Consider the following 57,671-nt stretch of genomic DNA (forward strand, 5'->3'; position numbering starts at 1 on the left):
TAGAAACTGTAAACGATGAACTCAAGAACATCTGTCAAGTCGAACATTCCAGACATAGGTCTTTCGAAAACTTCATCACCAACCTTATTTCAGGATTGATTGCCTACTCCTTCTTCCCCAAAAAGCCTGCAATCAAATATCAACCCGTCAAAACAAGCCAATTAGCCGCTTTTTAAAATCGAACTCAGGTTAATGGATTTGGGAAGGCGAAAATGTTGGCTGATCACATAGGCTACCTTGAAATCACCGGCTTCCATAACCCTGTTAGCGCCTTCAGGGCCGACTTGACCAAGCAAATGACGCTGCTGTCAGGAGCCAAAGCCGTGATTCTTGACCTTCGTAACAACGGTGGGGGTTCGCCAGAAGCAGTGCAGCTTATCTCCAGTTATTTTTTCGATAGAAACAAGCCTGTTCATCTTAATACGCTTTATTTCCGGAACAGAGATTCCAGTACCGATTTTTACACTCTACAGAACATTGAAGGGCCCGATCTCCAAAGTAAGCCGCTTTTGATACTTACAAGCGACTACACTTTTTCAGCGGCTGAGGAATTTACCTACAACATGCAGTCGCTTAAGCGAGCCACCATTGTGGGTGAAACAACGGGCGGCGGGGCGCATCCTGTTAACCGGCACACCATTTCAGAAGCAATTGTGGCCATCATTCCCGTCGGTCGGGCCATCAATCCCATAACAAAAACCAATTGGGAAGGTGTCGGCATAAAGCCTGACGTGGAGGTTGATGAAGAAAATGCGCTTGATAAGGCAGTAGAGCTGCTTTCCGGCTCCTAATATTTTTTTAGCAAGGACTAATTCCTAATTTGAAATCGACAAATTTCAACTCTTCTATGTTTACCATCGACGCCCACCTTGACCTGTCCATGAACGCCATGGAATGGAACAGGGATATAAGACTTCCAGTAGCTGACATCAATAAAAGGGAGCAAGGGCTGACCGACAAACCTGACAGGGCCAAGGCTGTAGTTTCGCTGCCTGAGCTACGCCGGGGAAATATCGGCTTGGTGGTGGCCACGCAAATTGCCCGCTATGTATCGCCTGGCAATCCTTTGCCCGGCTGGCATTCACCTGAGCAAGCCTGGGCGCAAACGCAAGGCCAACTAGCCTGGTACAACGCCATGGAGGAAGCCGGTGAAATGACTCAGATTGCCAACCTCTCCTCACTCGATACGCATATCGCCTTGTGGAACAATGGGCAGCCAAATGAGAGTAAGCCTGTAGGCTATATCTTGAGTTTGGAGGGAGCAGACTCCATCGTCACCGTTGCTCATCTTGAGAGAGCCTATGCTTATGGGCTGAGAGCATTGGGCCCGGCGCATTATGGGCCCGGCCGTTATGCTCAGGGTACCGACGCCACGGGAGGGCTCGGCCCAAAAGGCCGGGAATTGTTGAAAGAAATGGAGCGGCTGGGCATTATTCTGGATGCTACTCACCTGTGCGACCACAGCTTTTGGGAAGCTTTAGAACACTACCATGGGCCTGTTTGGGCCAGCCACAACAACTGCCGTGCGTTGGTTAACCACAACCGCCAGTTCAGCGATGAGCAAATCAAAGAGTTGATCGACCGGGGTGCTGTCATTGGCGGGGCGCTGGATGCCTGGATGATGGTGCCCGGCTGGGTGCGGGGCCAATCGACTCCCCGGGCGATGAATTGCAATCTTGAAAAAATGATTGACCACATGGATCACATCTGTCAGCTGGCGGGCAATGCTCTGCACATTGGCATTGGATCCGACTTGGATGGTGCCTTTGGGAAAGAGCAATGTCCGTACGATTTGAACACCATAGCTGACCTGCAAACAGTGCCAGATTTGCTGGTCAGGCGAGGTTACACGGAAAAAGACATTGAGCACGTGATGCACGGTAATTGGCTTCGGTTTCTTCAAAAGGCCTGGGCTGGGAAAGATTGACGAGCTAAAGTTTCATTCAAAGCGCTTAAGTCATATATTTAGCGAACCACAATGAGTGATTTAGAAGAGGGTAGGATAAGTGGCGGGATGCCGCTTATTGTTACAACCTTCAAAAACGCCGTCAACCTTAAGACTCATGTTGCTGAGGAGAGATAATTTTAGACAGTTCATCTTTCTGAGTAAGAGCGCTGTCTGCCTTCTTTTGCTGGCTCTTTTTCTCCCTGAAAGAGGTGCTGGACAGGGTACGGACAAGCCTGATTCATCCATTGTCGATGAGCTTTCGTCAAAAGCAGATGTTGCCATGCTGTCCAATGTGGACTCGGGCTTCTTCTATGCTAAAAAACTGTTGGATCTTGGCGAGCAGCAAGAGTTTGACTATGCCAAAGCGAGAGGGTATGAGAAGCTTGGCTGGACACACTGGGTGGAGGGAAACTACGCTGACGGGCTGAAAAATGCTTTGGATGCCATCAGGATTTTCGAACAGTACGGCCCCTCCGAAGGCCTCGTCAGTGCATTTTTATCTGCCGGGAGAAACCTTTTTGAGCAACGCAGCTACACCATGGCACTGACCTATTATCAACGGTCGGAGGTTTTAGCACAAGAACTGGTGCTGGAGAAGCCGCTGATAGAGGCCTACAGAGACCTTGGTGGTATTTCTATCTCTCTTGGCGACTACGAAAAAGGCCTTGACTATTGCACCCGTGGCCTGGCGATCGCTAACCGGCTGGGATTGAGGTCATCTATTCCGATATTTTATAGCCATATAGCACTCATTCATTTTAATCAGGGCGACGTTGAGCAGTCGGTGGATTATAATTGGCGGGCCATACTGGAAGGGAGGCTGACAGGCAACCGCCGCATAGTGGCACTTGGCTTTGAGCGCCTGGCCAATATCGATCTTCAGCAGGGGTTGTACGATGAAGCCATCCGCAAAGGAAAAGAAACACTTGAGATGGGGCAGGAGCTTGGTTCCTCGCTGATAGCCATGCGGGCTTATATGGTGCTTTCCAGAGGGTATGAAGGCAAGCGAGACTATGAGAAGTCCCTCACTAACTACAAGCTATATATTGAGATCAGCGATAGCACTTACAACGCTGACAAGGAAAGCATCATAGCGTCCATTGAGGCTGTATATGACCTCGAAAGCAAGCAGGGGGAAATAGAACTGCTTGAAACGGAAAGGGCGCTTAATGAACAGGAGTCAAAGGCCAAAAACTACTACATCATTCTGTCCCTTGTAGCCATTGGCCTTCTCATTGCTTTGACCTTTGCTTTGTTCAGAGCTTCCAGGTTCCAGAACGAACACAATAGCGAACTGCAAGCCAAGAACGCTGAAATAGCGGCACAAGCCAAAAAGCTTGGAGAGATGAATGCCACAAAATCGAAGATTTTTTCGATCATTGGCCATGACCTCCGGAATTCGGTGGCCAATTTGAAACAGCTGCTGGATCTACTGAATAGTAGGAAGATCACCTTGAAGGAACTTAAGGAAGTGGCACCCGAGGCAAAACAAAGTGTTGACGCTTCATTTGACGTGCTCGACAACCTCCTTCATTGGGGATTGACACAAATGAACGGTATAAGAACGAGCATAGCACCTGCGTTGCTTCAACCGATTCTGGCGGAGATCACCTCTCATTTCAAGCTTTTTGTTGAAAGGAAAAACATATCCCTCACCTTCCAGTCACCCGGTAACCTTATGGTATTGGGTGATGCTCCTCAGCTAACTGTTGTGCTCCGAAACCTGGTTGGCAACGCCATAAAGTTTACCAAAACTGGTGGGGCTATTGTGGTTCAGGCAAAGGACATGGGAGATAGGGTAAGAATTTGCGTGAAAGACAACGGTGTCGGTATTTCTGAAGACAAACTGAAACTCCTTTTTAAGCACGAAACTCACTACTCAGAATCCGGCACCAACGATGAAAAAGGAACCGGCTTAGGCTTGCTTCTATGCTACGAATTTGTTGAGAATATGGGCAGCCACCTTCAGGTGGAAACCGCCGTTGGCAAGGGCACCACCTTCTTTTTTGATATGAAAAAAGCCTGATACAGCTTTTCTAACTTATGCTATTCTTTCTTGAGAATGGGCTAACTTTGTGCTATGGGTGAGCATGTGAATAAAATACTCAGCATTTTGGAGAACGACCCAGTGTTTGCCATTGTTGGTAAAGCTGCAGACGAGCTGGGTGTGGAGGCGTACGTTGTTGGTGGGTTTGTGAGAGATATTTTTCTGAATCGTCCATCCAAGGATCTTGATTTTGTATGTGTTGGCAGTGGTATTGCGCTCGCAGAGCAAGTGGCCAACAGCATCAAGGGCAAATCAAACCTCAGTATTTTCAAAAACTTCGGCACTGCTCAGGTCAAGTGGGGTGAGTATGAGCTTGAGTTTGTTGGAGCCCGCAAGGAAAGCTATCGATCCGACAGCCGTAAGCCCCTTGTAGAAGATGGCACCCTGCAGGATGATCAAAACCGCAGGGACTTCACCATCAACGCCATGGCCATTTGCCTGAACAAGAAGAGGTTTGGCGAGCTTGTCGACCCTTTCAATGGCATTGAAGACCTGCGCAAAAAAACAATCAGAACACCGCTGGATCCCGATATCACTTTTTCGGACGACCCCTTGAGAATCATGCGGGGCATCAGGTTTGCTGCGCAGCTTGGCTTCGATATTGCGCCCGATACCATGGAAGGCATCACCAGAAATGCCCATAGGCTAGAAATTGTTTCAATGGAGCGGGTAACAGATGAGTTAAATAAAATCATTCTTTCAAACCCGCCTTCTTATGGCTTCCAGCTCATGTTTCATGCCGGTGTCCTCAAGTTTGTCTTTCCTGAAATGGTTGATCTTTATGGCGTAGAGGTGATCAATGGCAAGGCACACAAGGACAACTTCTTTCATACCCTGAAAGTGCTCGATAATGTTAGTCGGGTTACCGGCGACCTGTGGTTGCGCTGGGCAGCCATTATGCACGACATCGCCAAGCCAGCCACAAAGCGCTTCAACGACAAAGTGGGTTGGACCTTCCACGGCCACGAAGACAGAGGTGCCCGCATGGTACCCAAAATTTTCAGAAGGATGCGCCTGCCCATGGACTTAAAAATGAAGTATGTGCAAAAGCTGGTCAGGCTGCACTTAAGACCAATAGCGCTTGTAAAAAGGGAAGTGACTGATTCTGCCATCCGTCGCCTGTTGTTCGAAGCGGGGGATGATGTGGAGGACTTGATGAAGCTATGCAAGGCCGACATTACCAGCAAGGATCACAACCGGGTGCAGCGCTACCTGAGTAATTTTGAACTGGTAGAACAGAAAATGGCGGAGGTAGAAGGTAAAGACCATGTTCGGAACTTCCAGCCACCAGTTTCCGGCGAAATGATCATGGAGGCCTTTGGCATTCCTCCTTCCAAGCCCATTGGGGAGATCAAAGAAGTGATCAAGGAAGCGATCATGGAAGGAGAAATCCGCAATGAATTTGAGCCTGCCTATGAGCTGATGCTGAAAACAGGGCTGAAGATGGGCCTGAAGCCCGTAAAGGAGTTGAAAAACTAGCAGACTGGCTAAATCGTGTAGCCGGGCTGACTGCCTATCGATTTAGGTAGCAGGATCGGTTAAATGTTGTTAAATCGTGCGGAAATATTTCGTGATTCAACTGAGGAAGTTAATTTCGGGATTGTTAAAGAAGCTTATTAATTAAGAAAAATATGAAAAGAGTAGTTGGTACGTTGATGTTGGTGTTTTTTGGAGCGGTTGCAGCCTTTGCTCAGGATTCGCCTCAGTCCACGCCTGAGTTCAAAAGGAACAAGCAAGTGTTTGAAATGGCCTCTTTGTTCAACGATGCTGCCGTAGCCAGAACAGCGCTGTATAACATGATTGCCATTGATAGCAAAAATCCAGCGCTACTAGACTCACTGGCTCTTTTATACTACGAATTTCAAAATTATTCATCTGCCGCCATCGTGACTCAGGCAGCACTGCGGGCCAACCCCAGCAACCCATTGATGCTGGAACTTTCTGCTATTTGCTACGAAAGCCTTGGCTTGCCCGACAGAGCACTCGCACAGTACGAAACGCTTTACATGAAAGAAAATAACCCTTTGACACTCTACAAAATGGCGTTTCTTCAGCTACAGGTGAAGCACTACGTGGAAGTAAACACGTCAGCGGATATTCTGCTGGCAAAGCCGGAATTGAAGGAGACCAAGATTGTGTTTCCTAAAGCAGATGAAACCACGCAGGAAGTAAGCATGCATGCTGCTTTATATAACCTCAAAGGGCTGGCCGCGAAGGCTCAGGGAGACAATGTTGGAGCCAAAGCCATGTTTGATAAAGCGCTGGAGGTGTCCCCCGATTTTGAAATAGCTTTGAAAAACGCTCAGGAAGCAGTCTCTAAGTAAATCTCACCTTTCAAATTCTCCAGCCTGCGGAATCTATAAAGGAATTCTGCCAGGTAAAAAGCGCCTACACCGGTGGAGATATGCCATAGAAAATGCGTGCCCATGGGCAGTGCATTTTCCTTCCAGGCATCCAGCTCCCTGAAAACAAGCGCTAGCACGAACAGCGCTATCGAAGCCCCTATTATTCCCGCATAACGGTACTTAATCTTGTTTAGCAGCAGCAAAATTGGCAGAAAAAGGAGGGTGCCTGTGATGGCGTATGAGATATTGAGTGCGGTATGAGGTGACACAATAAAATACATGCCATACCTGATGCCCGCCGCAGGCACAATGATATAGATGATTTGCCACCACTTGGGCAATACTTTGATCCAAAAGTAAATGCTGAGCGAGATGGTCAAAACGGCTGTGGGGAAGACGTCCAGCCACAGGAAAAACTCACTATTGCGGAATGCATGAAAGAGTGTGCTGCCAAGTCCGCCCAAAAACAGTAACGGCATGCAGTAAGCAAGGAAAAGGTAGTTCTTCAACTCTTTGTTAAGCTTGAACGCCCAATAAACTGCCGGGAGTAGAATGAGCAGCGAGGAAATAGCATTCCATGGCTCTACTATGATCCATTCAGGATGAAATTCATGGTACACGGGCCCCCCGTCAGGCAGGCTGGCAAAGTACCGTGCATGCTCTGTATTGTTGGGTAAATCAATTACCTGCATAGTTAATCACCTCATTTACTTCTACTTGCGTCCCGTTGATCGGGGATATGTGCCGAACACATAAAGTTCTGAACAAAATAGACGTTAAAACACTTACTAAATAGTATACCAGGCGACAGGAAGTGATGTTCATCATTTGTTTCAGGCAAATTTTCGCACTTCTCATTCGCTTAACAACACAAAGTTATCATGAATTTATCACGCCCAACAATATTCTTTATTGCAGGACTCATTTTATTTACTTCAGCGGATATTGCCGCTCAAAGGGAAGGAGGAAAAGCGGATGTTGTAGGGAAGATCGTTGATGCAGGTAGCGGCGACCCTCTGGAATTTGCTACGGTTTCCTTCTATACGCCCGACTCCAGCCTTGTATCCGGCGTTGTTACCGACCTCCAGGGCCAGTTTAAAATTGAGCTGGCACCCGGGTCTTATTACAGCCTGGTGCAGTTTGTTTCATACGAAGACAAGTATTTCTCAGGAATAACCTTAGCGGAGGGGCAGAAACGTATGAATCTGGGCACCATAGCTGTGGAAGCAGACAGTGAAACCTTGCAGGAAGTGGTGGTGGAGGCAGAGAGAGGCCAAATGGAAATGAGCTTCGACAAACGCATATTTAACGTGAGCAAAGACCCAAGCAATGTGGGACGAACTGCCACACAACTGCTCGACAACGTGCCGTCAGTTACCGTTGACACCGATGGAAATGTGGCGCTTCGGGGAAGCCAGAACGTAAGAATTTTGATTGATGGAAAACCATCCGGGCTGGTGGGGATCAGCGGTTCAAACGGGCTCCAGTCGTTGCAGGGAAGCCTGATCGAAAGCATTGAAGTAGTGACAAATCCTTCGGTTCGTTATCAAGCGGAAGGATCGGCGGGTATTATCAACATCGTGCTGAAAAAGGATGATAGAAACGGGGTAAATGGATCTTTTGAATTGAATGCTGGCTACCCGGCCAACTATGGAGCCAGCGCCAATGTCAACTTTCGCAGAGAGAAAATAAACTACTTTGTCAACTACGGGGCTAACTACCGGGAGAGCCCGGGCGGAGGTAGCTCCTTTCAGCGATATACGCTTCCCGACACCTCATTTATTACACGAAGAACCGAAGACAGGACCAGGGGAGGCTGGGCACACAACCTGCGAGCCGGAGCCGATTTCTTTGTGACCCCAAAAGACATCATTACAGTATCGGGAGTGGTGAGGTACGAAGACGGAGAGAATGTGAATAATCTGATTTACGAAGACTTTAATAGCAACGACGTGTTGCAGAACAGAACGGGTCGGGTCAATACCGAGCAGGAAAATGAACTGAACTCAGAGGTGACGCTGAACTACGAGCGGTCGTTTGACGATAAAGACCGCAAACTAACGGCATATGCCCAATTCAGGGATAATAACGAAACAGAAGACTCTGATATCGAACAACGTTTACTCGAAGGCGAAGACATAGATATGATTATGTTGCGCCAGCGGTCGCTCAATGATGAAACGGAAAGGAACATTCTGATTCAATCCGACTATGTGCATCCTTTTTCAAAGGATGGCAAGTTCGAGGCAGGGTTCAGGAGCACATTGAGAAGAATCAATACCAGTTATCTGGTAGAAGAGCAGGACTCGGTTGGCACCTGGAATAATCTCGTGAACTTCACCAATGATTTCAGATATACGGAGAATGTGCATGCTGTGTACGGCCTGATCGCTAATCGCCATGGCAAGGTGTCGTACCAGGCTGGTTTGAGAGCCGAGCTATCCGATATCCAGACGTTGTTGCTGCAAACCGACGAAACAAACAATCGGCTTTATGCCAACCTTTTCCCAAGTATCCATGCCAACTATCATCTCAACGAAACCCACTCCTGGCAGGTAAGCTACAGCCGCAGGATCAGTCGGCCAAGGTTCCGGGAGCTGAACCCTTTCTCTTCTTTTAGCGATGCAAGGAACATACGCACGGGTAATCCGAACCTGAATCCCGAATTCACCAACAGCTATGAAATTGGCTATTTGGTCAATGGAAAAACGTCTACCATATACGCTGGCGTGTACAACCGCCGAACCAGTGACGTGAGCCAGAGAGTGAATTACGTGGATTCCGATGGTGTAACGTTCTCACAGCCGCTCAACCTCGCTTTCGAAAATGCTTTTGGCGTAGAGTCAAATATTTCCAAAGACTGGTTTGACTGGTGGACATCAAGCGTCAACTTTAACTTCTACCGGAGTATCATAGAAGGGGACTTTAATGGAGAGTCGCTCAACGCCGACACCTACACGTGGAGTGGGAGGGTAAACTCCAGGGTGACACTTTGGAAGAAAATCAACTACCAGGTGAATGCTTTCTACAGAGCGCCTCAAAATACGCCTCAAGGTGAAAGGCTGGCCTACTATGCCATCGACATGGGGCTGAACAGAGACATCCTCAACGGCAATGGCACTATCAACTTGAGTGTGAGGGATATACTCAACTCCAGAAAGTGGAGGGGCATCACTCAGGGAGAAACATTTTATCAGGAAAGCGAATTTCAGTGGCGTGCCCGCCAGTTTATGGTCAGCTTTGTTTACCGCCTCAACCAAAAGAAAAGAGGAGGAGGCCGGGAGGAAAGAGAGGACTTCGAAGGTGGCGAAGGCGACTTCTAGACTCCAGCCGTTTTAATCACTCCTTCATAAATACCGGCTTTCCACCCACAAACGTAGCTATCACTTTGGTGTTTCGGATTTCATCGCCTGGGATGGAAAGAATATTTTTATCCAACACCACAAAGTCGGCTAGCTTTCCCGGCTCAAGGCTGCCTTTTATATTTTCCTCAAAAGAGGCGTAGGCAGCATCAACGGTATAAGCCCGGAGCGCCTGCTCCGCTGTTATCTTTTGCTCAGGCACCCAGCCGTCCGGGTCGGCACCGTCCAGGGTTTGACGGGTGACGGCGGCATAAATACCTTCCAGTGGAATGGGGGGTGCTACAAACCAGTCGCTGCCAAAAACTACCCTGGCCCCGGCATCGAGCAATGATTTGAAGGCGTAAGTTCGTTTAATGCGCTCAGCGCCAATTACTTTTTCAGCCCATCGCCCGTCGTCTATGGCGTGATAGGGTTGCACTGATGCAATGATGTTTAGCTCAGCAAACCGCACGAAATCATCAGGAAGAATATGCTGTGCATGCTCAATGCGGAAACGACGGTCTTTTGATCCGTTTTCTTTTTCTACTTCTTCAAAAATACCGAGCAGCGTGTGTATGGCTCTGTCGCCAATGGCGTGTACCATCACTTGCAGATCGGCTGAGTCGGCACTCTTGATCCACCGATGGAGGTCATCTGGCGTATTGACAAAAAAACCGGAGTCGGTGGGTGTGTCGGAAAATGGCTCGTAGAAAGCGGCTGTGTGCGAACCCAGGGAGCCGTCCACAAAGCCCTTCACGCCACCAAACCTCAGCCACTTGTCACCGCCTTTGTACGCTTCTGCATCTTTCAGGGCATTGCGCCAGCTAGCCAGCGAACCTGTCACATAAACCCTGGTGGTCATTTCTTCTTCTTTATGAAGCTGAGCATAGGCCTCGTTCATATCGTTGAGCGCATGTACCGAGGTTACACCGTGAGAGGCCACATATTCCATAGCAGTTTTGGCCGCTCTTAGCTGTTGTTTGAGAGAAGGGTCAGGCAACACTTTGTAAAAAGGTCTCCTGGCGTTGTCCTTAAAAATGCCTGTAATATTACCGGCTTCATCTCTTACAATAGTTCCTCCGGCAATATCTGCCTGCTGGTTGCTGACATTTGCCAGTTCCATGGCTTTGCTGTTGACCAGCACCATATGACCGTCCAGCCGGTTGATGAACAATGGATTTTTGGCTGTTACGCTGTCGATCCAACTTTTTTGTGGCAGTTCGCCACCCCAATTTTCGTGGTTCCAGTCACCGCCCAGTATCCACTCGCCCGGCTCAATGGTGGCTGCATAGGCTTTGATACGTTCAATAAATTCTTCGGGCGTGCCGGCGTCTCTGAGCTGCACCGACAGCAGGTTATAGCCACCGTCCATAAAGTGGGTGTGGGTATCAATGAAACCAGGGATGATCATCTGGTTATCGTAAGCTTCCATGGTAGTGTTGGAGCCTTTGTAGGCCAGCATTTCTTGCAGACTGCCTACGGCAAGTACCGTGTCGGCCTTAACCGCCATGGCTTCTGCCTGTAGATTGCTCTCATCGCCTGTCCAGATAAGCTTGGCACTCACGATCAGATCGGCTTCAATGCCCCTGGAGCACCCAACGCTAATTATTAAAATGGCAATAAGTGCAAATAATTTATTCATGGTTATAAGGGATAAGTAGTAGACTTTGAGTAAATATGCAATAAAACTGTGATTGAATAAATAGAAAAGGCTTCCTGATTTTTTGCAGAGAAATGGAAGCTTTCAACTGGAAGGATTGTCTTTTAGTAAGTGCTGTTTGCTTTATTTTTTTGGTGAGCTGTTGCAAATGCCCTGGGTTTTACATGAACTGAACCATTAGTATATCCCTAATCATGATCCAATGAAGGCTATTTACTCTTTTGTTTGCCTCGCTTGTTTGCTGGCTTCCTGCGCAAGCCAACCCGATAACTACGAACTCATCGAAGGCGAATGGAGGAATGTGTCGCTGCAACTGATCCAGCATACTATCGCCAACGGCTCAGCTGACTCCACACTGACCATCAAGAATGGCGACTGGGACAGCGTTCTCCAAATGCGCCCGATCCGAACTACCTTCAATAGCGATGGTACCTACATGTCCCGCTACTATAACCTTAGCGACTCTCTGATTTTTGAGTCGGGAGGGCATTGGCATTTCATTGGCGACAGCCTCTACCTGTCGTCCGACGAGGGCGACAATAGCTACCTTTTTCAAGTACTGGAAAACAACCAGGCCAGGTTCGTTTCCCGCCTCGACTGGGACAATGACGGCCATCCGGACGATGAGTACGACGGTATTCAGCAAAAACAATAGAACAATTTTTCACATTTAACCTCCTCATGCAACCCTCTATTTCTCCCAAGGTCTTTGGTATAGAATTTCGAAAGTTTTGGAGAAAGCAATTGCATACAGGTTGGAGGATTCACAAGCATATACAGTGACGGAGGAAGGGAAAAGCGCCGTTGTCAATATCCATCAGTCCCTTATCGACAGTTGTCGGGAGGGGAGCAGAGAGGCGCAATACCAGCTTTACAAACTGTATAACAAAGCCATGCTGAATGTGGCATGGCGGATAGTGAACAACCAATCTGATGCAGAAGACATCCTGCAGGAGTCTTTCTTAAGTGCCTTTCGCAATATTCAGTCGTACAAGGGCGACGCCACCTTTGGTGCCTGGCTAAAGCGAATAGTGGTGAACAAAGGTATCAACCACCTTCGCAAGCGAAAGCTGGAAATGAGTGACCAGGAAATTGGTGAAGTGGACGTGGCCGAAGAGCAAACTTCGGTTGAAAATGATCCTGAAGTTTTGTTAAGTGTGGAAAGGATCAAGAGAGCCATTCCACAACTTCCAGACGGTTTCAGAGCGGTGTTGTCGCTTTACCTGTTGGAAGGCTACGATCATCGTGAAATTGCGGACATATTGGGCATAACAGAATCAACATCGAAGTCGCAGTTTAATAGGGCAAAAAGCAGATTGAGAGAAATTTTGAAGTCGGAGGTGAATTATGAGTAGTCGTTTAGAAGAATTTATTCGCAACCACAAGGGGGACTTTGATGACAAGGAAGCCTCCGATAAGGTATGGGCCAACATTAGCAAAGGGCTTGATAAAGACAAAAAGGAACCTGTTCCCATGTGGAACTGGACATGGAGAGTAGCGGCAGTGTTTTTCTTTCTTACCAGTTCCTGGTTTGCGGTGGAAAAAGTGATGCAGTACAGGGAAAACGGAGGAAATGAAGTGGCTGTAAGTGAAGAGTACAAGGAGTTTGTGGAGGCTGATCACTATTACACAACATTGATCAGCCAGAAGAAACAGGAGATAGAAGACTTTCGCCTGGCCAATAGCGATCTCGAAGAAGAGTTTTTGCAGGATGTGGAGAAACTTGACTCCATGTACATGGACTTAAAAAATGAATTGAAAAGCTTTCAATATAATGAGAAACTGATGGATGCAGTAATTCGCAATCTCCAATTGCGTGTCGAAATTCTAAATCAACAAATCAGTCTTCTGCAGCGGATTCAGCAGAAAAAAGCGCAGGAGGAAGCAGTTTCTATTTAAGAGAAAGATCATGAAAAAAGGAATGTATAAACATTTGAAATATTCGGCACTGGTTCTTTGTCTGCTGTTCGTGGCAGACCTGGCGAGTGCTCAGGGCTCTGAAAAAGAGAAGAGGGTGTCGAAATCGTACAAGGTAAATGACAACCGCCTCGAGTTTTCGGTAAGGAATAAGTTCGGGAAAGTGGAGATTTCTACCTGGGACAAACCACAAATAGACGTGGAGGTGGTGATCAAAGTAGATAACCGAAATGAATCCAGGGCCATGAAGATGCTTGACCAGATCAATGTCACTATCATGGAGTCGTCGCAGGCGATTTCGTTTGAGACGAGAATCGACGGCAGTTTGAACAACCGCAACAACGAAGAGTTCGAGATCAACTACACGATTAAAATGCCTTCGAACCTGCCGCTCATAGTGAAGAACAGCTTTGGCGACACCTACATTGGTTCCTACGATGGCCCGGCCACCCTTGACATTGCTTATGGCAATATCAAAGCCGAAACATTTTCGAACGATCTCAGGCTGGAGCTATCGTTTGGTAGCGGCGACATTGCCAGCACCAAAAAGACCGATATGACGGTGAAATACAGTAAGCTCGATGTGGGCAAAGTGGGCAACGCTACTATCAATAGTCAGTTTTCGGACCTCGATATTGAAGAGCTGCTGGACGTGAACCTCGACGCCAAATATGGCAGTGTGGAATTCGGCTCGCTCAACAACATCACAGGTAGGGTGAGCTTCTCGGGCTTTGAACTCGACCTGCTTCGGAAGTCAATGGATCTGACCACCAGCTACTCTGGCGACTTCACAGTGCGCAAGGTGAGCAAGGGCTTTCAGCGCATCAGCCTCGACGGTAAGTTTGGGTCGTTTGATATTGGATTGGAAAGTGGAGCCAACGCTTCAGTAGAAGCCAACCTGAAGTACTGCGACATGTCGTACTCAGGTGTGCCCTTCGAATTCAATTATGTGGTGAAAGACCACAACAGCAAGGAGTACCGTGGCAAGCTGGGCACGGGCCAGGGTGGCACCATCAACCTCAGCAGCGACTACGGTGATGTAAGAGTAAGAACAGTGCAGTAATAAGCATATAATTCAAGTCCTTAAAGGCCGTGCCAGTGGAAACTGGGCGGCCTTTTGTGCCTTTTCCCGTCACCACTGACGCCAGATATATTTAACCCTTTGTCAGGCTTTATGTAGTTGTGCCTGGAACTATACCTTTCCATTATGTTTGCTCGTTCAGCTAATTTCTCTAAAATTGCGAGCGGGCTTTTGCTAGCAATTGCTTTCCCCTGGAACCATCAAGTTTTTTCTTTAAAAGTTCTATCAAGAATTTTCGTGCAACCACTATGTATATACCCGAGGAGAACGACCGTCACGCTCCTGATTTACTAAAACCTGGTCAGTTGAATAAGCTTTTACAGCGCCAGCTTGAACAGTTTCTTTCTGCTGGTGAAACGATACCCCCGCATCTTGAAGGGTTCCTGCAGACCGTTAGCGAAACCTACGAAAATTTTGAAAAGCAGCTGCCTGGCGAAGAAATCCGTTCTCTCGTGTCTCAGCAAATCGGCAGTATGGGTACCTGGGAATTGACTTTGGACAGCCAGAACCCTCTGAGAGGACAGTTGGATTGGTCAGAAGAGATGTACGGGATTTTCGGGTATGCCAGAAATGAGGTGCCGGTAACCCTGGAGCTCTATTTTGCTCACTTGCTACCTGCCGACAAACGGCTGGTGGAGACCACTCTTGGGCAAATGATTGCATCGGGAGAAGATTGCCGCATGGAACACTGGCTGATCAGAAAGGACGGTAGCGAATGCTTCGTGTGTCAGAGGGGAACGCTCGTGCGTGACCCGGAAAGTGGTGAGCCCCTTCGGCTGATTGCCATAGTGCACGATATTACGGACCAAAAAAGAGCGCAGGAGGAGATACAGAATAAGGAGACTCATCTTAGTATGACTCAGCGTATTGCCAGGGTGGGTAGCTGGGAGATGGGCCTGCAACAGTCGCTGAATTCGCTTGCCGGCTCTCTTCGGTTGTCTGACGAGTGTTATCGGATTCTTGGCTATGAACCAGGAGAGATTGTTCCTGACGTTCATGTAATCACTTCGCACATTCACCCGGATGATAGAAAAAGGGTGCACGCAGTAGTTGGGGAAGCAATGGCGGTATCGTCGCCTTTTGAGGTAGAATGCAGAGTGATTACCCGGCAGGGCCAGTTGCTTCATGTAGTTGGCCGTGGTGAGATAATCATTAACGGCTTGCGCAACAAGCCAGTGAAAGTGATTGGTATATTGCAAGACGTAACCGAGCAGAAGCGAGCATCTCTGTCACTGGAAGAGGCCAAGGCCAATTTTAAAAACATTCTCGAAAATACCGATACAGCATTTGTACTGCTTGACGCTGAAAGAAGAATTCTATTGTTCAACCGGCAAGCCGATGAATTGGCCAGAAGAGAGGCTGGATATGCAATGATTATTGGTGAAAAATACGAGGACATCGTGCTGCCAGGCAGGAAGGAAATAGTAAGGCAAGCACTGGAAAGTGTAGCGCTTTCGAAGCAAAAGTTGGTCTACGAGTCCCACTACGCAAATGCTGACCGCCCGGAATGCTGGTTTTCTGTAAGCATACATCCCATTGTAAGTGAAAATGATGAGCTCATCGGTATGAGCGTAGCCACCCATGAGATCACGAAAGAGAAAAATCATCTTGAGCAAATCAAGGTGAGCAATGAGAGGTACGAGTTGGTCACCAGGGCTACCAAAGATGTGATTTGGGACTGGAATCTGATGGATGACATGGTGTATCGTTCAAATACTTTCATTGAAGTGTTTGGAGGAATAAGCGTAGCCGATGAAATGCTCAAAGATGGATGGATAGAACAGGTGCATGAGGAGGATCAGGCTCGTGTGCACCAGCACATGATGAGCTGCATAGAGGACCCCCGAGCCAATGTGTGGGAAGATGAGTATCGGTTTTATCGGAAAAATGGTGAATTGGCCTACGTCAGCGACAGGGGCCTGATTATTCGCAACAGCCAGGGCCAGGCGGAGCGAATGGTAGGGGCCATGAGAGACATAACTACTCAAACGCTGCTTGAAAAGGAAAGAGACAAAATCACCAACGACCTGCTGCAACGAAACGTGGCACTTGAGCAGTTTACTTATATAGTTTCACATAACCTGAGAGGGCCTGTTGCCAACATACTTGGGCTTTCGGGGTTGCTAAAGTCCTCTGCGCTGGACGAGCAATCCTTTCAGATGTGTTTAACCTCCATGGAGTCCACCACAAAAAAACTCGATCAGGTCATTAAAGACCTGGACCAGGTATTACAGGTGCGTCAGCAGCTCACACAAACAAAGGAAAAAATAGGCCTGCGTGGACTGGTGGAAGAAATTCAAGTGATGATAGGGCATGAGCAGGGGCACAATGATATTTGGATAAATATTGATTTTTCAAAAACAGATGAGGTGTACAGTTTAAAGAGCTATTTGCACAGCATTTTTCACAACCTCATTACTAATAGTGTTAAGTACAGAAAACGTGATCAACCGCTGACTATCGACATAAAAAGTGATCAATCAAACGGGTACACCGTGCTTACCTTCAAAGACAACGGCACAGGCATAGACCTGAAAACCAATGGGGAAAAGGTTTTTGGACTGTATAAGCGATTTCATGAAAGCGTCGAAGGAAAAGGTGTGGGATTGTTTATGACCAAGACGCAGGTAGAATCGCTGGGAGGAAGAATTCACCTCCAAAGTGAACTGGGTGGTGGCACAGAGTTTACCGTCGAGCTGCCGCTTGGTTGACACTAGGGGGGCATGTCGTGCCAATGTGAGCTGAGTCGTTTTTTTTTGCATCAATCTGTATTTCTGGGGATCGAGTGTTTGGTTTGTGTGGTTAGATAAAAAAGCAAAACTGGTTCAATGCGTCTCGCCCGGCCAGGATAGGCTTGGACCTTTTGCTTTTTCATGACCACTTGGGACATTGGGTTTAAAGGTTAATTTCCCCAGATTTTCCGCTTGATCCGTTTTTTTTGTGGATTTTGCCCACAGCTTATGCATATAGCTAAATGCAGGTAAGTAAATAAAAACCCCGCATCAAAATGACACGGGGTTTACCTGTGCTGCCAACTTGTTTTATCGTGATTACCTTTTTATCGGATTTTTCATTTATCCAGTAGATTTTATTCGGATAAAACCTTCTTATCCGCCATACCAGTTGCTTTCCCAGCCTTTGCTGATGCCCAACTTTAATCCAATAGGATGTTTGTTGAGGTACACCACTACTGGGTATTCGGTGCCTGTGGCGTCGCCCTTGAATTCAAATCCGTTCAATACGTAAACCTTGCGATTGTCTGTATTTACCTGTTTCACAAAGGAAACGGTGTTTTGAACGGGCTCGGGGCCTGGGTATGGTTGCTCAAAACCCACTTTCAAAACATCTTCATTGTGGCTAAAACCAGCGATTTCCATTTGAAAGTCCCATGTTTTTCCTCCGTCTGTTGTGGTGGTGATAATGGAAATCTCCTGCTCCTTTTCCTCCACTATCACATCACTTGTATAAGGCTCCCCGATGGCGCTACCGTCGGCACGGAGCATGGTAGCGGTAATGCTATAGATTGTCTCAATTGGCCTGGCTTTGCCCTCAAAGGTGAGCGGCTTGTACACGTAGGTATGGCGTCCTTTTTCAGGGTTGGAGTTGGTTAAGGTCAGGACAGCAGTTCCAGGTATTGGCGCCGGATTGCCGTACGTGTCGTTGAACTTCACCTGCACATAGGAGGCGGGCTCATTCGTTGGGTCAGTGTTTTCTTCTACGATGATGCGGAAATTGGTTCCACTGTTGTTTTCTCTGATCCTGATCCTGTGAATCCGGCCGCAGCACGGCCGTTCCACCAACACGTTCTCAGTAAAGGCGCTCACGGGTTTTCCATCAAAGCCCATCAGGATGGCCGTTACGCTGTAGGCTTTGTCTGTTTCCAATAAGTCGCCAGGGCCCTGGGCCACGTAGGTGGTGCCACCGTTTTCATCGTTCTCAATACTTCGGGCTGTGGGGTAGGCAACTTGCTCTATTATGCCGTTTTCAGTTTTGATCATCAGTTCGATGCGTTCTACTATGCTCGAAGCACTGTTGCCATCCAGTACTATCGACGTTCTGAAGTAGTTGTCTTCACGGCGCCTTCTGATCTTTACCCTTTTGACACGGCCTGTGAAATCGGCTTTTTGAATGACGGTTTGTCCGCCACCTGGTTCCCCGATAATTATTCCTTCCAAGTCGGCCATGGTCACAGTAGTGGTGAAGATGCCGCCTGTAGGATCAGTGGGTGTCCAGACAAGACTGTTTACTGTGCCAAGCTTTTTCTGTAGCTCGCTTAGTGTAATCTTCTCCGGCGGCTTCATGCCGCTCATGGATTCCGTGAAGGCTATGTCTATCTTGCTCACCACACTTGCCGGGTCGTTGTAAATGGGAATGGATACAGCTAGCTGGAAGCCCTCTTTGCCGCTGGCACCTGTGCTGAGAATAGTTAGGTCACCAAGGCTTGGCGCCTGCAAGATAGCTTTGCCCCTTTCGTCCACATAGGCATCATAGTGGTGCGATTGCACCAGGCTGCCTTTGCTGTCAAAATACTGTAGGTCGATAGTGACCACCGAGCCTTCATACCCATTGTCGCCGGGGCTGTAGGGAATGGAATACTGTGTGTCAATTTTATCGAAGTTTAAAGAGAGGTGCTCGCTCCCTCCGTGGTTGCCTTTGGAACTGATTGTAAGCACGGTCTTTCCCTTTTCGTCGGGCACCACCGAATTGTCTCTCACTACCACTTTGCGTTTGCCTTTATGGGTTGTTCGGAAGACCACGGTGGGGATGCCCTGGTCGTTCATTTCGAGGTCGTCGTCGGTCAAAGCCTCGGTCAGCAGGTTGATGTCCTGCGGCTCGATGAGCTCGATCTGTTGCTGGCAACCTGCCAGCAGAAGAAGCATAACAAAAAATCTCAATACTTTAGTTTTCATAAGACTGATGATGTTTGTGAAAACTAAAGTAAGGTTTGCATACGCCTGATTTTCGCCAAATGAGGAAGTGCCGGGGGTGAGTGAGTATTCGTTAGGGGAAGGTGATTTTCAGGCGCCGCCTGTAGTGTGTTTTGTAGCGCTTATAGCTACCTCAGAAGAGGCTTAGCCGAGGCTGATTCTAAAGCACTTTCCTTCCCTCGTCAACAGCCCATTATCGCTTGGTGAGGCGTAAGACGCTATTTCTTTTCCAAACTTCTCATAGAAACCAAACGACTTTGGGTGGCTGGAGCTAAGGTAGATGTCAGTGAAGCTCAGCTTTCCATAGTAGGGTATGATAACCTCCTTCAGCCATCGCTGCCCAATGCCCTGACCCTGCTCCATGATATGGAAGTATTTGAGGATAAGAGATTTTTCGGGCTTCGGTATCGGATACCTCGATTCAATTGTTACCAGCTCGCCATGCACCATAAAAAGAGCGCCCTTCAGTTCTTCGCCCTTCATCAGTAAGTGCGAATCTACCCCCAGGGTCGCTTTCTTTTGCAGTTGATTAAAAAAGTAGGTAGCATGGGTCAGCTCATTGTAGTCGTCCCAGTCGTTGGCAAGTTTCCATTGTACATAGTACCCTGTCGGGGCCAGGAATTCAGAATGGAATACCTTACTGAGTAGAAACGACCAGTCGCCTGAGGTGTACAGTGTTTGCATAACACCACAAAAGAAGTAAATATATGGTTCGCCCGGTAGAGCGAACCATGCAAAAGCGGGGATTACTGCTGCGCAGCCACACTGTCGGCCGGTTCAGCCATTGGGTCAATACTCATTCCTTCCAGCTCGCCCTCCAGCCTGGGAATAAACGTGGAGCCAGAGAAGTCAGGGTTGTTCACAATATCCGAAATGGCTTGCTTTCTCTTTTCCATGTCCTTTTCGTTCAGTGCGATCCTGCCAAATTTGGCGGCTGCAATGTCAACAGGCTTTGGCGACAAGTTTTCTTTTTTTACCCAGCCTGTTTCTATCCAGGTGCCCTCGTTGCGTTTGCCAACAACTTCCGCCCAGTCGTCCTGCAGGCTTTTTATGGCTACAATATCCATTTGGCTGAAGCTTTTGTCGGACTTGGTGAGCAGATCGGGCCTTTTATAAATCGACACATCATCGGTGAACACAGCAGCCATGCCTCCCTCAATCACCAGCAGGCTTTGTGCCCAGCCTTCTTTGCCATCAGCCAGGCTCACCCTGGCATAGGCCCGGTTGTTGTCGCTGGAGTCAACAGCAGACTCTCCCAGCAGGGTTAGCGTTTCACCGATACTAATAGAGGTGATGTACTTGCTTTTAGCATTGGGCTCAGCCCTTACGGAGAGATTGTCCCACACGCATACCGCAGCAAGTGGTTGGGCACCCGCTTCGCTTTGGTCGGTACTAGCCTCACCTTCCATCGCCTTATCACCGGTGGCGGAAGTTTTTTCTGTTTGTGAGCATGCTGTCAGGAGAAAGGTTGACAGAAAAAAGAATGCTATCTTTTTCATAGTTAGGTTGGTTTGGTTGTAGTAGTTAGATAATTATTTCTTCAAAATAGAAATAATAAAGATGTAATGAATCATCTATTTCAAAAAAATCCACATGGAAACTACAGCCAGATCAATTGGATTGAAATACTTGCACTACCATAATTCCCTGTAAAGGCAGTGAGAAAAGGATGCAAAAACGAAAGCATTGCGATCTGACGCAGCCGAATAGTTTCAAAAACTAAGGAGGTAGATTAACTAAAGCCGGTAGAAACACCGGCTTTTTTGTGCGTTAAATATTCCACCAGTAAGTAAACTTCAGCACAATGGCTCTGTTCTTTACATTGAACAGTCCCGACTCATAGGGCGTTGGCAGGTAATTGTCGGTATACACTATGAACAAGTCGGAGGCCGGCGCATAGCGCCACTGTATCCTGGCATTCAGGTTAACATTGTCCTGTTGATCGTTGTACTGCAAAAAGCCCGTGAGATAGAGCTTGTTAGTCATAGTCACGTCGAGGCGTGGGCCAATCAGCCAGAAGTTGGTAGTGTTCCATGGCTCGTCCATCACTATCTTGTTGTAGCTCGAGCTTAGGGCTATGCTTACATAGGGCTGGAACCGGTAGCCAATATCGGTGGTAAAGTTGAATCTTGTGCCATCGTTATAGTAGCCGCCATAGCGGGTGCTGAACCCATAGGTGAAAACACTTTGTGGCCGACTGCTAAACTCAGTGCCCCATGAGGCCCAATTGTGTTTTGTTCCTGTTTGTAGGCTGTCTTTGCCTGAGTTGGTGGGGTCAAATGGGAATAGCAGCTCCACATAGTCAAAACCCCGCCACACTGTAAATCTCTCCTGCTTTCTGAAAACGAAATTGTAACTACCAAAGGTTGTGTTGTCGGTCAGGTAGAAGTCAGGTTTGAACACGGTGTACGTGCCCAATGTAGGGCCATGGCTGAGCAGCAGCTTGCCTTTTGGGAAGAAGTTGTAGCTCACCTGGGGCGACAAACGAATAAAATTTTTGCGGGGCACATAGCCTGCCTCTGCTGTGAAGTTTTTGCCTACATACTCGTGCTGCCATGCCACTGTCAGTTTTCTGCCAGAGTATTGCAGATTGGCTGCCTGGGTGAAATCCTGCCCTTTCACGTCGGGGCTAAACGACTTAAGAAAGAGCGCTTTGCCGGTAAGTTTGTTGTTAGACGTGGCAAGGTTGTATTCCAAGCCTAGGTTTCGGTTGTATTGCGAGTAAACCGGCTTATCTGAACTGAGGTCGGGTGTGTAGTTGATCGACTCCTTGTTCACAAACAGAAAGCCGATGTTAGAGCGGGCAAACACCCGGCGTTGCAGAGCCATTACAGCAAAGTTTTGTGCAGGAAGCGCTGTTTCTCCTACTTTCCCTGTTTGCATATCCATCAACCCTACCCGCCAGTTTCGGTTAATTCTTCCGCTGAGTCTGGCACCAAACTGAATAGGCACTCCCAGCCCAACTCGCCGGGAAAAGAAGGGGCGAATGGAGGAGTAGCCAAAATTGGCAAAGAGGTCGCCGTTTTCCAGAAAAAACTGTCGTCGTTCGGGAAAAAATAACTCAAACCGATCAAGGTTGGTCACTTGTCTGTCTACATCCACCTGCGAGAAGTCGGGGTTGATAGTGAGGTCGAGGTTCAGCGACGAGGTGAGGGCAATTTTGGCATCGGCTCCCACGTCGCCGGTCACGTCGGCATCGGTACCTTCTTCGTAATTTTTGGCCACTCGACCGAGTGTGTAGGGAATCACCGAGATGTTGGGGCCCGCTGCTGGTGGCGGCTGGTCCCAAACGAGTATGCCGGTGTAAGCCAGCGAAGCACTTGGAAACTGCCGTGGCACAGGCGCCCAGCTCGACTTCTCAGTCGTTTTCAGGTCGAGGCGACTGAAGTTGATGCCCCAATTGGTGATGCCATTTTTGTATCGGATGCTTTTGAAAGGCACGGCCATTTCGAACACGTAGCGGTCGTCGTAATTTTTCACCGCCGAGGTCCATTTGTTGTCCCAGCTGAGGTCCACCGAGCCCCCGTTGTACATAATGCCATCCCATTGTGCACCTGCTGCATTGGCGCCAAAACTGAAGCCATTGGTTTGGTCATCGAACGGATCCATAAACAGCAGGAAGTTGTCGTTTTTGCCGAAGCTGAAATCTCTTCTCAGGGACTCCACATAGTACGGGCCTTCTATTGGGCCATGAAAGCAGGTGGCGACAAGGTAGAGAGTGTGGTCGTCGTAGGTCATGCGGACATCAGTGCGCACTTTGGCAAAGCTGGTATCCATAGGTAGAATACTAAAGAAGTCGGTAGCGACATCTGCATCGAGCCAGGCCTGCTCGTCCATGGCACCGTCGATGACAACGGGAGATGAGGCTTTTTGGATATGCAGCTTGTAATCCTCATTCTTTTTTTGAGCGAGGGAGGTGTTTAATGCAAAACAGCAGGTCGTTAAAAGGAATAAGAAATGCTTCACGTAGTAAGGTGTCGTTTAAGAGGTTCCGGCAAAAGTATCACCTTATTTGAAGTATTTAATCATCGATATGACCAACGGCTGATAATCGAAATGACAGCCGGGTGTTTATCTCTGGTCGCTGGCGACCTATTTACCCTGCAGAAGTGCTTTTAAGGGTTTGTGCAGGGCCGCAATGGCTGCCGCCAGGGCGAGCAGGCTGATTGGCCATAGCCACCCGCTTGCCGCACCGGCAGACGAAAGATAACTTTTGATCAGGCTTGCAAGCCAGAAACCGATGGTCACAAGGCACAGATTGTAGAAAAAGTCAAAAAGGCCAAGCCGTTTACTGCCAAATAGCCTGACTGCAATGAGGACTAAAACCGTGCAGACGGCCGTAATGCCAGTGTAATAGGTTTCATTGGGCCAGCCATTTTCTTCTGTCAATGATGGTGCGGTTGTCAGCTCATTTTCAAGCAGGTACTTCCCTGCAAGGCTGTTGATCAGGATGTTTGTCTTTTTGTTAAGAATTTCCTGGCTGATTTCGTAATAAAATTTCTGATGATTATATGCCACCTGGTAATTACCCTTGCTGACATATATTTCCCTCATTAGTTCGTGTGATTCTTTTTTTCGATTTTCCAAACCCAGTCTTTCCGCTATTTCCAGGCTTTTATTGGCATAAAACAAAGAGGTGTCGGCCATGCCCGTTTTCAGGTAGGCCTTGCCCAGGTTGTAAAATGTTGGGCAAAGCGAAGCATCGCCCATAGAGATTTGCCGCTTGAGGTAAAGTGCCTCTTTCAGGTAGTTGATGGCTTCGTTATGCTTTCCCAGGATATTGTGGGAAAAGCCCAGGTTGTTGAGGGTTCTGGCGATGTCTAAAGAGTCGTTCATGTACTCGCCAAGCACGATGGCTTTGTCGAAGTAGCGCCGGCTGCTGTCGGGGTAGCCGAGTGCAGCATATGTTACACCGATTCGATTGTAGAGCTCTGACTGGTCTTTGGGACTTTCCATGAAGTTGAGAAGACTCAGCGACTGGAAATAATACTTCAGTGCTTCTTCTTTGTTTTCAATATTGAACAAGAGGTATCCCAGTGATTTAAGCACCAAAGCCTCTCCATTTTTATCCCCTACCGACTTGAATATGCTGATCGATTCTGTGTAGCTGTCGGAGGCGAGGTTATACTGCCCCACTTCAAAGTAGCACTTACCCAACTGGTATCTTCCATAAGCTTCGTCATGCTTTGATTGGTTGTTTTTGGCAGTTAGAGTGTGATGTAAAGCGTAGGAAAATGCGGAGTCTGGATTTGCCCTCATCAGGGAGTCGGCGGTTTTCAGAAAGGTTGATTTACTGAAGTTGCCAGGCTCGAAGGCTTCCAGGGAGTCTTCCTCTCCGATGGACTGACTAAAACATGGGCCGACGAAGACCAGATGAAAAAGTAGAGTTATTGCTGGCAGAAAATTAGTTGTAGAAATTTTTTCTAGCGTGCAAAGGGTTTGCTTAATCATAGGATTAGACCGTTGTTTTATGGAGAGTGTATGGTTTTAGTTGATAGATGGTAAAAAGTTTGCTTGCAAATTTTTCTAAATTTATAACAATAAGTTATTTGACCAGGAGGCTGATTGAATAGCGTCTCCGTCATAAATTATTGATAATTTACAATTATTTTATTAGATAGTTACATAATATTACCATCTCTCAACTTAGCTAGTGGACTTTTAGGAAAAAAATTTGGTCATTATAACTAAGGTTGGGCTATCGACCGTCTTGTCGGGCCCGTCTCTTTTTTTGAATTAGGAAATGCTATCGGAGGTTGACAAACGGATTATCGTGGGATTTGCAATGGCACTAGTGCTTTTGGTGATCACTATTTTCTTCTCTTATAGAAATATGTCGCAGCTAAGGAATGTTACGCTTGAGGTGACACACACCCATGATGTATTGTTTCGGATTGAGGAAATCTATTCACAACTCCTTGAAATTGAATCGAACAAACGTGGTTTTTTACTCTATCACGATCAATCTTTTGACGAAGCCAAGCTTGCTGGAATCGAGACAATATACTTGCACCTGGATACACTGAGGGATCTTATTGGTGGCAATGGTGCACAAACACAAAGGTTTGATACCCTTCAGCGCCTGATTTCCCAAAGAATTGCCTTGTCTCAAGACATTGTCAATGACAGCCTGGCACCACGGGTTCCCTCCCGTTCAACCGACTACTCTCTCAGAGGGAAGCGCCTCACCGATGCCATCAAGCGAATAGCTGGGGAGATGAAGAACGATGAAAGAGATCTTCTTAATGGCAAGATGCGCCTTGTCAATGCTTCCCATCGACAGTTCTATCAATTGTATGTGGCGTTTGGCTTAGTTATCCTCCTTATTTTCATTTTTGTGGTTTACATCATTCGTGCCCGGGTGCAGGAGCGAATTGCCACCGAAGACTTTCTTAGGCGGCGCTCTGACGAGATAAAAGACCTTTACGACAACGCACCCTGCGGCTATCATTCAGTGGACGGCGATGGCAATTTTATTGAAATCAACAACACCCTGCTGAGCTGGCTTGGCTACAGCAAAGATGAGGTGCTCCATAAAATGAACTTTTCAGACTTTTTGAGTGAAAATGAAAAGGAGGTCTTCCTGGACAACTTTGACCGGTTTAAAGCTGAAGGTGTTGCCAGTTCCGTCGAATTTGAGATGCTGAGGAAAGATGGAACCACCTTTCCTATTATATTGAATGCTACAGCTGTTTATGACGGGCGGGGGGGCTTTGTAAAGGACAGGGCAACCATCTTTGATATTTCACTCCGAAAAGAGGCTGAGGACAAAGCCAGGTTTTTGAATGCGGAGATGGAAGCTTTCAGCTACTCTGTTTCCCATGACTTGCGGGCCCCATTGAGGTCTATCGACAGCTATACGAAGATCATAGCGGAAGAGTACCGGGACAAGTTCGATGACGAGGGACAAAGGTTAATAAATACAGTGCTGAAGAACTCAGCCAGAATGGCCCGCCTGATCGACGACCTGCTCGACTTTTCACGGGTGGGAAGAAAAGAGCTGATCAAGTCGTCTTTCAGTATGAAACTGTTGGTGCAAAGCGTGCTGGAAGAGATGGAGATAGGCGCCAACGATGCGAGCAAGGCTATCAACAATCAGATAGACCTCGACGCCTGGGGTGACAAAAGCACCCTTCGGCAGGTTTGGCACAATTTGATTTCCAATGCTGTGAAATACTCATCGAAGACACCCCGCACTGAAATAGACTTTGGATCCTATGCTGATCCCTCGGGCCACATCTTTTTTATCCGGGACCATGGTGTGGGGTTCGATATGGCTTATTACGACAAGCTGTTTGGTGTTTTTCAGCGATTGCATAGCTCAAGAGAGTATGATGGAACGGGCGTGGGGCTTGCGCTGACCCAACGCATAGTTACCAAGCATGGAGGAGAAATATGGGCGGAGTCGCAGCCGAACCAGGGAAGTACCTTTTATTTTAGTTTGCCGCTTAAAGATTAACTATATGATTCAAGAAACAGAAGACCAACCGTATTTGTTACTAGCTGATGACAGCGAAGAAGATGCCGACCTGACTGCCCGGGTGCTGAGAGGGGGGAAACTCATCGAGCACGTTGTGCACTTTTATGATGGTGCCCAGCTACTCGATTATGTGTTTTCATCATCGTTCAGGGCTCACCCACTGCTTCTGTTACTTGATCTGGACATGCCAAAAACACATGGACTGGAAGTGTTGCGCAAAATGAAGGGAGATGGGGACAAGAAGCACATTCCCGTGGTAGTAATGTCGGGTTGTAGCGACGAGGGTGTGATTAAACAGACCTACGAGCTGGGGGTCAACGGGTTTGTTAGAAAACATACGCAGTTTGAAAAATTCAAAGAGGAGATTTTACATGTGGGGGAGTTTTGGTTGAAGACCAACTACTATCCCGGCTTTTGGAATAGCAGGCAAGTATGAGCGACCATTTGAAAATATTGATATTAGAGGATTTTGAAGAGGACGCTGATCTTTTGAAGATTAATCTGAAGCGACAGGGACTACTGTTTGAGTCAGTCGTTGTTGATAACCGGGACGATTATGTCCGGCAGTTGGTGGCCTTCTGCCCGGAGGTGGTGTTGTCTGATCACCAGCTTCCCCAGTTTGATTCAACGGAGGCCCTGCAAATTTGCAGGGAGAAAACAGACAATATTCCATTTATTTTGGTTACAGGCACGGTGTCGGAAGAGTTTGCTGTGCTGTGTATCAAGCAGGGTGCTGATGATTATATACTCAAAAACAACCTTACCCGGCTTTCTTCAGCTATATTCAGCGCACTCAACCAGCGGGAGGAAGAGAGAAAGCGAAAAGAGGCTGAAGAGAACCTGAGAGAGCAAAACAAGGAACTCACCAAACTCAATGGGGAGCTGGATAGCTTTGTGTACAGGGTTTCTCATAATCTCCGGGCACCTCTTACTTCCGTGCTGGGCCTTATTCAGCTTTCTAAACTGAATGGTGTTTCGCCTGCTGAAATAGAAAGATACCTGGGTTTGATGGAGCAGAGCATTGTGAAGCTCGATCATACTGTGCGGGGCATTCTTGACTACTCACAGAATACCCGCAAGGCCCTTGAGAGTGAAGAGGTCGTTTTCGACACGGTGGTCGACGAAAGCATCGCCAATTTCCGGTACATGGAGAAGTTTGATACCGTTAGTATCAGGAAAGAAATCGATCAAACCACCGCTTTCCACTCGGATACACTCAGGTTGGCCTTCATTTTTGATAACCTTATTTCCAACGCTATCAAGTTTTCAAAAAAGCTGACAGACGAGGCTCGTTTTGTCAGAATTGCGGTCAAGGTTGCGAAAGAGGAGGCGGTCATTGTTTTGGAGGACAATGGCATAGGCATTGAACCTGAATATATCGGGAAGGTATTTGACATGTTCTTTAAAATGGGTGAGTCAGGTGCGGGCCTCGGTTTGTATATTGTCAGAGAAACGGTGGAAAGGCTGAAGGGTAGCATAGTACTGACCTCCGAGCCCGACAAGGGAACAACCATTACGATAACGCTTCCGAATCAGCTTCAGGAGTCGTTTGAGGCCAATCAATAATGCTGTCGGGCAGGGCGTATTGCCGTGACAGCTCCTTCATCTTCTTCTGCAACGCATCCAGATAGTAATCGGGCATGGCAGTTTTTCCTTCAAAAAAGCGGCGGTACTTCTCCGTTAGGTCAGGGAAGTGCTTGCTAATGGCCCTCATCACCAGCACTTTGCTACCGGAAGGCCCGTTGCCAAACAGGGTTAGGCTGGCCGGCATCACGTATCTGGCTCCTACTCTTTGAAAACTGCCCATCATTTCGTGAAGGTGCTTGCTGGTGTCAGAAATGTAGGGTAGTAGCGGCATGAGGCTTACACCGGTATGAAAGTCACCGCTGAGGCACCGGGCCATTGCATTGAGCCTTGCTGAAGGTGGAGTGGCACCTGGCTCAAAAATATGAGCAATGGCATCGTTGGTTGTGGAAAATGAAAACGTGATGAGCACGCCTGAAGGAGCGAGGCCGGTGAGGTCACTCGGCAAAATGGCCTGGTTCTTAATTTCATCCAACAAATCGAAATCCCTGACAATAAGGTCTGACCTGGTGATGACGTGGAGAGGGAATCTGTGCTTCAGGATCACTTCCAGCAAGACCCTGGTGATCCTGGTGTCTTTTTCGATCTGGAGGTAAGGGTCTGTGGCCGACGACAGCACAATGTAGCCGTACTGACCTTTTCGGGCACGCAGGGTTAGGGCTTTGTCGAGGAGGGCTGCCGCATTTTCCTTCACAGCCAGCTTTTCCTCCATATGGACGCCGTACTTGCTGCCCCGGATATAGCAAAACAGGCAGTTGAACGAGCAGCCGCTATACGGGTTGATGGTGTAATCGTCCAGAAACCAGGAATCCCGCCGTTTGGTTTTATTGAGAATGGATTTGGCCTGGATGAAATGTGGCATAGGGGCTACTTTGACACGATTACCTTTCCTTCAATGTCCTCAGTCATTCTCAGCAGCTCAAGGTTTTCGTTGAAATCGGCCTGGAAAGCGAATGGCTTACTTTGCACCACATACTGGTAAATATGCCAGTCTGTTTCGGGGGTAGGCATGTCCGGCACCTTGTCAAGGGCTATCCATTCAAGTGTGCCCTCGTTACAGAGTGGTGGCGGAAGGCGGTCAATGTCTGCCACGTACACAAAGCTGCACCAGTTGTATTTGGTGGGAGACGTTTCCACAAGGATTCCACAATACTGCATGTGAGACAGCTTGATGCCTGTTTCTTCTAAGGTTTCTCTTATTGCTGCCTCGTAGGGGCTTTCAAAGGGATCGAGCTTGCCTCCCACTGGCGTGTACATGTCTTTGTTGGGCTCTTTTAGCCTGTTCAAAAGCAGAAACTCTTCTTTGTGCCTAAGAATGCAAAGCACGGCGGTCTTCTTCAGACCTTCTGGTACTGAAAACTTCATAGTTGGACGGCAATATTGCTCAAGTGTTTGGAAAATAGTGGGTAACGATATCCTGAACCATTTTGACAGATAATGGCTTTGTTCTGAATCCTGAAATAGCTGACTCACTCTCCGCTCTTGACTTGTCGTCGGGATTGAGTGATGTGGTCAGCATTACAAGGACTATTTTGCTTTTTTGATCTTCCCGAAGCTCTCTATACCTTTCGAGGAAGGTCCACCCATCCATTACTGGCATGTTGATGTCTAGAAAAATAAGGTCTGGAGGTGCTGACTTGTCAGTTTGCACCCCGTTGGAAAGGTAGTCGATGGCTTCCTTTCCATTCAATTTAATCGTTAGGGTATCGGTGACCTCGGCCTTTTGGATAACCATTTTGTTGATAAAATTGGTTGCGTGATCATCATCCACAAGTAAGATGTTGTTAAGTTTACTAGTCATGTTGATTATGCTATTGGTATTGTGAAAAAGAAAGTGCTGCCTTTACCAGGGCTTGATTTTGCCCATATTTCCCCACCGTGTAGCTCCACAATTTTTTTGCAGTGGGCCAAACCAATACCAGTGCCTGGGAATTCGTCCCGATTGTGGAGGCGTTTGAAAATCATGAACATACCTTCGCTGCCATCTTTTTCAAAGCCAATTCCGTTGTCTTTAACAGAAAACTCCCAGGCTTCAGCTCTTTTCTTAGCCGATATCCTTATCGTTGGCTTGGTAGCCTCTTCCCTAAACTTAATGGAATTGGCAATTAAATTTTGGAACAAAAGACTCAATTCCGCGGCATAGCCTTTTAGAGTTGGCAAAGTGCTTGAGTTTATATTTGCCCCTCCCGCTTCGTTGATCGCAACCCTTAAGCCATTTAGCACAGCTTTTAAGATTTCGTTGCAATCAACAACCTCCATCTCCTTGTCTTTACCAATTCTGGAGTAGTCCAGAAGCCCTTTCACTAACTGCCTTAACCTGTTGGACGAGTCAACGATATACTTCAAACAGAGACTGGTTTCCTCACTGAGGCTACCATCCAGGTCATTTTCAAGAAGCTCGACTAAGCTGAGCAACGAGCGCAAGGGTTCCTGGAGGTCGTGAGATGTGATGTAGGCGAACTGGGCGAGCTCTTTGTTTTGTTGAACCAGAATGGTATTCTTCAGGAGAAGTTCTTTTTCGCTTTTTTCAATTTTTTTGGTTCGTTTAACCACTTCTTTTTCAAGTGTCTCATTTAACAGGTGAACTTCTTTGGAACGCTTGATGATCTCCATCTCCATTTTGTGGACGGTGCTGTGCAACGCCTTCGCCAACTCTTGTTTTTCCTTGTTTTCTGTCGTCAACTTGAGATAGTCAGTCACATCTTCCACTTTGTGAACGATACAGATCAGCTCATTTTTCTCATCAAGAACAGGTTTATTCACGGGGCTCCAGTACCTTACCTCAAAGGTGCCGTCTCTTCTGGGGATGTCGTATTTTACCACTCCCATATTATGCACTCGTTTATTTTTCAGGACAAATGAAAGGGATTTTTTTAGGGCGGAGGGGCCGTCATTTTCCGGCTTATCAGGGTTGGCTGGAAAAACTTGAAATAAGTCTTTTCCTATTACCTCCTCTTTTCTGATCATAGTGGTAGAGGCATAGGAGTCAGTAAGATCCAAGATGGTCAGATCCTTGGATAGGATTAAGTTGAGACCTGGTAAAGCCTGAAAGAGGATTTGATAGTTAATATTGTTCATTTTGCCAGTTGTCGACTAACAATTGCTTTGTAATGGGGGAGTGAGAAACGCACACCTTGCATCAAATAGCTGGCAATAATATCGAATGAATTTATTAATCTTTTTGAAAAAAATGAATTGGAACGAAGAAAAATATTAGACTCTGAGAACTATCTAAAATAGATACTGACCGAGTTAATCACCTTTTCTCCCAATTGTTCAGTAAGGAGTGGTCGTCGTTACAGCATTTTTCAAAATACAAATAGCAGCTTTTTTTGACATGGCTAGGTTCAAGGGAAGTTAAGATGAACTGTATTTCCTGGGAAAGGGCAACGCTGGCAGGCTTACAAGTCTTCTGTGGAGAGACTGAAGCTGTCTTTTTTGGAATCGAGTAAACGCCCGGCCTCACATTTGAGCACCCGGCCCGGATATTTTTTCAGAAAGGCGTGGTTGTGAGTTGCCATCAGAATGGCTGTACCGCTGTTGTTGATTTCCAGAAAAAGTTTGAAAATGCCATCAGAAACGTCCGGGTCAAGGTTACCGGTAGGCTCGTCGGCCAGCAGAATGGCCGGCTCGTTGATTAGTGCCCGGGCGATGACTACACGCTGCTGCTCACCGCCTGAAAGCTGGTGGGGCATTTTGCTGCCTACGGAGCCCAGGCCAACTTTCATCAGCACTTCCGACTCACGGGCCTTCATTTTCGATCGGTCTGTCCATCCGGTTGCCTTCATCACGAAGTTCAGGTTTTCGGAGACGGTTCTGTCGCTGAAAAGCTGAAAGTCCTGAAACACGATGCCTATTTTCCTGCGAAGGTAAGGTACTTTTGAGCTTTTGATGTTTCGGATTGAGTGACTTGCCACCGTGGCGTCGCCAAGTCTTAAAGCAAGGTCGGCGTAGAGGGTTTTAAGCAAAGATGACTTTCCGCTTCCTGTTCTTCCAATCAGGTAAACAAACTCGCCTTTTTCAATCTCAAATGTAATGTCATTTAGCACTGTGCTGTTTTCCTGAAACACAGTAGCATTACTTATCGCAACAACGGGTTCAGAACTAAATGACATTTTCAGAGGCTTAGCTTTTGGAGCTTGCCAAAAGGCAGCTCAGTGATCAATTTTTGAAGTGCTTCTTCCTTCCCCTCCAATCCGTACTTTTCAATGTTTTTCAAAGGCCTGTCAGCCCTGAAATAGGCAATAAGCACAAAATTATCATCCCTCAGCTGGATGTAGTCAGGAATCTTGGCCTTGCCTTTTACTTTGATAATATACATATCTTCAATGGTAGATGAAGATACAACTGCTGAGACACTCATTTGTTAGGAGTTGCCTTTTTTGTAGTCAGCCAGGAACTTCTCCAGACCACTGTCTGTCAACGGGTGCTTCAACAAGGCAGTTATTACGTTAAGTGGACAAGTAACAACATCGGCACCTATTTCAGCACATTTGATCAGGTGCATGGTGTGGCGAACTGAGGCTGCCAGGATCTGCGTTTCAAAAGCATAGTTGGTGTAAATCTGCACCATTTGTTCAATCAGATCAAGCCCGTCGTGCGAGATGTCGTCGAGTCTTCCGATGAAAGGAGACACATAGCTGGCTCCAGCCTTCGCTGCCAGAATAGCCTGGCCTGAGCTAAATACCAATGTGCAGTTGGTTCTGATGCCCTCAGCAGAGAAAGCTTTGATGGCTTTCACACCGTCACGGATCATCGGCACCTTTACTACAATTTTGTCATCGATTTTAGCAAGCTCTTTTCCCTCCTTCATCATGCCTTCGAAGTCGGTAGAGATAACTTCAGCACTTACGTTGTCATCCACAATCTTGCAAATGGCTTTGTAGTGAGCCAGAATATTTTCTTTGCCTGTGATGCCTTCCTTGGCCATCAGGCTTGGGTTGGTGGTTACACCATCCAACACGCCCAGGTCATTGGCTTCTTTAATCTCGCTAAGGTTCGCTGTATCGATGAAAAATTGCATAGTATGAGGGGGTTTTAAGAATGCTTACAAAGCTAGTTAATCTCTGCTAAATTGTAAGGAGGGAAATAAAAAATGGCAAACCGAATATCGCACCGCTACAACCGCTTACCCTTGCTTCCTTCCGGACCTGGGGGATTCAGCAGGAGCTGGTCGTACCGATTTGCCGCTGCAAAGTTATGGAATTATTAATGGTAAAATCAAATAGAAAACAAACTTTGATGGGATTGCCTTATTCCACCAGGCCTTTGAGGTACAGATTAAATTCGAGAGGGCTGCCTTCTTTGAATTCATCCGCCGCCAGGTCTTCAAAAATATCTTTGTCAAATACCCTTTTGGTTTTTTCTATTTGCCCATTGGCATGGACAATGAGTTCCGTGCCCCTCAAGCTCTCCGGGTTGACCTGAACCAGTATTTTGAAGCCCTCAAGTTCCTTTTTGTAATATTGATGAATGATGTCTTTCATACCTGGGGTAAAGGTATGAAATGGAAACTACAGATCGTCTATTCTTCTGTAACTGCTCTCCCGGCTAACCGACACATCGTAAAATGTGTCGTCGTCTTCATCGTCCGTGTCTTCGCTGGTTACAACCACCGTCTTTTCGTATGTGTTGTCCCACAGGTCAAAGTATAAATCGTCGAGTTCTCTTTCTGCTTCCATGTGCTATTGTTTGGAAGCAAGGTATGGTTGGTGGTTTACAACTATCGAAATTATTTTTTAATCTTAAGTGAAATATTGGTAACAATGACCGCACCTCAAGTGAAGGAACAGTTTGAGACAGAAAGATTGAAAATAAGAAAGATTGTGCCCACTGACACGCCCTATGTGTTCAATACTTATGCGTCCGTTAAAAAATCCACAAGGTACATATCGTGGCTCACTCACAAGTCCGTAGAAAAGGATACACTGCCATTTGTGGACTATGCGCTGCAGGCATGGAATGCGGGCACCGACTTCACTTACCTGATTTTTGACCTGACTGGCACCCCTGTTGGTTCAATTGGCTTTATCAATGAAAAGGGCAGAGTGTCTTTTGGCTATATTCTCGGCCCGGCCTTTTGGGGCAAAGGGTTTATTGTGGAGGTGCTAAACGAAATGCTGCCCTGGTTTGCTGCTCAGGTTTGGGTGTATCGCCTGTGGGCGTGCTGCGATGTGGACAACGTTGCTTCGAAGCGGGTGCTGGAAAAGGCTGGACTTCAATTTGAAGGGCGAATTGCCGATTGGGCTGTATTTCCCAATCAAAAATTCAAAAGCAAAGACTGTTTCTTTTTTCACTATCCTTTAAAGAAGAGATAGCACCTTTTCAGCGGGCTCAGTAGCATCAGAAATATTCACTTTGTCGAGCAGCTCATCTTCCAAAGCCGATGCCCATGTTGTCAGGTACTTCACCACATCGTCCCGATAGTTGTGGCGAAGGTTCCTTTCGGTCAGGGGGAGCTTGCAAAGCACTTCCTGGTCAGAGAGCCTTTCGAGGTGAACAAGGTCTTCCCTGTCAAGTCCTGCGCTTAACATTTCGCTGATGAGCAAGTCCATTGGCATGCCACTGGTAGGGCAGAAGTCGTTGATTTGATCCGCCCAGTCGCCATGGTCCCTCATTGCATAGGCGTGAATACTGGCCCTTGTTAGCTGAGTAATTTCCTGAGCCAGGTTGCCGCAATTACAACTGCCCATATGACCCCACATGTAGTCGTTGCCCTTTTTTAGTTTTTCAGCCGTGCGTCGAATCGCCTGAATGAGGGCCGCATTTGCTCTAGCCATTCTCTCGTGTTTTGAGTGAAAATTTAATCATCTCCTTGAGATTTTGCTAACTATGCGAGAACCTTATTTGTTTGCTTTCTCATGACTTTCGGCCCATACCAGAGCCAGAAGCCCGTGATGGTGAACACAAGAAGGGCCAGGCCAGTAACTGTGGTATATGCGAGCTTAAAGAGGCCTTTCTGCCATCCGAAGGCGTCGTCGATAATGGAACCGTCGTGGATGTGCTCAATCAAATCCGATAATCTGGTTTCGGTATGCAGCACCTCACCGGTGGTGCAGTCTATCTGAAAACTCTTGTAATGATCAGCGAAGAGAACTTTCACTATCCCCTTGTCCTGTCGAATATCAAGCCTGTCGATCACTGGGGAAAGCGAAGCATCGATAGAGTCGAGAAGATATGCCTGGGCGATCAGCGTTATTTCATTTATTGATTTCCATTCTTGTGGATCGGCTGACTGTCCGGTTCTGGTTTTGGCCAGAATCAAATCACCTGAATGTTTTTTCCACCCGAGTAGTAAGCCTGATATGGACACAATGAAGAAGAATACAAAGAGAAATGCACCAGTTAGGCGATGCACCTTTCGGAAAACCCTCAACACCTTTGCTTGCGCTTTGCGGGATGTGTTGTTTTCGGAATTACTCATTTTAGTTTACTTTCTGTTTCTGCGAAACTATCGGATACTGGAATTTATTCCCTCCCGGCTATGGAAATTGTGAAAGGAAGTTGCGAGTTCATGGCTGGAAACCGGCAATGGTACATTCGTCGTGAAGGAACCACTAAAATTTGCTAATATTGCACTTCAACTTAAATTTGCACCGCAAAACATAACGAAAATGGGAAGAGGAGATAAAAAGACGAGAAAAGGAAAAATTACAATTGCTTCTCACGGCAATTCCAGGCCAGCTAAAGAGAAGAATGAAAAAACCAAAATTCAAAGCCCAAAGGAGTCATAGGCTCTTTAAAGGTTTTTGGTACTTATGAATGTCTCATAGGAAAGACAATAAATCTTGCCTTTGAGACATTTTAATTTAAAAGGAATCCAAATGAGGCTTTTTCGGATTTTCATCTTCATTGCGGCGTGTCTGTCTGGGGTTTCTGTATCTGGACAGGAAACAGATAAAACGGCTACAGCCCCCACTGGCAGCAGCAAAGGAGGCGCATGGGGCTATTTTGGCTTGCGTGGAGGTGCGCATTTCAGTGAAGTGCTTTTCAGCGATACGTTCAGGCCTGTGAATATGCAGACGAGCTTTGTTTACGGTAAACAATATGGTGCTGTTGGAAAGCTCTTTCTGGCGGAACATGCGGGTATTCAAGTGGAAGTAAACTACATCGAGAAAGGCTACAAGCAGCTCCTCGACTCGGGTTTTTATACCACCAAAATGAATTATTTGGAAATCCCTTTGCTGATGAATGCCTATCTCGGAAAGCAAAAGACCCAATTTTTTGTGAACATGGGGCCCTACCTGGAGATATTCCTCAATCAGAAGGACGAACTGCAGGGAGTGGTGAAGGATGGCGAAGAGTTTTATCGGTTTGATCCGAATGTGGATCGAACCATAGGTTATGGGCTGAGAGCATCGGGAGGGCTCAACAGACTATTCAGCTTCGGGCTGCTACAGCTTGAAGGAGGTCTGGAGGTCACCATCAGCGATATGATTTTTTCAAACAGGCTCCTTTCTACTATCCCCGACAGCTCCAAGCACCTGGTAGGCTTTGTGTCTTTGGCCTACATGATTCCCATAGGCAAAAAGCCTGACACTGGCGGACAGTAATCCCCACGTTTTCAAATTTACATCACAACCAGAAAGAAAGCAGCACCCCTGCTATCGGGACGTGATGCTGAGTTCGTTATGGCCCCTTTTTGCCGATCTTAAAAGATCCGCCCAGAGTTTTTGAAGAAAAAGAGTACCTGCAAATGGTTACGAAATCGTTTGCTGAATTAAATTTGTGTTAACATTATTTATTATTCTTTGTATATTATCTAATGAAATGATTAATTTTGTGCGTAATTAATAAAAATATCATCACTCTATTAAGCATTACTATTATGGCTACTTCGGCTAATGAGAAAATTGAGATGGCTTGCGTTGAGGCACGTGAGAAACTCGCACAACTAGGGATTGAAGAGAAAATTCAAGCGGAGCTGGACTGGGTACTTGGAAGTTTCAGGAATGACCAAAACTCGTCTGGATTGTATGAGATAGGAGCAAAGGCCTTGAAGGCACTTGTGAAATATAAAAAAGACAAACCCAAAGCCATCACCAAGAAAATGATTGATGAGCTTGAAAAAGCATTGAAAGCGAAATAAAATATTTTCTACACACAGAGCTGTTTCAATAGACAGTTGCGAATTTGGCGGTAGACCAAATGTCGATATTTTGAAAGCGAACCTCCCTTTTAATCAGGCTCGTCAGTCAACTATCGTTGAAACAGCTTTTTCTTCACTTCCCATCCCAAGACTTCACAAACCTTTAATCACAGTTCTGTTAGGTACTGTATCATAATTGCTATTTTTGCTGTGTCAGTGATTTTAGGCGCACCCATGCTTCAATGAAAGGAAGGAAGATACTTTTTATACTATTGTTCTTGATGAGTGGGTCGGTGCCCCCCTTGTTTGGGAAACACTCTTATCAGGAACCAGCGAAACCATCTCAAGATCACGTCTCGCTTGTCGACAGCATTAATCATCTTGCCAGCGTTTTTCTTAGAACTGAGCCCGATTCAGCACAAGTACTGATCACCGAAGCGCTGGAAGTTTCCCGGCAGTATGACTATACGGGAGGCGTTGCAAGGGCGTTATTTCTACAGGGCAACTACTATCAAAACAGAGGTCAGCTAGAGCTTGCTTACAGGACTTTTTACGAATCGCTTCAACTACATGAGGCTCAGAAAGATAAAAAAAGTGTTGCGGGATGTTATAATAGTATTGGCGATGTTTTCAGGAGACAAAGGAACTACAGGGAGGCAAGCAGAAACTATGATTTATCCTTTGCGTTGGCCAACGAAATAGGAGACTCGGCGCTCGTTTCGGAGAATATCAATAATTTTGGGGACGTTTTCAGAGATCAAAAAGACTACGATGCGGCAATTCTTCGGTATAACGAAGCACTCGAAATTGATCTGAAAATAAACAATGGATATGGCGTAACCGATGGTTATAATAACCTGGGCGATGTGTATCTCTATCTGGCGGACTATGACCAGGCCATATCGTATTATAATCGTGCCCTAAGGCTGGCTGAGTCAATGAATAACCAGCTGGAAGTAGCAGACAACCTCAATAAACTGGGCCGGGCTTATGCTGCAAAAAACGATCTGGAAACTGCTTTGTTTTACTCGAAGCTGGCAGCCACGGTAAGCGGCAGAATCAGGCTTACCGAGGAGCTTATGGAAGCCTACTACAGCCTGGCGGAGGTGTACCAACGGGTGGGCAGGTACGACAAGGCACTTGAAAGCCATATGCTGTATTCCAAGTTTCAGGATTCACTACTCGACGTCAGGTCTGTTCGCAAAATATCGGAACTACAGTTTTTGTTTGAATCGGAGCAGAAAGACAGTGAAATTCTATTAAAAGAGGCCGAACTTGAAACTCAGTCTGTTCAGCTCAAATGGCTGATTACGGCGGTGATACTGCTGATAATTTTGGCACTGGTGTTTTATAGAAACTACATTTCAAAGCAAAGAGTTAACAACAAGTTGATAGCTCAGCAGGAGGAAATCAAACACCAGACCGAAAGCCTTGAAGAAAAGAACCGACAGCTGAAGATCATCAATGAAGAAAAAAATGAGATCATTGGCATGGTGGCGCACGACCTGAGAGCTCCAATCAACCAGGTCATGTCGGTGGTTAACCTTATGCACTATGAAAAGGAAGCCTTTTCCGACGATATGGTTTCCTATCTGAGTATTATGGAACGGGCTACGACGAGGATGAAATTCATGGTGAGTGAGATTCTTGATGCAGAAGCGATAGAAAACACTACTTTCAACATGGATATTGAAAATGTCGACCTGTGTGAAATTATTGAAGAGGAGAAGAAGAATTACCGGTTATATGCCGATAAGAAGAAGTTAAAACTGACTACCGAACTAGTGGGAAACCCGGCGTGCGCCAGGGTTGACAAAAATATTTACCGGAATATAATAGAAAACCTTGTTTCCAATGCGCTGAAATACTCTCCCGAAGGAAAAGAGATCAAGTTGATCCTTCGGTTTGAAGCTGACAAAGTGATCACTTCGGTGAAGGACGATGGGCCTGGGCTTAGTGATGAAGATATGAAGAGGGTTTTTGGAAAATATCAGAGGCTAAGTGCTCAGCCAACGGGAGGAGAGGAAAGCATCGGACTTGGTTTGTCGCTGGTGAAAAAATTCACAGAAGCCATGAACGGAGAGGTGTGGTGTGAAAGCACAGAAGGAAATGGTGCCGAATTTTTTGTGTCATTTGAAAAAGTAACTTCCAATTCAAACAAATAAACATCAATGTATCTAGCTAAAAGAATTCTTGTGCTGCTGTTGGTAACAGTGGCATCCTGCAATCCCCCAAAGGAGGTTCCCACTCAGCCTGAGAAAAAGGCCGTGAAGAATATAATCTTCATGGTGGGCGATGGTATGGGATTAACCCAGGCAACCGCCGGTCTTGTTGCCAACAACTTTAAGCTTAATCTTGAGCGGGTGCAGTATGTGGGGCTAAGTAAAACTTTTTCCAGCGATGCACTGATAACTGACTCAGCTGCTGGTGCTACAGCTTTTTCTATTGGTGAGAAGAGCTACAATGGAGCCATTGGTGTTATGCCTGACTCCACTTCCCGAGAAACCATACTCGAAACAGCTGGCAGTAAAGGCCTGGCAAGTGGCCTGATCGCAGTTTGCACGATTACACATGCTACTCCTGGTTCCTTTTATGCCCACCAGCCTTCCCGAAATATGCATGAAGAAATTGCTTCAGATATGATTGACTCACCACTCAATTATTTTGTCGGTGGAGGGAGAAAGTATTTTGCAACCCGAAAGGACAGCACTAGCATATTGCCGGCGCTGGAGGAAAAAGGATTCAGTTTTGTTGAAAGCCTGGACGCATTCAAAAGCAGTTCGTCAGAGAAAATTGGCTATTTTATAGCCGATGGTGACCCTGCCCCTGTGGCTAAAGGCAGAGGGCCAATCTTGAGCGACGCTGTAGAAGCGATGCTGCCAAAGCTTGCGAATGACCCCGAGGGCTTCTTTTTGATGGTAGAAGGTTCTCAGATTGATTGGGGTGGGCACTCCAACGATTCTGACTATATCACCTCTGAGATGATCGATTTTGACAACGCCATAGGCAAAGTGCTCGACTTTGCTGCGAAAGATGGTAACACCCTGGTGGTGATTACTGCCGATCATGAAACCGGTGGCTTCTCCATTGCTGAGGCAGAAGACCCATGGAAGTTTGAGCCCAAGTTCACTACGGGTCATCACACTGGTACTATGGTTCCTGTATACGCATTTGGTGCTGGGTCTGAAGCCTTTGCCGGCATCTACCACAACACCGAGATTTACCACAAGATGATGAAGGCCTACGGCTGGAAATAACCTAGAAAGTGTTTTGAGCTTCCGACACATTCTGGCTGGAAGCCCAAAACATTTGCTTCAAAATGTTACTTGATAATACTCACTTCGCCTTTCCATGTCTTACCCTTTATCGAGTTGGTGAGCGTATAAAAATAGACACCTGACGGCCAGTCTCCGCCAGCCCAATCATTTTGATAGTCTTCAGTTTCAAAAGCTATGTCGCCGTCTCTGCTCACTACCTTGAGAGAAGACAAAGGCTTGATTCCTTTGATAAAAAACTGATCATTGAATCCGTCCCCATTAGGTGTAAAAGCTGTGGGAATAATCAGGGGTTCTTCAATTAGATTAAAATTATCGATAAGGATATTGCCATTGGTTGTGCGATTGCCTTCGGGCGTTGCGACGAACACCAGGTACCTCAAATTGTCCATTTCAGGTCGGATTACTTCCTCAAAATGTATCCACTCAGTGTTGTCTATCAGGGGAGACTCCCATAAAAGCTCCTCCGTAAGGCAGCTTTCTGTGCCCCCGTACACGGTAAGCTTGATCGGTCGGTTGACCCATATGAAAGTGTTATTGTCGTCATATCCCATGCTATCAGCGTGAGCCAGGCTTACGCTAATCACATAAGGAAAACCTGCAATCATGGGAAGGTTGAGCCTGGTTTCCATGTCTTCCCTCACTTCGAAGGGTTCGACAGGAAGGCTTCTGGTAACAATACCGATATACGTGTTGCCATCATCGGCAGGCAAGGTCACACCATATGAAAAAGGCTGGGTGTCAGGGGTGCTTTCTGACGAACAAGGGTACCAGAAAGCTGGTGGTCGGTTCGGGCGATTGGCTCCTTCAAATGATTTGTTGTTGACCAGCTGGGCCCAGCCGGTCTGTTGAAACGTACAAGCAAATAATAACAATACCAGGTTCTTCATTCAGTTAAATATTGCCTGAGGCTTTTCAATTCAATGACAATTTCTGGCTCTACACAAACACCTAAAGGTAAACAGAATTTAGCCTTATTTTGAAACTATCTTGGTCAAAGCGTCTATCAGTTTATCAAGCTCTTTAATGGAGGTATACAAATGCGGAGCAATCCTGGCGCCCTGTATATCATCGTTATCGATTGCCACCGTAAATATCTTGTATTCGGAATAAAGGGTATTTACCAGCTCATTCGGAGACATTCCTTCAATGCCTATATTGCAAATGGCATAGGACTGACCTTCCCCCAACGGTGTGTTTATCTTTATTTTGGGCAGGCTTTTTACCTTACTCACCCAGTAGTGTTTGAGGTAGTTCAGTCGTGATGCTTTTAGCTCACTGCCAATGCTCTCGTGAAACCTGATGGCTGCTGCTATCGATAGTTGATTGGAGCAGGGTTGCGTGCCAAAGTGCTCCAGCTTTTTGATGTCGTCTTCTTTAAAATCAGTGTCGCCGAAAAGTGGCCAAACTTTGCTTACGTTTCCTTTTTTCACATAGAGCAGGCCGTTGCCCAGTGGGGCGCATAACCACTTGTGCAAACTGCATGCGAAGTAGTCGCAGTCCAGTTCGGATATTTTGAATGGCACATGGGCAAAAGCGTGGGCACCGTCCACAATCACTTCAATGCCCTTTTTATGGGCCATGGCACATATTTCCTTGATTGGCAGCACCTGGCCGGTCAGGTAGGTCATGTATGATACCAGCACTACTTTGGTCTGGCTGGTGATTGCTTTTTCTATAAGCTGCACAATTTGCCCTTGCGAATCGGGTATCAGTGGAAGGGAAGCCACCTTTATCGGCGTGCCAAATCTCTTCTGCCGTTGATCGAGCGCCTGAATCATGCTCGGGTACTCTCTGTTGGTGCGGAGAATCTCCTCGCCTTCTTTTAGCTTCAAGCCCTGAATGACTATGTTGAGCGATTCAGTTGTGTTTCTGGTCATGATGAGCTCATCGGCTCCGCAGCCTGCAAAACCTGCTAGCTGCTGCCGTAAGGCGTCTCTTTCTTCAAACTGCCTCCGCCTCATGTAGAAGCTCGGCGACTCATTGATCATCCGAACATTGTCAATTTGATCCTCCAGGGTCACGTTGGCAGCCGGGCTAAAGTAGCCAGCCTCCAGATTGATAAAATGTGGGTTCTGCACATAGCATTGCTGCACCTGGTACCAAAACGATTCGTCGGTTACCAGTTCAGCGTCAGATTTATCTAAGGGCCTTTTCAAGGTGAGCGAGCTGTTTCTTGAGCTAGCCAGTGGAAGAAATGCAGCGCCAAGGGCCGCTTCACCTGTTTTTGTTAAGAATGATCGCCTGTCAATCATGGATATTTTTTGTTCAATAAAGCAAATTCTTCGGATGTAAGCACGGTCGTTTAGGGGTATGTTACAGAAAGTTTGTCTTATAGGTACTTTCCAAGAAATACATAGGTTTCTTGTTTTCTGTATAAATACCACCCTTGCATTAGCGGGTGGTATTTTTTATGCCCGATGGTTTCTGCAAAGAGATATCTTTCTCATGTGATTTTGCGTTATATTCCCAGACATTTTTTCTATTTCAATTCCAAGACTATGAATCTCAACAAGGTACTTTGTGCCGCACTCCTGACCCTTCTTTTTTTTCCGGCTCTTTCACAATCCTTTAATGGTCGGAACCTCGCCGATCACATGCTGATCAAGATAATGGATAAAAGCCTATACAAGCAGGAATATCCTGTCGATGGCTCTCCTTATTTGAATCCAGAGTTTATTGAAGGAGAAGTTTACACCAGCAAGGGGAATTATGCTGAGGTGCCTTTGCGATACAATATTGATTCGGATGTGATAGAGTTTAGTCAAAACGAAGCCGTTTATGCGCTTGATCCAGAGCCGAGGATAAAGAAAGTGGTGATAGGGGGAAATGTGTTTGTGGTCGACAAAGGAGAAATAATAGGTAAAATGAATGATAGCTTTTATTTGCGGCTTGACAGTGGTAAGGCGCAGTTGCTGATGAAAAAAGCAGTGTCGTTCAGAGAAGCTCAGCCGGCTCAGGCCATGCAGGCGGCGTCCACCCCGGCCAGGTATCAGAAGATGCCAGATCAGTATTTTTACAAAATAGGAGATGGCGGGGTAATGAAAATCGGCAGTATCAAGAAATTGATCGAAGAGTTTCCTGACAAACAGGAAGAGCTCAGTGCTTTCGCCAAAAAGGAAAAGATATCTCCTAAAAATGAGAAGGAGCTGATCAGCTTTTTTCAGTATTACAATTCTCTCTAGGCCAACACAGCATCGTTTCTTTTCAGCTAGGCACACTTCACTTGCTCTCCTCATTTCATTTGTAAACAGGAAATAAATAATCGACATATCATTTGGTTTTAGGAATCAAATCTGCTTACATTAGATTTGGTTTTAGGAATATAATACGTAGACTATGAAGTTAGGAGCATTTGAAGAATTGGTATTACTAGCTGTAGGCTCACTGGGCGATGAGGCTTATGGAGTAGCGATAAAGGAAACGCTACAGCAAAAAATTGGCAAAAATCCCAGCATTGGTGCCCTGCACTCTGCCCTTTACCGGTTGGAGGATAAGGGCTGTGTAACGTCTGAGGAAGGCGGTGCGACAACAGAACGGGGTGGTCGCCGGAAGAAGTTTTATAAGCTGACGGCCTATGGCATTACCATGCTGGAAGAAGCCAATCAATTGCGAATGGAGTTTGCCCGTCAGGTGCCAGGGCTAAACTTAAGCACGGAGTAAGTCGTGCCCACAGCGACAGATCAGATTTTTTCGCTGTCAGTTTACTCACAAGCTGGTGGCACGACTTATAGAAAAAGCCATGTCAAATAGAAAGATACATCCACCCCGCCTCGCCGACCGCTTCCTGCAGTGGTTCTGCTCTGAAGAAGTGCTGGAAACGCTTCAGGGGGATTTGTATGAGCTATATGAGAGGCGGAGAGAGAGAAGGGGAAAGCTGCTGGCCGATATTTACTACGCATTCGACGTGCTAAGTGCACTTCGGCCATTTGCATTTGAAAGGAAAAGGTCAAACTCAAATTATACAACGATGTTTCAACATTACTTAACCATTTCGTGGCGAAACCTTCGGGTCAACCGCCTCTACTCGCTTCTTAATATATCGGGACTGGCCGTCGGTTTAACCTGCGGCATACTTCTGCTATTGTGGATTTCGCATGAGCTGAGTTATGATACTTTTCATAAAAACCAGCCAAACATCTACCAATTGATGCGTCATGAGGTAATGAGCGGTGAATACTTCACAGGCGATGTTACGCCTGCACCATTAGGGCCGAGCCTCAAGAGTGGCATGCCCGAAGTAGTTTTTGCTACCCGTACGCTTGGGGCTGGCAAACAGCTGGTGAACGCAGGGCACGAAAACACCTATGAAGCGGTACTTTATGCGGATCCCGATTTTTTTAACATAATGACCTTCCCGTCTGTTACGGGGAATGCGATAGAAGCTTTAAATTCTCCCGGCAGTGTGGTCATTACCGAGCGAACTGCCAAAAAGTTATTTGAGCATACGGACCCAATAGGAAAGGCGATCACCGTTAATAATACCGACGAATTTTTGGTGGCGGCAGTGGTCCGGGACGTTCCCACCAATAGCTCCATCCGGTTTGATATTGTCGCTCCGTTCAGCGGATATGAGCAAAACAGAAAGCTTAAATGGGATAATAATTCCTTCCAGACATGGATAATGCTTGCTCCGGCCACGAATTTGCTTGCCTTTAATGAAAAAATAGATGGCGTGGTTGAAGAGCATTTGGACAACGAAGAGGTTCATTTGTTTGCTTTTCCCATCGAACGCCTGCACCTCTATGGCCACTTTAACAACGGAAAGCCCGATGGTGGCAAGATAGTCTTTGTGTACCTTGTAGGAGCCCTGGGAGTGTTTATTTTGTTGCTTGCCTGTGTGAACTTTATGAACCTGGCCACGGCACGTTCTGAACGGAGGGCAAAGGAAGTGGGGATCAGGAAGGTGATAGGGGCGCAACGAAGGATCATTGTTGGCCAGTTTTTAACTGAGGCAATGATGATCACTTTTTTTGGCCTGTTCTTAAGCATTGTAGCGGTCAACCTCCTGTTGCCATCATTTAACGAACTCACAGGTAAGGACCTGTCAATGTCACTGGCCAACTGGCAACTATGGTCGTCTGTGTTGGCTCTCGGCTGGGTTACCGGCATGGTGGCTGGGAGCTATCCGGCATTTTTCCTCAGTGGCTTCAAACCTGTACAAGCCGTAACGGGTCTGGGTAAAGCTGGAAAGGGAGCTTCTATTTTCCGTCGTGCGCTGGTAACGTTTCAATTTTTTGTGTCCATCTTCCTGATTATATCTACCATTGTCATTTATGTCCAACTCGACCACATTCAGGGCCGGCCACTGGGATACGACCAGGAAAACCTGATCGAACTACCGGTGCGTGGAGACATGGCCAAAGCATTTGATCTTTTTAAGAATGACCTGCTACAAGTGCAGGGCGTAACGGCGGTATCTGCCGGAGGAGATAATCTCATCAGGGTAGGTGGAGGCCTCACTGGTTTTCAGTGGCCGGGAAAGGGGCCCGACGAAGATTTCCCCATCAACATTACCTGGGTGCATTACGATTGGGTGGAAGCAAGTGGCTTGACAATGGCAGATGGCAGAGATTTCAGCCCGGCGTTTGGCGCCGACTCCCTGGCTTGTTTAGTCAACGAAACCGCCGCCAGGCGAATGAGGTTGGAACAGCCTGTGGGAACTCACCTGGGCGACAATAATTACATTGTGGGTGTGGTAAAGGATTTTGTATATAATGACCCCACCAGCGATCCCGAGCCCCTTGTAATTTACCTTGGAACTAACCGGATCAGCCATATTTTTGTGCGCTTTCAGAACGACCAGGACTGGCAGAAGAGAATTGGTCAGATTGAGGAAATATTCGGGAGCTACTTTCCGACTTATCCCTTCGAAATGCATTTCACCAAAGATGAGTATCAGAAGCGCTTTGAGGTGATTCGGTCAATGCGTGGCATGGCCATTCTTTTTAGTGGATTAGCCATCTTCATCGCCTGTCTGGGCTTGATAGGTCTTTCAGCTTACGTGGCCGAACGACGAAAAAAGGAAGTGGGTATTCGTAAAGTGCTGGGTGCCACAATTTCGAATATAAGTATCGCTCTTTCTGTGGATTTCCTTAAGCCTGTAATTTTGTCCTTTCTTTTGGCAGCGCCCCTGGCAGGATGGCTGTTTGACACGGGATTGGACGATATTGACTATAGGATAGAGCTCTCCTGGTGGATATTTGCCCTGGCCGGGGGGCTGGCTTTGTCGCTGGCATGCCTGATGGTGAGTTATCATGCTATTAAGGCGTCAACAGCCAATTCTGTAGAGTCCCTGAGAACTGAGTAATCTCTAAAAACAATTTATTCTTGCCTTCGGTACGGTTGATATATGTTATATATAGTATAACATATATCAACTCTTTCCGTATATTTGTTATACTATATATAACTAATAGCAAATGGAAAAGGAATACATAGGTGAACTGGAAGAGCTGGTGTTGCTCTTGATCGTTATGCTGAAGGATGATGCCTATGGGCTGGCCATCCGCAAAGCATTGAAGGAACAGGCGAGCCGCACGGTAACCATTGGGGCTGTGCATGGGACAGTGAATCGCCTTGAAGGCAAGGGGTTTATTGAATCGAGACTTGGTGGTGCCACCGAGGAAAGAGGTGGCAGGCACAAAAGGATTTTTAGCCTCACCGCTTCTGGCAGGAAAGTGTTGGAAAGGAGCCGTGATGTGAAGGTGAATTTGTGGAGGCAGATTCCTGAATTGGCCATCAATAAGCTGGGATAATAGTCTATGGCTGCATCCAAAAATCAACGACCTCCCAAGTCGGCAGACAAACTCCTTTCATGGTTCGTCAAAGACGACCTGCTGGATGAAATCCTGGGCGACCTCTCAGAATACTACCTGGAGCTTGCTGACCGGCCCAAGTGGAAGAGGAGCCTTTTCTACTGGTTCCATGTGCTCCATTTTCTGCGGCCATTTGCACTGAAAAGATTCATAAGGTCAAACTCAAATTATACAACCATGTTTAAGCACTATTTCAAAATTTCCTGGAGGAATCTCCTTCGGAACAAAGGCTACTCTCTCATCAACATTGGTGGATTGGCGGCTGGGATGACGGTAGCCATCCTCATCAGTCTGTGGATCTACGACGAACTCTCTTTTAATAAGTATCACAAAAACTACGACACTATCGCTAAAGTCTACCGTACCAATAAATTTGACAGTTTCGCCAGCACGGTTCATGCGCCGGGGCTTGCCTCTGTACTCAAGACCGACTATGGAGATTTTTTTGAAGACGTGGCACTTGTGAGAGCCAGGCTGGAGGAACGGGTTATTGCTGTTGGAGAAAAGAAGTTTTCACAAAGCGGCTACTTTATGCAGGACGGTGGGCCGCAAATCCTGACGCTTGACATGAAATACGGCAGCCAGACCGGGCTGAAAGAAATGAACTCCATTATGTTATCGTCATCACTTGCTGGCAAGCTTTTCGGCGAGGCAGACCCTGTTGGGGAGATGGTGACCATGGATGCCACCACCAGCCTACAGGTGACTGGTGTGTATGAAGACCTTCCGAAAAACACTGAATTCAGTGAAGCGTCCTACCTGGCACCTGCCGAGCTATATGTAAATGGCTGGACAACACTCAATGTGTGGGATAATTACTTTACCTACATCTATCTCCAAATCAAACCAGAGCATTCGTTTGATGAGATATCAGCTACCATCGCTGAGGCAATGATGCCTCATGTTGACGAAGAAACAGCAGAGTCAGAGCCGAGAATATTTCTTCAGCCAATGAGCCAGTGGCATCTTTATTCGGAATTTGAGAACGGCACGCCGGTGACAAGCCAGAGGCTGAAAGCCGTTTGGTACAATGGCATCATTGGCGCATTCGTGTTATTGCTGGCCTGCATCAATTTCATGAACCTCAGCACAGCCAGGTCCGAAAAACGTGCCAAGGAAGTTGGGATACTCAAAGCTCTTGGTTCGCACCGCAGTCAGCTGATACAGCAGTTTTTTGGTGAGTCCATGCTGGTCACTTTACTTGCCTTTATAGTCGCCATTTTCTTAGTAGTGCTCACGCTGCCCTGGTTCAATGTGGTGGCAGCGAAGGCCATGGTATTCCCATGGACAAACCCTCTCTTTTGGCTGGCCGTTTTATCGATTGTTCTGGCAACGGGATTGTTGGCTGGTAGCTATCCTGCTCTCTTCCTTTCATCGCTTAATGCTGTAAAGGTACTGAAGGGAACTTTCAAGGCCGGTCGTTTAGCATCGTTGCCCAGGAAGGTGTTGGTGGTCATCCAATTTACCGTGTCGATCAGCCTGATCATTGGCACGCTGGTAGTGTATCAGCAACTGGAATACGCCAAGAACCGGCCTGTTGGCTATTCCAGGGAGGGATTGATCTCGCTGAGGAGTGCTTCGAAGGAGTTCAAAGGAAAGTACCTGGTGCTAAGAAATGAACTGAAGCAAACAGGCATGGTGGAGGAAATTGCCCAGGCCAACTATTCGGTGACTGACACCAGGGGCTGGAATGGTGGATTTGCCTGGCATGGAGAAAAATATGAGCAGACATTCAACACTATTTTTGTGACGTATGAGTACGGCAAAACCGTCGGGTTGCAATTCGTTGATGGCAGAGACTTTTCCAGAGACATAACGAGCGATAAAAGTGGCATCATCATCAACGAGTCAGCCGCTAAGCTATTTGCGCTGGAAAATCCCGTCGGCGAAGAGCTAACATGGCAGGATAGGGGCTCATATACCATTCTCGGCGTAGTAAAAGACATGGTCAAAGGTTCCCCTTACGAACCCACCGATCCGTCAGTCATGTTCTTGGGAGAGTTCGATATGTCGTGGTTGTACATCCGCCTCAATCCTGATGTAAGCACACATGAGGCCCTCCCGAAAATTAGAGACGTTTTTGCAAAACTGACACCTGCCACACCCTTCGACTACACATTTGCTGACGAGGCTTATGCACTCAAGTTTGCAGAGGAGGAGCGAATTGGTAAGCTCGGGTTTGTGTTTGCTGGCCTGGCCATTCTGATTAGCTGTATGGGATTGTTGGGACTATCAGCTTTTGTAGCTGAGCAACGCATCCGGGAAATTGGGATAAGGAAAGTACTGGGAGCATCCGTAGCGAACTTATGGCAAATGCTGTCGAAAGACTTTGTGGTGCTTGTCGTTATTTCCTGCCTGGTTGCCATGCCTTTGGCTTGGTATTTTATGGACAGATGGCTGGATAGCTTCGTATACCGATCTACGATAAGCTGGTCGGTTTTTGCCATTACCGGTGCCATTGCCTTGCTGATTACCCTGGCTACCGTAAGCTTTCAGGCTATCAAAGCAGCAACGGCTGATCCGGTGAAGTCATTGAGGACAGAATAGTTGGCTATTCCTAAAAGCTGAGAATTTCGTATATTTCACTAGTAAAAGTGATTTGCTATGGCTACAGAAGTAATGAAGCGGTTGATTAATGTAGACGAATACTACAAAATGGCAGAGGTGGGCATACTGAAGCCAGGTGATCGTGTGGAGTTAATTAACGGTGAAATATATGAGATGAGTCCTATTGGAAATAAGCACTATAGCGCAGTTAATAAGGCCAGTAACTTTTTGAAAGAGGTATTGCTTAAAAGCGTGATTGTCAGTGTGCAGAACCCCATCAGAATCAATGAGGGAAATGAACCGGAGCCTGATATTTGTTTGCTAAAGCCCCGAAGTGATTTTTATGTCAATCAATTTCCGGGGCCTAATGATGCTTTACTTATTATAGAAGTAGCTGATAGCTCACTTCAGTTTGACAGGGAAGTAAAAAGTGTCACATACGCACTGGCAGGCATACCTGTTTATTGGATTATTAACCTGAAAGAAAACGTTCTGGAGGTTTATAGCGATCCGGGGAAAGGCAGATACCAATCATCTTCGTTCAAAAATATAGACAGTAAGGTATCCCTTCCAATCATTGATTTGGAAATACCTGTTAGTGAAATAATGATTTGAGATTCACATGGCTGTAGAAGTAATGAAGCCACTCCTTCCCAGAAGTGATTAATAGCCTCTCTCAGAGGCTATTATTTTTTTGTATCTATTTAACGTGAGTTCGATATAAGAATGTAACAAAACATCACCGAGGGGCGTCATTGCGGAAATTTTCTTCAGATATTTTTCTCATCTGAAGAAAATTATCCGCAATCTCTGCCCCCAAGACATTTGAGATTCCGGACAAATATTGGCCTGTTTGAATTCTAGGCCAATATTTTCCGGAATGACGACATTTTTATATCGAACTCACGTTATTTACTTAACAAAACTGAAACTAATATATTATCTTCACGTTTGTTAAGTAAATGAAATGGCAAATGAAGGAACAATCAATCGGTGAATTTGAAGAGTTGGTGCTGCTGATGGTAGCTGCGCTTCACGACGAAGCATACGGGGTCGCAATACTCGAAAACCTGGAAGAAAAGCAGGGTAAAAAGGTCAACATAAGTGCGATTCACGTAACACTGAAGCGACTGGAAGACAAAGGTTTTGTCATATCCAGGTATGGCGGAATTACTGGTGAGCGGGGCGGTCGCAGAAAGAAGTATTACATCATTACTGCGCTGGGTAAAAAGCTGCTCGACAGCCAGTATGCCCTTCGCACCAGCCTGTACCAGCAAATTCCAAAAATATCTTTTGGATGAGGAGCGTCCAGCCCCCCAAATACCCCCTCCGCTTCCTCCGCTGGTTTTGCCGGGAAGACTACCTCGATGAGATAGAAGGGGATCTGATTGAGCTTTTCGAAAAGAGAGTGGAGAAATCGCCAAAGATGGCGAGGAGGAGGTTTGTGTGGGATGTGGTGAAGTCGTTCAGGTTAAGGAATATCAGGTCGTTTAGAAGTCAAAACTCAAATAATACTGTTATGCTGAAGAATTATCTCAAAGTGGCCTGGAGAAATATGCTCCGCCAAAAAATGTATTCGGCGGTGAAGGTCGGTGGATTTGCCGTTGGGATCGGCGCTTGCGTGCTCATTTCATTATTTATCAGGGATGAACTGAGCTACGATCTTCAATATCCTGACAACGACCGGATTTACAGGGTGATTGGCGAATACTACGAAACAGGTATCCCGGACAGACAGAGTTTTCTGCAGCCTCCGCTTGCCAAAGCGCTGAAGGAAGACTTCCCCGAGGTGGAAGAAGCGGGCAGGTTTTTATCGAGCAACCTTTTTGGTGCTGGAAGTAGCGAAGTCCGTCCTGCCGGGAGGGCACAGAATACCTATGAGAAAGGGTTTATTTTCGCTGACCCGGAATTTTTCCAAATCCTTGGTCTTCCTCTCATTTATGGTGACCCGGCCAGTGTGCTGACCGAGCCGAACACTCTACTGATTTCGAAAAGCAAAGCCGAAAAGTATTTTCCTGGTGAGAACCCCTTGGGCAAAGCCATTATTTTGAACAACAATACAGGAAATCCATATAAGATAGATGGTGTTTTTGAAGACTTTCCGAAGAACTCTCACCTCCGGTACGACTTTATCAGAACGCTGCGGGGAATGGAATTTGGAAAAGGCGAACAATATTTTTGGGGATCAAACAATTACCACACATACATCAAAATTCGGGCTGGATCAGATGCTTCTAAACTGGAAGGCAAACTGTCAGACATCACAGATAAATACATTTTACCTGCTTTGAAAGCAGGCGGTCAGCCGAACGCAGAGGAGATAGCAGGTCGAATTGGCTTTAAATTGCAACCAGTCGCAGACATCCACCTTAGGTCTGAGGGTATTAAAGACCGTCTTTCGCATGGTGATATCAGGTTTGTTTGGATATTCGGTGCGGTGGCGGCATTTATTTTGCTTCTGGCGGCCATTAATTTCATCAATCTGTCGACCGCCAAGTCTGCCAACAGGGCCAAGGAAGTTGGGCTTCGAAAAACACTAGGTTCTCAGAGCAGTAACCTTATCAGCCAATTCCTGACAGAATCGCTGCTGTTTAGTTTTTTTTCGTTCATGATCGGTGTTTTGTTGGCCACCGTTCTTCTTCCTTATTTCAACGAGTTATCTGGTAAGGCCCTGACAATGCCCTGGGCTGATTGGCAGTTTATCCCCCTGCTGCTGGCAGCGGCGGTAGTGGTAGGGTTGCTGGCAGGCATATATCCCGCCTTCTATCTGTCGGCCTTTAAACCGGCAGCTGTTTTAAAAGGAAGTGTGAGCCGGGGTACCAGGAGTTCTCGTTTGAGGGGCGGTTTGGTTATTTTTCAATTTGCCACATCTATCATTCTCATCGCTGGCACCTTCATCATTTACCGGCAGATGGAGTTTATTCTTAACCAGAAAATAGGCTTCGACAAAGAACAGGTATTGCTCATTCAGGGATCGAATTCGCTCGGCGACAATGCTGCGACCTTCAAAAATGAACTGCTGCGGTTGCCTGATGTGAAAAGTGCCACCGTCAGCGACTATCTGCCGGTGTCAGGCACCAAAAGAAACTCCAATGGATTTTACGAGGAGGGAAAAACGTCGGAAGGTGAGGCTGTCTACGGCCAGATATGGCGGGTGGATCCCGATTATGTTCGAACAATGGGGATGAAGATGGCTGAAGGAAGAGACTTTTTTGATCAAATGCCATCCGAATCTCAGTCGGTCATTATCAATCAAACCATGGCCAAACAGTTTGGATTTGAGGAGCCATTAGGTGAACGGATCACCAACGGTGGTGGTACGTGGAATGTGGTTGGGGTGCTGGAAGACTTTCATTATGAATCAATGAAAGAGGAAATACAGCCGCTTTGTCTGGTACTGGGAAATAGCCCACAGACCATCGCTGTAAAGGTAACGTCTTCAGACATGGCCAGTACAACGAAGGCGGTTACGGCTCTTTGGGACGAATTTGTGCCGCAGCAGCCTATCCGGTATTCATTTCTCGACGAGAGTTACGCCCGCATGTACGACGACCTTCAGCGGACGGGCAGTGTTTTTACCACCTTTGCCATTTTAGCTGTTTTGGTAGCGTGCCTTGGATTATTTGGACTTTCAGCTTTTGTGGTTGAGCAGCGGGGCAAGGAGATAAGCATCAGAAAAGTGCTGGGTGCTGGCCTGGGAAGTATCTTCCGGCTCGTGTCGATAGATTTTCTCCAGCTGGTGGTCGTTGCTTTCATAATTGCTACTCCCATTTCATGGTATTTCATGGAACGATGGCTTGAAGACTATATCTACCGGATTGACATTACCTGGGATGTGTTTGCTCTGGCGGGTCTTTTGTCGGTGGCGATTGCCCTGATTACTATCAGTTCAGAGTCGGTCAAAGCAGCTTTCATCAACCCCGTAAAGAAACTTAGGTCAGAGTAAGCCAAACGCCTGCGAATGAACAGACCCCCTAAATATCCCCTCCGCTTCCTCCGCTGGTTTTGCCGGGAAGATTATCTCGACGAGATAGAAGGAGACCTCATTGAGCTTTTTGAAAAGCGGGCGGAAAAGTCGCCAACAAAGGCCAAAAGGAGATTTGTATGGGATGTACTGAAGTCGTTCAGACCTGTCAATTTTAAAACTTTCAAAATAAATAACTGGGCCATGAGCACACTCCGAAATTATACCACCGTCTATTTCCGGCGGTTCAGGAAGGAGACCACGCACTATCTCGTCAATATTCTGGGTCTCGCACTTGGGTTCATGGTGTTCTTTTTTGTACTGATGTACGTTTACGACGAACGAACCATTGATACCTACCACAGCAAAAGCGACCGCATTTACCGTGTCTTGTGCAAGCGAACCGACCCCGGAGGAGAAGTGCAGCACCTCAGCGTCACTTCCAACATGCTTTCAGAAGGGCTGAAAAATGACTTTCCCGCCATTGAGGAAACAGCCCGTATGATCAATCTCGGATCTTCAGGTTTTACCTACAACAATACGCAGTTCAATGATCGCAACTATGCAATGGCTACCAGCAGCATTTTCAAAATACTTGACTTTAAAATACTGGCCGGTGACCCACTCCGTCAATTTAGCGGGCCAATGGCGCTCGCACTTAATCAAACCACCGCAAAAAAGCTGTTTGGCGATGAAGATCCCATTGGAAAAGTAATTGATGCCTGGGCTGAAAACGTAGAAGTAATAGCCGTTTACGAAGATATTCCAGGGTATTCCACTTATCAGTTTAACGCCCTCTACGTTACCAAATTCGATCAATTCAGACAGATTGACGAGGAATTTCACGACTGGATGAATTCGTATGAAAGCCGTGGCATGACTACCTGGGTGCTCTTAAAGGAAAATGCAAGCCCGGAATCTATTATGGCGGGGAAAACAAAGTCATGGACAAGTACTTCAAAAAGGAGTCGCAGCCGATGCAGGATTTTTACTTTCAGCCAATAAGTGACATACACCTGAACTCAGGCCACCTGTCGTACTGGGGAGATGAGGTGCCGCAGACGATCCCCTATTCCAACCGCCAGTTTGTTGCCATCGCCTTTTTGGTGGGGTTGTTTGTTATCGTAATAGCCGGGCTCAACTACATCAATCTTTCGTCGGTGCAGGCGCTGAAGAGAACGCTGGAAGCGGGTATCCGAAAAGTAAATGGGGCATCGGTGGGTCAGCTTAGGTTGCAGCTGTTCCTGGAGACGTTCATTACGCTGGTACTCTCCTACGGCATCTCAATTCTGCTTGTGCTGCTGCTCTATTCACAATTTGCCGAAGTTGCCGGCAAGAATGTCCCGGTCGACAGGTTTTTCCTGGCTGAGCTGTTGTATTACCACGTTGCCGTTTTTCTGATCATCTGGTTACTCTCGTCGCTCATACCGGCACTTTACTACTCCCGACTGAACAGGTCGCTTGTTCTTAAGAAAAATGCTTTTTCGGGCAAAGGAGATGTACTGCGCAAAACGTTTGTGGTAGTACAGTACGGAATCTCGCTTTGTCTCATCATCGGCTCAATCGTGTTGTACAGGCAGCTGTCTTTCGTGCAGAAGAAAGATCTTGGATTCAAAAACGAAAACCTGCTGACGCTGGATATCAATAGCGGTGCCGCCAGGGACCACTTCAAAAGTATGGTAAACGACCTGCTGGAGAATTCAAATGTCGTCAATGCAAGCGCATCGTCACGGGTGCCCGGCGAGTGGAAAACCCTGCCCTCGGTCGATATTTCTCTTTCGCAAAATGAAAACCCTTTGGGAGCATCTCACTATGCTGCCGACGATCGCTGGCTGGACACTTACAATATGACACTGGCTGCTGGCCAAAATTTCAGCGGACTGGCCGACTCAGACACACTCAAGGTGATCCTGAATGAAACGGCTGTACGGATGATGGGACTTGAAGATCCTGTTGGGCAGTCAGTTTGGGTGAAGGAAGACACCCTTTCAAAGATGCAGGTCATTGGAGTGGTGAAAGACTTTCATATCGAATCGCTTCACAAACAGGTTGGCCCGGTTGTCATCACAAGCTGGAACAACCCGGTGCGGGGTATCGATTATTTCACAGTCAAATTCAGTAGCAATGTTTCGGAGGTTATAAGCCATATCGAAGCCGTTCAGCAGAAGTATGATCCGGAGACGCCCGCAGAGATTAACTTCCTCGACGAGAGGTGGGAGCGATATTATCTGGCCGACCAGACCAGAAGTTCCCTGATACTGATAGCAACTGTTATTTCTATTCTCATCTCGGCGTTCGGGTTGTTTGGGCTCGTCAATTTCACTGCGGAGCGCAAAACAAAAGAGATTGGGATACGAAAAGTTCTTGGAGCTTCTGAGCTCAATATCATGCGGATTGTGCTGAAGGATTATGTGGTACTTTTTCTGATCGCCTTCGTGCTGGCTGCTCCGCTGGCATGGTTGGTGTTAAGTCGCTGGCTGTCCGATTTTGCGTATAGAATAGATATGTCTATCGGCGTTTTTGCATTTGCATTTACGGTAGTGCTGCTTGTGTCGTTCACTACAGTCATTTCAAGAGTTTACCGGTTGGCAAAATCAAACCCCATTGACTCAGTCAGGTACGAATAATGTGTCTTTCACCCCCCAAATACCCCCTTCGCTTCCTCCGCTGGTTTTGCCGGGAAGACTACCTCGATGAGATAGAAGGAGACCTTATTGAGCTTTTCGAAAAACGAGTGGAGAAGTCGCCGGGAAAAGCAAAGCGGAGATTTGTGTGGGATGTGGTGAAGTCGTTTCGCTGGAGAAATATCAGATCATTTAGTAGAAGTCAAAACTCAAATTATACTGCGATGTTAAAACACACCATTATTCTGTCTTTCCGAAGCTTTAGAAAGTACAAAACCACATTTCTTATCAACCTTGCCGGGCTTACCTCGGGTTTGACCTGCGTTCTGCTCATTTATCTTTGGGTGAACCACGAACTGAGAGTCGATAAGTTTTACAAACATGCAGATCGCCTTTATCAGGTTTTCGAAAACAGGGAGCAATCGTACGGAATATGGACGGCGGAAACCAATTCGGGGCCCATGGCTGCCGACATGCAGACAGATTTTCCGGAGGTTGAATACGTAACGGGAGCGGCTTCAAGAGGCAAAGCCACGCTGACGATAGGGGAGAAAAATATCAAGAGTGATTACATATATGCGGGAAAGGATTTTTTCAACGTCTTTTCTGTCACGCTGCTTGAAGGTCAGGCTGATCATGTGTTGGCAGATAAAAGCTCCATAGTAATATCGGCCGATATGGCCGAAAGATTGTTCGGCGACGCCAGCAATGTTGCCGGTAAAACTGTTCGCTTCGAGCACGAACGGGATTTTGTGGTGTCTGGTGTTTTCGAAACAGCACCGCCCACGTCCTCGTTTCAGCATGATATTATCATTTCTATTGATCTGATAAAAGACCAGTACGCTCCTGTCTGGAACTACAACAACACATTTGTGAAGACTTATATGCTCCTTAAGCCAGGAACTGACGCAGATGAATTCAATAAGAAGCTCGAAGGGTATATCGCCAGCAAGGTCAAGGGAGAAACCAATCGAACCGCATTTGTGGCACTGTATCCGGACTATTACCTGCACGGAAAGTATGA

General features: G+C 46.8%; 52 protein-coding genes and 1 other RNA gene (1 of these 53 running past the window's edge). 32 read left to right on the forward strand and 21 right to left on the reverse strand.

Features of this window, described 5'->3' with window-relative positions:
• The 6 genes from GC130_RS21805 to GC130_RS21830 all read left to right on the forward strand — a co-directional run.
• A partial coding sequence (locus tag GC130_RS21805; RefSeq protein ID WP_304599205.1) for a transposase occupies positions 1-176 on the forward strand: 176 nt, incomplete at its 5' end.
• 36 nt (positions 177-212) lie between these two features.
• Positions 213-791 carry a S41 family peptidase gene (locus tag GC130_RS21810; protein WP_152000485.1) on the forward strand — a complete coding sequence of 193 codons (579 nt, stop codon included), beginning with the start codon at positions 213-215 and terminating at the stop codon, positions 789-791.
• Between the two features lie 56 nt (positions 792-847).
• Positions 848-1,927: a dipeptidase gene (locus tag GC130_RS21815; protein ID WP_152000486.1), complete on the forward strand. Its 1,080-nt coding sequence runs from the start codon at positions 848-850 to the stop codon at positions 1,925-1,927.
• A gap of 136 nt (positions 1,928-2,063) precedes the next feature.
• Complete coding sequence (locus GC130_RS21820; protein WP_152000487.1) at positions 2,064-3,974, forward strand: ATP-binding protein; 1,911 nt, start codon at positions 2,064-2,066, stop codon at positions 3,972-3,974.
• A gap of 54 nt (positions 3,975-4,028) precedes the next feature.
• On the forward strand, positions 4,029-5,474 hold the full coding sequence (locus GC130_RS21825; RefSeq protein WP_152000488.1) for a CCA tRNA nucleotidyltransferase: 1,446 nt from the start codon (positions 4,029-4,031) through the stop codon (positions 5,472-5,474).
• Positions 5,475-5,626: 152 nt separating this feature from the next.
• On the forward strand, positions 5,627-6,319 hold the full coding sequence (locus GC130_RS21830) for a tetratricopeptide repeat protein (RefSeq protein ID WP_152000489.1): 693 nt from the start codon (positions 5,627-5,629) through the stop codon (positions 6,317-6,319).
• On the opposite strand, the gene GC130_RS21835 is transcribed toward GC130_RS21830, so the two are convergent.
• Complete coding sequence (locus GC130_RS21835) at positions 6,298-7,032, reverse strand: ceramidase domain-containing protein (RefSeq protein WP_152000490.1); 735 nt, start codon at positions 7,030-7,032, stop codon at positions 6,298-6,300. The genes GC130_RS21830 and GC130_RS21835 overlap by 22 nt on opposite strands.
• A 189-nt stretch (positions 7,033-7,221) precedes the next feature.
• Here GC130_RS21835 and GC130_RS21840 point away from each other — a divergent pair, with 189 nt between their 5' ends.
• Entirely contained in the window at positions 7,222-9,663 is a 2,442-nt protein-coding gene (locus GC130_RS21840) for an outer membrane beta-barrel family protein (protein WP_152000491.1), read from the forward strand.
• A gap of 16 nt (positions 9,664-9,679) precedes the next feature.
• Here GC130_RS21840 and GC130_RS21845 read toward each other — a convergent pair whose 3' ends face one another.
• On the reverse strand, positions 9,680-11,323 hold the full coding sequence (locus GC130_RS21845) for an amidohydrolase (RefSeq protein ID WP_152000492.1): 1,644 nt from the start codon (positions 11,321-11,323) through the stop codon (positions 9,680-9,682).
• 220 nt (positions 11,324-11,543) lie between these two features.
• On the opposite strand from GC130_RS21845, the gene GC130_RS21850 reads away from it, so the two are divergent.
• The 5 genes from GC130_RS21850 to GC130_RS21870 all read left to right on the forward strand — a co-directional run bounded on the left by GC130_RS21850 (position 11,544) and on the right by GC130_RS21870 (position 17,050).
• Entirely contained in the window at positions 11,544-11,996 is a 453-nt protein-coding gene (locus GC130_RS21850) for a hypothetical protein (protein WP_152000493.1), read from the forward strand.
• Positions 11,997-12,072: 76 nt separating this feature from the next.
• Positions 12,073-12,696: an RNA polymerase sigma factor gene (locus GC130_RS21855; RefSeq protein WP_226940571.1), complete on the forward strand. Its 624-nt coding sequence runs from the start codon at positions 12,073-12,075 to the stop codon at positions 12,694-12,696.
• Positions 12,689-13,240, forward strand: coding sequence for a hypothetical protein (locus GC130_RS21860; RefSeq protein ID WP_152000494.1), 552 nt, complete (start codon positions 12,689-12,691; stop codon positions 13,238-13,240). Before GC130_RS21855 ends, GC130_RS21860 begins: the two co-directional genes overlap by 8 nt.
• A 10-nt stretch (positions 13,241-13,250) precedes the next feature.
• Positions 13,251-14,321 carry a hypothetical protein gene (locus GC130_RS21865; protein ID WP_152000495.1) on the forward strand — a complete coding sequence of 357 codons (1,071 nt, stop codon included), beginning with the start codon at positions 13,251-13,253 and terminating at the stop codon, positions 14,319-14,321.
• Positions 14,322-14,644: 323 nt separating this feature from the next.
• Positions 14,645-17,050, forward strand: a complete 2,406-nt coding sequence (locus GC130_RS21870; protein ID WP_193217946.1) for a PAS domain-containing protein — start codon at positions 14,645-14,647, stop codon at positions 17,048-17,050.
• Positions 17,051-17,446: 396 nt separating this feature from the next.
• On the opposite strand, the gene GC130_RS21875 is transcribed toward GC130_RS21870, so the two are convergent.
• The 5 genes from GC130_RS21875 to GC130_RS21895 form a co-directional block, all read right to left on the reverse strand.
• On the reverse strand, positions 17,447-19,249 hold the full coding sequence (locus tag GC130_RS21875) for a hypothetical protein (RefSeq protein WP_152000497.1): 1,803 nt from the start codon (positions 19,247-19,249) through the stop codon (positions 17,447-17,449).
• 162 nt (positions 19,250-19,411) lie between these two features.
• Entirely contained in the window at positions 19,412-19,951 is a 540-nt protein-coding gene (locus tag GC130_RS21880; protein ID WP_152000498.1) for a hypothetical protein, read from the reverse strand.
• A 62-nt stretch (positions 19,952-20,013) separates the two neighbouring features.
• On the reverse strand, positions 20,014-20,766 hold the full coding sequence (locus tag GC130_RS21885) for an SH3 domain-containing protein (protein ID WP_152000499.1): 753 nt from the start codon (positions 20,764-20,766) through the stop codon (positions 20,014-20,016).
• A gap of 271 nt (positions 20,767-21,037) precedes the next feature.
• Entirely contained in the window at positions 21,038-23,233 is a 2,196-nt protein-coding gene (locus GC130_RS21890; protein ID WP_226940572.1) for a DUF5916 domain-containing protein, read from the reverse strand.
• Between the two features lie 126 nt (positions 23,234-23,359).
• The gene (locus tag GC130_RS21895) at positions 23,360-24,718 is read right to left on the reverse strand and encodes a tetratricopeptide repeat protein (RefSeq protein WP_152000500.1); all 1,359 of its coding nucleotides are present in this window, start codon (positions 24,716-24,718) and stop codon (positions 23,360-23,362) included.
• A gap of 334 nt (positions 24,719-25,052) precedes the next feature.
• Here GC130_RS21895 and GC130_RS21900 point away from each other — a divergent pair, with 334 nt between their 5' ends.
• Genes GC130_RS21900 through GC130_RS21910 form a run of 3 tightly spaced genes read left to right on the forward strand, consistent with a single transcriptional unit; the run spans position 25,053 to position 28,313 of the window.
• Positions 25,053-26,726, forward strand: a complete 1,674-nt coding sequence (locus GC130_RS21900; RefSeq protein ID WP_193217947.1) for an ATP-binding protein — start codon at positions 25,053-25,055, stop codon at positions 26,724-26,726.
• A gap of 4 nt (positions 26,727-26,730) precedes the next feature.
• Positions 26,731-27,183, forward strand: coding sequence for a response regulator (locus GC130_RS21905; protein WP_193217948.1), 453 nt, complete (start codon positions 26,731-26,733; stop codon positions 27,181-27,183).
• The gene (locus GC130_RS21910; RefSeq protein ID WP_152000503.1) at positions 27,180-28,313 is read left to right on the forward strand and encodes an ATP-binding protein; all 1,134 of its coding nucleotides are present in this window, start codon (positions 27,180-27,182) and stop codon (positions 28,311-28,313) included. Before GC130_RS21905 ends, GC130_RS21910 begins: the two co-directional genes overlap by 4 nt.
• Here GC130_RS21910 and GC130_RS21915 read toward each other — a convergent pair.
• The 10 genes from GC130_RS21915 to GC130_RS28685 all read right to left on the reverse strand — a co-directional run bounded on the left by GC130_RS21915 (position 28,261) and on the right by GC130_RS28685 (position 34,012).
• The gene (locus tag GC130_RS21915) at positions 28,261-29,193 is read right to left on the reverse strand and encodes a radical SAM protein (protein WP_152000504.1); all 933 of its coding nucleotides are present in this window, start codon (positions 29,191-29,193) and stop codon (positions 28,261-28,263) included. The two genes, GC130_RS21910 and GC130_RS21915, sit on opposite strands and share 53 nt — an antisense overlap.
• A 5-nt stretch (positions 29,194-29,198) precedes the next feature.
• Positions 29,199-29,696 carry an NUDIX domain-containing protein gene (locus GC130_RS21920; RefSeq protein ID WP_152000505.1) on the reverse strand — a complete coding sequence of 166 codons (498 nt, stop codon included), beginning with the start codon at positions 29,694-29,696 and terminating at the stop codon, positions 29,199-29,201.
• 19 nt (positions 29,697-29,715) lie between these two features.
• Positions 29,716-30,132, reverse strand: a complete 417-nt coding sequence (locus GC130_RS21925; protein WP_152000506.1) for a response regulator — start codon at positions 30,130-30,132, stop codon at positions 29,716-29,718.
• A gap of 5 nt (positions 30,133-30,137) precedes the next feature.
• The gene (locus tag GC130_RS21930) at positions 30,138-31,409 is read right to left on the reverse strand and encodes an ATP-binding protein (protein ID WP_152000507.1); all 1,272 of its coding nucleotides are present in this window, start codon (positions 31,407-31,409) and stop codon (positions 30,138-30,140) included.
• 323 nt (positions 31,410-31,732) lie between these two features.
• Positions 31,733-32,446 carry a cell division ATP-binding protein FtsE gene (locus GC130_RS21935; protein WP_152000508.1) on the reverse strand — a complete coding sequence of 238 codons (714 nt, stop codon included), beginning with the start codon at positions 32,444-32,446 and terminating at the stop codon, positions 31,733-31,735.
• A 2-nt stretch (positions 32,447-32,448) separates the two neighbouring features.
• Positions 32,449-32,652, reverse strand: a complete 204-nt coding sequence (locus tag GC130_RS21940) for a fructose-6-phosphate aldolase (protein WP_152000535.1) — start codon at positions 32,650-32,652, stop codon at positions 32,449-32,451.
• A 45-nt stretch (positions 32,653-32,697) separates the two neighbouring features.
• Positions 32,698-33,354, reverse strand: coding sequence for a fructose-6-phosphate aldolase (gene fsa, locus GC130_RS21945; RefSeq protein WP_152000509.1), 657 nt, complete (start codon positions 33,352-33,354; stop codon positions 32,698-32,700).
• A gap of 69 nt (positions 33,355-33,423) precedes the next feature.
• An RNA gene (ffs, locus tag GC130_RS21950) (signal recognition particle sRNA small type) lies at positions 33,424-33,521 on the reverse strand.
• Between the two features lie 62 nt (positions 33,522-33,583).
• Positions 33,584-33,817: a hypothetical protein gene (locus GC130_RS21955; protein ID WP_152000510.1), complete on the reverse strand. Its 234-nt coding sequence runs from the start codon at positions 33,815-33,817 to the stop codon at positions 33,584-33,586.
• Positions 33,818-33,844: 27 nt separating this feature from the next.
• Positions 33,845-34,012: a hypothetical protein gene (locus GC130_RS28685; RefSeq protein ID WP_193217949.1), complete on the reverse strand. Its 168-nt coding sequence runs from the start codon at positions 34,010-34,012 to the stop codon at positions 33,845-33,847.
• Between the two features lie 84 nt (positions 34,013-34,096).
• Here GC130_RS28685 and GC130_RS21960 point away from each other — a divergent pair, with 84 nt between their 5' ends.
• Positions 34,097-34,648, forward strand: coding sequence for a GNAT family N-acetyltransferase (locus tag GC130_RS21960; protein ID WP_152000511.1), 552 nt, complete (start codon positions 34,097-34,099; stop codon positions 34,646-34,648).
• Here the strand turns inward: GC130_RS21960 and GC130_RS21965 are convergent.
• Positions 34,634-35,110, reverse strand: a complete 477-nt coding sequence (locus GC130_RS21965) for a hypothetical protein (protein ID WP_152000512.1) — start codon at positions 35,108-35,110, stop codon at positions 34,634-34,636. The two genes, GC130_RS21960 and GC130_RS21965, sit on opposite strands and share 15 nt — an antisense overlap.
• A gap of 50 nt (positions 35,111-35,160) precedes the next feature.
• Entirely contained in the window at positions 35,161-35,754 is a 594-nt protein-coding gene (locus GC130_RS21970) for a PepSY-associated TM helix domain-containing protein (RefSeq protein ID WP_152000513.1), read from the reverse strand.
• 190 nt (positions 35,755-35,944) lie between these two features.
• Between GC130_RS21970 and GC130_RS21975 the strand changes: the two genes are divergently transcribed.
• The 5 genes from GC130_RS21975 (at position 35,945) to GC130_RS21995 (ending at position 40,676) form a co-directional block, all read left to right on the forward strand.
• Positions 35,945-36,064, forward strand: a complete 120-nt coding sequence (locus GC130_RS21975) for a 30S ribosomal protein THX (protein ID WP_152000514.1) — start codon at positions 35,945-35,947, stop codon at positions 36,062-36,064.
• 90 nt (positions 36,065-36,154) lie between these two features.
• The gene (locus GC130_RS21980; RefSeq protein WP_152000515.1) at positions 36,155-36,883 is read left to right on the forward strand and encodes a porin family protein; all 729 of its coding nucleotides are present in this window, start codon (positions 36,155-36,157) and stop codon (positions 36,881-36,883) included.
• Positions 36,884-37,158: 275 nt separating this feature from the next.
• Entirely contained in the window at positions 37,159-37,419 is a 261-nt protein-coding gene (locus tag GC130_RS21985; RefSeq protein ID WP_152000516.1) for a hypothetical protein, read from the forward strand.
• 242 nt (positions 37,420-37,661) lie between these two features.
• On the forward strand, positions 37,662-39,584 hold the full coding sequence (locus GC130_RS21990; protein ID WP_152000517.1) for a tetratricopeptide repeat-containing sensor histidine kinase: 1,923 nt from the start codon (positions 37,662-37,664) through the stop codon (positions 39,582-39,584).
• Between the two features lie 6 nt (positions 39,585-39,590).
• Entirely contained in the window at positions 39,591-40,676 is a 1,086-nt protein-coding gene (locus tag GC130_RS21995; protein ID WP_201568504.1) for an alkaline phosphatase, read from the forward strand.
• A gap of 65 nt (positions 40,677-40,741) precedes the next feature.
• Here the strand turns inward: GC130_RS21995 and GC130_RS22000 are convergent, their stop codons facing one another.
• Positions 40,742-41,584, reverse strand: coding sequence for a gliding motility-associated C-terminal domain-containing protein (locus tag GC130_RS22000; RefSeq protein WP_152000518.1), 843 nt, complete (start codon positions 41,582-41,584; stop codon positions 40,742-40,744).
• 84 nt (positions 41,585-41,668) lie between these two features.
• Entirely contained in the window at positions 41,669-42,949 is a 1,281-nt protein-coding gene (locus GC130_RS22005) for an aminotransferase class V-fold PLP-dependent enzyme (RefSeq protein WP_152000519.1), read from the reverse strand.
• A gap of 246 nt (positions 42,950-43,195) precedes the next feature.
• Here GC130_RS22005 and GC130_RS22010 point away from each other — a divergent pair, with 246 nt between their 5' ends.
• The 11 genes from GC130_RS22010 to GC130_RS22060 all read left to right on the forward strand — a co-directional run.
• On the forward strand, positions 43,196-43,879 hold the full coding sequence (locus tag GC130_RS22010; RefSeq protein WP_152000520.1) for a hypothetical protein: 684 nt from the start codon (positions 43,196-43,198) through the stop codon (positions 43,877-43,879).
• 154 nt (positions 43,880-44,033) lie between these two features.
• Positions 44,034-44,357 carry a PadR family transcriptional regulator gene (locus GC130_RS22015; protein ID WP_152000521.1) on the forward strand — a complete coding sequence of 108 codons (324 nt, stop codon included), beginning with the start codon at positions 44,034-44,036 and terminating at the stop codon, positions 44,355-44,357.
• Positions 44,358-44,436: 79 nt separating this feature from the next.
• Entirely contained in the window at positions 44,437-47,004 is a 2,568-nt protein-coding gene (locus tag GC130_RS22020) for an ABC transporter permease (protein WP_152000522.1), read from the forward strand.
• A gap of 112 nt (positions 47,005-47,116) precedes the next feature.
• A complete protein-coding gene (locus tag GC130_RS22025; RefSeq protein ID WP_152000523.1) occupies positions 47,117-47,452 on the forward strand; it encodes a PadR family transcriptional regulator in 336 nt (111 codons plus the stop codon).
• Between the two features lie 6 nt (positions 47,453-47,458).
• Positions 47,459-50,059 carry an FtsX-like permease family protein gene (locus GC130_RS22030; protein WP_152000524.1) on the forward strand — a complete coding sequence of 867 codons (2,601 nt, stop codon included), beginning with the start codon at positions 47,459-47,461 and terminating at the stop codon, positions 50,057-50,059.
• A 57-nt stretch (positions 50,060-50,116) separates the two neighbouring features.
• A complete protein-coding gene (locus GC130_RS22035) occupies positions 50,117-50,674 on the forward strand; it encodes a Uma2 family endonuclease (RefSeq protein ID WP_152000525.1) in 558 nt (185 codons plus the stop codon).
• Between the two features lie 359 nt (positions 50,675-51,033).
• On the forward strand, positions 51,034-51,360 hold the full coding sequence (locus GC130_RS22040; RefSeq protein ID WP_152000526.1) for a PadR family transcriptional regulator: 327 nt from the start codon (positions 51,034-51,036) through the stop codon (positions 51,358-51,360).
• Entirely contained in the window at positions 51,357-54,005 is a 2,649-nt protein-coding gene (locus tag GC130_RS22045) for an ABC transporter permease (protein ID WP_201568501.1), read from the forward strand. The genes GC130_RS22040 and GC130_RS22045 overlap by 4 nt, the downstream gene beginning before the upstream one ends.
• A gap of 15 nt (positions 54,006-54,020) precedes the next feature.
• Entirely contained in the window at positions 54,021-55,028 is a 1,008-nt protein-coding gene (locus GC130_RS22050; protein WP_152000527.1) for an ABC transporter permease, read from the forward strand.
• Positions 54,968-56,650 carry an FtsX-like permease family protein gene (locus tag GC130_RS22055; protein WP_152000528.1) on the forward strand — a complete coding sequence of 561 codons (1,683 nt, stop codon included), beginning with the start codon at positions 54,968-54,970 and terminating at the stop codon, positions 56,648-56,650. The genes GC130_RS22050 and GC130_RS22055 overlap by 61 nt, the downstream gene beginning before the upstream one ends.
• Positions 56,650-57,671 carry the 5' end (the start) of an ABC transporter permease gene (locus GC130_RS22060; RefSeq protein WP_226940573.1) on the forward strand. Its footprint extends 1,561 nt past the window's final position, so the window shows 1,022 of its 2,583 coding nt (coding positions 1-1,022); the start codon lies at positions 56,650-56,652; its stop codon lies off the right edge, out of view. The genes GC130_RS22055 and GC130_RS22060 overlap by 1 nt, the downstream gene beginning before the upstream one ends.

This window comes from Imperialibacter sp. EC-SDR9 (genome assembly GCF_902498805.1).
GTDB lineage: Bacteria > Bacteroidota > Bacteroidia > Cytophagales > Cyclobacteriaceae > Imperialibacter.

Coding starts and splice junctions, on each gene's coding strand:
- GC130_RS21810 (WP_152000485.1), top strand. CDS start 213: ATGTTGGCTGATCACATAGGCTACCTTGAAATCACCGGCTTCCATAAC.
- GC130_RS21815 (WP_152000486.1), top strand. CDS start 848: ATGTTTACCATCGACGCCCACCTTGACCTGTCCATGAACGCCATGGAA.
- GC130_RS21820 (WP_152000487.1), top strand. CDS start 2,064: ATGTTGCTGAGGAGAGATAATTTTAGACAGTTCATCTTTCTGAGTAAG.
- GC130_RS21825 (WP_152000488.1), top strand. CDS start 4,029: ATGGGTGAGCATGTGAATAAAATACTCAGCATTTTGGAGAACGACCCA.
- GC130_RS21830 (WP_152000489.1), top strand. CDS start 5,627: ATGAAAAGAGTAGTTGGTACGTTGATGTTGGTGTTTTTTGGAGCGGTT.
- GC130_RS21835 (WP_152000490.1), bottom strand. CDS start 7,032: ATGCAGGTAATTGATTTACCCAACAATACAGAGCATGCACGGTACTTT.
- GC130_RS21840 (WP_152000491.1), top strand. CDS start 7,222: ATGAATTTATCACGCCCAACAATATTCTTTATTGCAGGACTCATTTTA.
- GC130_RS21845 (WP_152000492.1), bottom strand. CDS start 11,323: ATGAATAAATTATTTGCACTTATTGCCATTTTAATAATTAGCGTTGGG.
- GC130_RS21850 (WP_152000493.1), top strand. CDS start 11,544: ATGAAGGCTATTTACTCTTTTGTTTGCCTCGCTTGTTTGCTGGCTTCC.
- GC130_RS21860 (WP_152000494.1), top strand. CDS start 12,689: ATGAGTAGTCGTTTAGAAGAATTTATTCGCAACCACAAGGGGGACTTT.
- GC130_RS21865 (WP_152000495.1), top strand. CDS start 13,251: ATGAAAAAAGGAATGTATAAACATTTGAAATATTCGGCACTGGTTCTT.
- GC130_RS21875 (WP_152000497.1), bottom strand. CDS start 19,249: ATGAAAACTAAAGTATTGAGATTTTTTGTTATGCTTCTTCTGCTGGCA.
- GC130_RS21880 (WP_152000498.1), bottom strand. CDS start 19,951: ATGCAAACACTGTACACCTCAGGCGACTGGTCGTTTCTACTCAGTAAG.
- GC130_RS21885 (WP_152000499.1), bottom strand. CDS start 20,766: ATGAAAAAGATAGCATTCTTTTTTCTGTCAACCTTTCTCCTGACAGCA.
- GC130_RS21895 (WP_152000500.1), bottom strand. CDS start 24,718: ATGATTAAGCAAACCCTTTGCACGCTAGAAAAAATTTCTACAACTAAT.
- GC130_RS21900 (WP_193217947.1), top strand. CDS start 25,053: ATGGCACTAGTGCTTTTGGTGATCACTATTTTCTTCTCTTATAGAAAT.
- GC130_RS21905 (WP_193217948.1), top strand. CDS start 26,731: ATGATTCAAGAAACAGAAGACCAACCGTATTTGTTACTAGCTGATGAC.
- GC130_RS21910 (WP_152000503.1), top strand. CDS start 27,180: ATGAGCGACCATTTGAAAATATTGATATTAGAGGATTTTGAAGAGGAC.
- GC130_RS21915 (WP_152000504.1), bottom strand. CDS start 29,193: ATGCCACATTTCATCCAGGCCAAATCCATTCTCAATAAAACCAAACGG.
- GC130_RS21920 (WP_152000505.1), bottom strand. CDS start 29,696: ATGAAGTTTTCAGTACCAGAAGGTCTGAAGAAGACCGCCGTGCTTTGC.
- GC130_RS21925 (WP_152000506.1), bottom strand. CDS start 30,132: ATGACTAGTAAACTTAACAACATCTTACTTGTGGATGATGATCACGCA.
- GC130_RS21930 (WP_152000507.1), bottom strand. CDS start 31,409: ATGAACAATATTAACTATCAAATCCTCTTTCAGGCTTTACCAGGTCTC.
- GC130_RS21935 (WP_152000508.1), bottom strand. CDS start 32,446: ATGTCATTTAGTTCTGAACCCGTTGTTGCGATAAGTAATGCTACTGTG.
- GC130_RS21940 (WP_152000535.1), bottom strand. CDS start 32,652: ATGTATATTATCAAAGTAAAAGGCAAGGCCAAGATTCCTGACTACATC.
- fsa (WP_152000509.1), bottom strand. CDS start 33,354: ATGCAATTTTTCATCGATACAGCGAACCTTAGCGAGATTAAAGAAGCC.
- GC130_RS21955 (WP_152000510.1), bottom strand. CDS start 33,817: ATGAAAGACATCATTCATCAATATTACAAAAAGGAACTTGAGGGCTTC.
- GC130_RS28685 (WP_193217949.1), bottom strand. CDS start 34,012: ATGGAAGCAGAAAGAGAACTCGACGATTTATACTTTGACCTGTGGGAC.
- GC130_RS21960 (WP_152000511.1), top strand. CDS start 34,097: ATGACCGCACCTCAAGTGAAGGAACAGTTTGAGACAGAAAGATTGAAA.
- GC130_RS21965 (WP_152000512.1), bottom strand. CDS start 35,110: ATGGCTAGAGCAAATGCGGCCCTCATTCAGGCGATTCGACGCACGGCT.
- GC130_RS21970 (WP_152000513.1), bottom strand. CDS start 35,754: ATGAGTAATTCCGAAAACAACACATCCCGCAAAGCGCAAGCAAAGGTG.
- GC130_RS21975 (WP_152000514.1), top strand. CDS start 35,945: ATGGGAAGAGGAGATAAAAAGACGAGAAAAGGAAAAATTACAATTGCT.
- GC130_RS21980 (WP_152000515.1), top strand. CDS start 36,155: ATGAGGCTTTTTCGGATTTTCATCTTCATTGCGGCGTGTCTGTCTGGG.
- GC130_RS21985 (WP_152000516.1), top strand. CDS start 37,159: ATGGCTACTTCGGCTAATGAGAAAATTGAGATGGCTTGCGTTGAGGCA.
- GC130_RS21990 (WP_152000517.1), top strand. CDS start 37,662: ATGAAAGGAAGGAAGATACTTTTTATACTATTGTTCTTGATGAGTGGG.
- GC130_RS21995 (WP_201568504.1), top strand. CDS start 39,591: ATGTATCTAGCTAAAAGAATTCTTGTGCTGCTGTTGGTAACAGTGGCA.
- GC130_RS22000 (WP_152000518.1), bottom strand. CDS start 41,584: ATGAAGAACCTGGTATTGTTATTATTTGCTTGTACGTTTCAACAGACC.
- GC130_RS22005 (WP_152000519.1), bottom strand. CDS start 42,949: ATGATTGACAGGCGATCATTCTTAACAAAAACAGGTGAAGCGGCCCTT.
- GC130_RS22010 (WP_152000520.1), top strand. CDS start 43,196: ATGAATCTCAACAAGGTACTTTGTGCCGCACTCCTGACCCTTCTTTTT.
- GC130_RS22015 (WP_152000521.1), top strand. CDS start 44,034: ATGAAGTTAGGAGCATTTGAAGAATTGGTATTACTAGCTGTAGGCTCA.
- GC130_RS22020 (WP_152000522.1), top strand. CDS start 44,437: ATGTCAAATAGAAAGATACATCCACCCCGCCTCGCCGACCGCTTCCTG.
- GC130_RS22025 (WP_152000523.1), top strand. CDS start 47,117: ATGGAAAAGGAATACATAGGTGAACTGGAAGAGCTGGTGTTGCTCTTG.
- GC130_RS22030 (WP_152000524.1), top strand. CDS start 47,459: ATGGCTGCATCCAAAAATCAACGACCTCCCAAGTCGGCAGACAAACTC.
- GC130_RS22035 (WP_152000525.1), top strand. CDS start 50,117: ATGGCTACAGAAGTAATGAAGCGGTTGATTAATGTAGACGAATACTAC.
- GC130_RS22040 (WP_152000526.1), top strand. CDS start 51,034: ATGAAGGAACAATCAATCGGTGAATTTGAAGAGTTGGTGCTGCTGATG.
- GC130_RS22045 (WP_201568501.1), top strand. CDS start 51,357: ATGAGGAGCGTCCAGCCCCCCAAATACCCCCTCCGCTTCCTCCGCTGG.
- GC130_RS22050 (WP_152000527.1), top strand. CDS start 54,021: ATGAACAGACCCCCTAAATATCCCCTCCGCTTCCTCCGCTGGTTTTGC.
- GC130_RS22055 (WP_152000528.1), top strand. CDS start 54,968: ATGGACAAGTACTTCAAAAAGGAGTCGCAGCCGATGCAGGATTTTTAC.